Annotated in this window: 52 protein-coding genes (2 of these 52 running past the window's edge); 27 read left to right on the top strand and 25 right to left on the bottom strand. The window is 72.0% G+C overall.

What is annotated here, in order from left to right:
* On the top strand, positions 1-13 hold the 3' portion of the coding sequence (locus P9K36_RS11740) for an XRE family transcriptional regulator (protein ID WP_043355842.1). 614 nt of this gene lie to the left of the window's left edge; 13 of the gene's 627 nt are visible here — the last part of the coding sequence; its start codon lies beyond the left edge, outside the window; it ends in the stop codon at positions 11-13.
* 7 nt (positions 14-20) lie between these two features.
* On the opposite strand, the gene P9K36_RS11735 is transcribed toward P9K36_RS11740, so the two are convergent.
* From P9K36_RS11735 to P9K36_RS11715, 5 genes are all read right to left on the bottom strand, one after another.
* Positions 21-602 (bottom strand): ABC-type transport auxiliary lipoprotein family protein, encoded by a 582-nt coding sequence (locus tag P9K36_RS11735; RefSeq protein WP_043382003.1) that lies wholly within the window; start codon positions 600-602, stop codon positions 21-23.
* 121 nt (positions 603-723) lie between these two features.
* Positions 724-1,806, bottom strand: a complete 1,083-nt coding sequence (locus P9K36_RS11730; RefSeq protein WP_043757166.1) for an MlaD family protein — start codon at positions 1,804-1,806, stop codon at positions 724-726.
* 107 nt (positions 1,807-1,913) lie between these two features.
* Positions 1,914-2,699, bottom strand: a complete 786-nt coding sequence (locus P9K36_RS11725; RefSeq protein ID WP_170861809.1) for an ABC transporter ATP-binding protein — start codon at positions 2,697-2,699, stop codon at positions 1,914-1,916.
* A gap of 10 nt (positions 2,700-2,709) precedes the next feature.
* Positions 2,710-3,861 (bottom strand): MlaE family lipid ABC transporter permease subunit, encoded by a 1,152-nt coding sequence (locus P9K36_RS11720; protein WP_170861811.1) that lies wholly within the window; start codon positions 3,859-3,861, stop codon positions 2,710-2,712.
* A gap of 51 nt (positions 3,862-3,912) precedes the next feature.
* Entirely contained in the window at positions 3,913-5,088 is a 1,176-nt protein-coding gene (locus P9K36_RS11715; protein WP_278307106.1) for an MFS transporter, read from the bottom strand.
* A 137-nt stretch (positions 5,089-5,225) separates the two neighbouring features.
* Here P9K36_RS11715 and P9K36_RS11710 point away from each other — a divergent pair, with 137 nt between their 5' ends.
* Entirely contained in the window at positions 5,226-6,353 is a 1,128-nt protein-coding gene (locus P9K36_RS11710) for a hypothetical protein (RefSeq protein WP_043757162.1), read from the top strand.
* A gap of 148 nt (positions 6,354-6,501) precedes the next feature.
* Positions 6,502-6,942: a DUF1489 domain-containing protein gene (locus P9K36_RS11705; protein ID WP_043757161.1), complete on the top strand. Its 441-nt coding sequence runs from the start codon at positions 6,502-6,504 to the stop codon at positions 6,940-6,942.
* A 215-nt stretch (positions 6,943-7,157) separates the two neighbouring features.
* On the opposite strand, the gene P9K36_RS11700 is transcribed toward P9K36_RS11705, so the two are convergent.
* A complete protein-coding gene (locus tag P9K36_RS11700; protein ID WP_043757160.1) occupies positions 7,158-14,633 on the bottom strand; it encodes a hypothetical protein in 7,476 nt (2,491 codons plus the stop codon).
* A gap of 290 nt (positions 14,634-14,923) precedes the next feature.
* On the opposite strand from P9K36_RS11700, the gene P9K36_RS11695 reads away from it, so the two are divergent.
* Together P9K36_RS11695 and P9K36_RS11690 are read left to right on the top strand one after the other, a co-directional pair.
* Positions 14,924-15,244: an Hpt domain-containing protein gene (locus P9K36_RS11695; protein WP_043347408.1), complete on the top strand. Its 321-nt coding sequence runs from the start codon at positions 14,924-14,926 to the stop codon at positions 15,242-15,244.
* 134 nt (positions 15,245-15,378) lie between these two features.
* Entirely contained in the window at positions 15,379-15,699 is a 321-nt protein-coding gene (locus tag P9K36_RS11690) for a 2Fe-2S iron-sulfur cluster-binding protein (RefSeq protein WP_043347410.1), read from the top strand.
* 219 nt (positions 15,700-15,918) lie between these two features.
* Here P9K36_RS11690 and P9K36_RS11685 read toward each other — a convergent pair whose 3' ends face one another.
* Entirely contained in the window at positions 15,919-17,094 is a 1,176-nt protein-coding gene (locus P9K36_RS11685; RefSeq protein ID WP_043757158.1) for a VWA domain-containing protein, read from the bottom strand.
* A 335-nt stretch (positions 17,095-17,429) separates the two neighbouring features.
* On the opposite strand from P9K36_RS11685, the gene P9K36_RS11680 reads away from it, so the two are divergent.
* Entirely contained in the window at positions 17,430-17,837 is a 408-nt protein-coding gene (locus tag P9K36_RS11680; protein ID WP_043347415.1) for a hypothetical protein, read from the top strand.
* A 32-nt stretch (positions 17,838-17,869) separates the two neighbouring features.
* Here P9K36_RS11680 and P9K36_RS11675 read toward each other — a convergent pair whose 3' ends face one another.
* Both P9K36_RS11675 and P9K36_RS11670 read right to left on the bottom strand, forming a co-directional pair.
* Positions 17,870-18,844 (bottom strand): helix-turn-helix domain-containing protein, encoded by a 975-nt coding sequence (locus P9K36_RS11675; RefSeq protein ID WP_236962128.1) that lies wholly within the window; start codon positions 18,842-18,844, stop codon positions 17,870-17,872.
* Positions 18,845-19,571: 727 nt separating this feature from the next.
* Complete coding sequence (locus P9K36_RS11670) at positions 19,572-21,416, bottom strand: cation:proton antiporter (RefSeq protein WP_043347418.1); 1,845 nt, start codon at positions 21,414-21,416, stop codon at positions 19,572-19,574.
* A 314-nt stretch (positions 21,417-21,730) separates the two neighbouring features.
* Here P9K36_RS11670 and P9K36_RS11665 point away from each other — a divergent pair, with 314 nt between their 5' ends.
* The 7 genes from P9K36_RS11665 to P9K36_RS11635 all read left to right on the top strand — a co-directional run bounded on the left by P9K36_RS11665 (position 21,731) and on the right by P9K36_RS11635 (position 28,858).
* Positions 21,731-22,990, top strand: a complete 1,260-nt coding sequence (locus P9K36_RS11665) for a hypothetical protein (RefSeq protein ID WP_043347420.1) — start codon at positions 21,731-21,733, stop codon at positions 22,988-22,990.
* Positions 22,987-23,628, top strand: a complete 642-nt coding sequence (locus P9K36_RS11660; protein ID WP_043347422.1) for a hypothetical protein — start codon at positions 22,987-22,989, stop codon at positions 23,626-23,628. Before P9K36_RS11665 ends, P9K36_RS11660 begins: the two co-directional genes overlap by 4 nt.
* A 231-nt stretch (positions 23,629-23,859) precedes the next feature.
* Positions 23,860-24,711 (top strand): MoxR family ATPase, encoded by an 852-nt coding sequence (locus tag P9K36_RS11655; protein ID WP_043757156.1) that lies wholly within the window; start codon positions 23,860-23,862, stop codon positions 24,709-24,711.
* Between the two features lie 62 nt (positions 24,712-24,773).
* Positions 24,774-25,724, top strand: a complete 951-nt coding sequence (locus P9K36_RS11650; protein WP_043757154.1) for a 3-hydroxyacyl-CoA dehydrogenase family protein — start codon at positions 24,774-24,776, stop codon at positions 25,722-25,724.
* Positions 25,721-26,479, top strand: a complete 759-nt coding sequence (locus P9K36_RS11645) for an SDR family oxidoreductase (RefSeq protein WP_043347437.1) — start codon at positions 25,721-25,723, stop codon at positions 26,477-26,479. Before P9K36_RS11650 ends, P9K36_RS11645 begins: the two co-directional genes overlap by 4 nt.
* Before the next feature lie 16 nt (positions 26,480-26,495).
* On the top strand, positions 26,496-27,383 hold the full coding sequence (locus P9K36_RS11640; RefSeq protein ID WP_043757151.1) for a 3-keto-5-aminohexanoate cleavage protein: 888 nt from the start codon (positions 26,496-26,498) through the stop codon (positions 27,381-27,383).
* Between the two features lie 245 nt (positions 27,384-27,628).
* A complete protein-coding gene (locus tag P9K36_RS11635) occupies positions 27,629-28,858 on the top strand; it encodes an ABC transporter substrate-binding protein (protein WP_043347444.1) in 1,230 nt (409 codons plus the stop codon).
* 157 nt (positions 28,859-29,015) lie between these two features.
* Here P9K36_RS11635 and P9K36_RS11630 read toward each other — a convergent pair whose 3' ends face one another.
* Positions 29,016-29,885: an aldo/keto reductase family oxidoreductase gene (locus P9K36_RS11630; RefSeq protein WP_043757149.1), complete on the bottom strand. Its 870-nt coding sequence runs from the start codon at positions 29,883-29,885 to the stop codon at positions 29,016-29,018.
* A 92-nt stretch (positions 29,886-29,977) separates the two neighbouring features.
* Between P9K36_RS11630 and P9K36_RS11625 the strand changes: the two genes are divergently transcribed.
* Positions 29,978-30,898 carry a LysR family transcriptional regulator gene (locus tag P9K36_RS11625; protein WP_043757148.1) on the top strand — a complete coding sequence of 307 codons (921 nt, stop codon included), beginning with the start codon at positions 29,978-29,980 and terminating at the stop codon, positions 30,896-30,898.
* Here the strand turns inward: P9K36_RS11625 and P9K36_RS11620 are convergent.
* From P9K36_RS11620 to P9K36_RS11610, 3 genes are all read right to left on the bottom strand, one after another.
* Complete coding sequence (locus P9K36_RS11620) at positions 30,882-34,097, bottom strand: autotransporter domain-containing protein (RefSeq protein ID WP_278307105.1); 3,216 nt, start codon at positions 34,095-34,097, stop codon at positions 30,882-30,884. The genes P9K36_RS11625 and P9K36_RS11620 overlap by 17 nt on opposite strands.
* A gap of 409 nt (positions 34,098-34,506) precedes the next feature.
* Complete coding sequence (locus P9K36_RS11615; protein WP_043347454.1) at positions 34,507-36,273, bottom strand: methanol/ethanol family PQQ-dependent dehydrogenase; 1,767 nt, start codon at positions 36,271-36,273, stop codon at positions 34,507-34,509.
* A gap of 56 nt (positions 36,274-36,329) precedes the next feature.
* Positions 36,330-36,926 carry a TIGR00730 family Rossman fold protein gene (locus P9K36_RS11610; protein ID WP_043347456.1) on the bottom strand — a complete coding sequence of 199 codons (597 nt, stop codon included), beginning with the start codon at positions 36,924-36,926 and terminating at the stop codon, positions 36,330-36,332.
* Between the two features lie 220 nt (positions 36,927-37,146).
* On the opposite strand from P9K36_RS11610, the gene P9K36_RS11605 reads away from it, so the two are divergent.
* On the top strand, positions 37,147-38,673 hold the full coding sequence (locus P9K36_RS11605; protein ID WP_111473987.1) for a LysM peptidoglycan-binding domain-containing protein: 1,527 nt from the start codon (positions 37,147-37,149) through the stop codon (positions 38,671-38,673).
* A 299-nt stretch (positions 38,674-38,972) separates the two neighbouring features.
* Here the strand turns inward: P9K36_RS11605 and P9K36_RS11600 are convergent, their stop codons facing one another.
* Complete coding sequence (locus P9K36_RS11600) at positions 38,973-40,307, bottom strand: PLP-dependent aminotransferase family protein (protein WP_043761123.1); 1,335 nt, start codon at positions 40,305-40,307, stop codon at positions 38,973-38,975.
* Between the two features lie 104 nt (positions 40,308-40,411).
* On the opposite strand from P9K36_RS11600, the gene P9K36_RS11595 reads away from it, so the two are divergent.
* From P9K36_RS11595 to P9K36_RS11585, 3 genes are all read left to right on the top strand, one after another.
* On the top strand, positions 40,412-40,606 hold the full coding sequence (locus P9K36_RS11595) for a translation initiation factor IF-2 (RefSeq protein WP_043383150.1): 195 nt from the start codon (positions 40,412-40,414) through the stop codon (positions 40,604-40,606).
* An 85-nt stretch (positions 40,607-40,691) separates the two neighbouring features.
* The gene (locus tag P9K36_RS11590) at positions 40,692-42,611 is read left to right on the top strand and encodes an ABC transporter ATP-binding protein/permease (RefSeq protein ID WP_043757145.1); all 1,920 of its coding nucleotides are present in this window, start codon (positions 40,692-40,694) and stop codon (positions 42,609-42,611) included.
* 72 nt (positions 42,612-42,683) lie between these two features.
* Positions 42,684-42,920 (top strand): hypothetical protein, encoded by a 237-nt coding sequence (locus tag P9K36_RS11585; protein WP_043382977.1) that lies wholly within the window; start codon positions 42,684-42,686, stop codon positions 42,918-42,920.
* Between the two features lie 132 nt (positions 42,921-43,052).
* On the opposite strand, the gene P9K36_RS11580 is transcribed toward P9K36_RS11585, so the two are convergent.
* Complete coding sequence (locus P9K36_RS11580; protein WP_278307104.1) at positions 43,053-43,958, bottom strand: NAD(P)-dependent oxidoreductase; 906 nt, start codon at positions 43,956-43,958, stop codon at positions 43,053-43,055.
* A gap of 418 nt (positions 43,959-44,376) precedes the next feature.
* Between P9K36_RS11580 and thrS the strand changes: the two genes are divergently transcribed.
* Both thrS and P9K36_RS11570 read left to right on the top strand, forming a co-directional pair.
* Positions 44,377-46,404 carry a threonine--tRNA ligase gene (gene thrS, locus P9K36_RS11575; RefSeq protein WP_053608318.1) on the top strand — a complete coding sequence of 676 codons (2,028 nt, stop codon included), beginning with the start codon at positions 44,377-44,379 and terminating at the stop codon, positions 46,402-46,404.
* Positions 46,405-46,706: 302 nt separating this feature from the next.
* A complete protein-coding gene (locus P9K36_RS11570) occupies positions 46,707-47,717 on the top strand; it encodes a sensor domain-containing diguanylate cyclase (RefSeq protein WP_111473989.1) in 1,011 nt (336 codons plus the stop codon).
* Positions 47,718-47,959: 242 nt separating this feature from the next.
* Here P9K36_RS11570 and P9K36_RS11565 read toward each other — a convergent pair whose 3' ends face one another.
* The 5 genes from P9K36_RS11565 to P9K36_RS11545 all read right to left on the bottom strand — a co-directional run bounded on the left by P9K36_RS11565 (position 47,960) and on the right by P9K36_RS11545 (position 49,526).
* The gene (locus P9K36_RS11565; protein ID WP_043353555.1) at positions 47,960-48,385 is read right to left on the bottom strand and encodes a hypothetical protein; all 426 of its coding nucleotides are present in this window, start codon (positions 48,383-48,385) and stop codon (positions 47,960-47,962) included.
* Positions 48,386-48,443: 58 nt separating this feature from the next.
* Complete coding sequence (locus P9K36_RS11560) at positions 48,444-48,677, bottom strand: hypothetical protein (protein WP_043353552.1); 234 nt, start codon at positions 48,675-48,677, stop codon at positions 48,444-48,446.
* 117 nt (positions 48,678-48,794) lie between these two features.
* Positions 48,795-49,049, bottom strand: a complete 255-nt coding sequence (locus P9K36_RS11555; protein WP_043353551.1) for a hypothetical protein — start codon at positions 49,047-49,049, stop codon at positions 48,795-48,797.
* 50 nt (positions 49,050-49,099) lie between these two features.
* Positions 49,100-49,285 carry a hypothetical protein gene (locus tag P9K36_RS11550; protein ID WP_043353550.1) on the bottom strand — a complete coding sequence of 62 codons (186 nt, stop codon included), beginning with the start codon at positions 49,283-49,285 and terminating at the stop codon, positions 49,100-49,102.
* 34 nt (positions 49,286-49,319) lie between these two features.
* The gene (locus P9K36_RS11545) at positions 49,320-49,526 is read right to left on the bottom strand and encodes a hypothetical protein (protein ID WP_043353548.1); all 207 of its coding nucleotides are present in this window, start codon (positions 49,524-49,526) and stop codon (positions 49,320-49,322) included.
* A gap of 319 nt (positions 49,527-49,845) precedes the next feature.
* On the opposite strand from P9K36_RS11545, the gene P9K36_RS11540 reads away from it, so the two are divergent.
* The 5 genes from P9K36_RS11540 to P9K36_RS11520 all read left to right on the top strand — a co-directional run bounded on the left by P9K36_RS11540 (position 49,846) and on the right by P9K36_RS11520 (position 52,325).
* Positions 49,846-50,313, top strand: coding sequence for a MucR family transcriptional regulator (locus P9K36_RS11540; protein ID WP_043353547.1), 468 nt, complete (start codon positions 49,846-49,848; stop codon positions 50,311-50,313).
* Positions 50,314-50,552: 239 nt separating this feature from the next.
* A complete protein-coding gene (locus P9K36_RS11535) occupies positions 50,553-50,828 on the top strand; it encodes a hypothetical protein (RefSeq protein ID WP_043353563.1) in 276 nt (91 codons plus the stop codon).
* Positions 50,829-50,954: 126 nt separating this feature from the next.
* The gene (locus P9K36_RS11530) at positions 50,955-51,329 is read left to right on the top strand and encodes a hypothetical protein (protein WP_111473990.1); all 375 of its coding nucleotides are present in this window, start codon (positions 50,955-50,957) and stop codon (positions 51,327-51,329) included.
* A gap of 260 nt (positions 51,330-51,589) precedes the next feature.
* A complete protein-coding gene (locus P9K36_RS11525) occupies positions 51,590-51,772 on the top strand; it encodes a hypothetical protein (RefSeq protein WP_043353544.1) in 183 nt (60 codons plus the stop codon).
* Positions 51,773-52,025: 253 nt separating this feature from the next.
* Positions 52,026-52,325 (top strand): PilZ domain-containing protein, encoded by a 300-nt coding sequence (locus P9K36_RS11520; RefSeq protein WP_043353543.1) that lies wholly within the window; start codon positions 52,026-52,028, stop codon positions 52,323-52,325.
* A gap of 112 nt (positions 52,326-52,437) precedes the next feature.
* Here P9K36_RS11520 and P9K36_RS11515 read toward each other — a convergent pair whose 3' ends face one another.
* Positions 52,438-52,629 (bottom strand): hypothetical protein, encoded by a 192-nt coding sequence (locus P9K36_RS11515; RefSeq protein WP_043353541.1) that lies wholly within the window; start codon positions 52,627-52,629, stop codon positions 52,438-52,440.
* Positions 52,630-53,135: 506 nt separating this feature from the next.
* On the opposite strand from P9K36_RS11515, the gene P9K36_RS11510 reads away from it, so the two are divergent.
* Positions 53,136-53,378, top strand: coding sequence for a hypothetical protein (locus P9K36_RS11510; protein ID WP_043383152.1), 243 nt, complete (start codon positions 53,136-53,138; stop codon positions 53,376-53,378).
* Between the two features lie 51 nt (positions 53,379-53,429).
* Here the strand turns inward: P9K36_RS11510 and P9K36_RS11505 are convergent, their stop codons facing one another.
* Positions 53,430-53,681, bottom strand: a complete 252-nt coding sequence (locus P9K36_RS11505) for a hypothetical protein (protein ID WP_043382995.1) — start codon at positions 53,679-53,681, stop codon at positions 53,430-53,432.
* A gap of 385 nt (positions 53,682-54,066) precedes the next feature.
* Between P9K36_RS11505 and P9K36_RS11500 the strand changes: the two genes are divergently transcribed.
* Entirely contained in the window at positions 54,067-54,294 is a 228-nt protein-coding gene (locus P9K36_RS11500; RefSeq protein WP_043382998.1) for a hypothetical protein, read from the top strand.
* Between the two features lie 29 nt (positions 54,295-54,323).
* On the opposite strand, the gene P9K36_RS11495 is transcribed toward P9K36_RS11500, so the two are convergent.
* From P9K36_RS11495 to P9K36_RS11485, 3 genes are all read right to left on the bottom strand, one after another.
* Positions 54,324-54,677 carry a hypothetical protein gene (locus P9K36_RS11495; RefSeq protein WP_043757128.1) on the bottom strand — a complete coding sequence of 118 codons (354 nt, stop codon included), beginning with the start codon at positions 54,675-54,677 and terminating at the stop codon, positions 54,324-54,326.
* Between the two features lie 148 nt (positions 54,678-54,825).
* Positions 54,826-55,074, bottom strand: a complete 249-nt coding sequence (locus P9K36_RS11490; protein WP_043353533.1) for a hypothetical protein — start codon at positions 55,072-55,074, stop codon at positions 54,826-54,828.
* A gap of 79 nt (positions 55,075-55,153) precedes the next feature.
* A protein-coding gene (locus P9K36_RS11485; RefSeq protein ID WP_278307103.1) for a hypothetical protein crosses the window boundary here: on the bottom strand, positions 55,154-55,390 show its end. 798 nt of this gene lie beyond the right edge of the window; the window shows 237 of its 1,035 coding nt (coding positions 799-1,035); its start codon lies beyond the right edge, outside the window — the gene reads right to left on this strand; its stop codon occupies positions 55,154-55,156.

Here is a 55,390-nt window from a genome sequence, read left to right as displayed (position 1 = left end):
CGTGATGGAGTGAGGCGGTTTCACCGCCCGCTGTTCACCCACCGCACCACGTCGGCGAGCACGGTCACCAGCGCCTGATCGAGGGCGCGGGCGCCGTTTCCGGCATCGATCTTGGACACCGGGACCCGGGCCGTGAAGATCCGAGCGGCGGCGACCTTGCCGGTGCCGTCGGCCACGAGCTTCAGCGACAGGTCGACCACCGCCTCGCCGGTCGCGGCCTGGACATCGAAGGCGCGGATCTCGCTGATCAGCTGGTAGTCGGCCACGACCTTGTCGCCGGGGCGACTCACCGAGCGGAGCCGGCCGGAATTCTCCAGGCTCTGGATGAGCCGCGTCTGGATCAGGCGCGGCAGCCGGTCGGCCCATTGGCCGCCGCCCAGGAAGGACAGCGCCCCGCCGTTCTCGCGCACGATGATCCGGTCGGCCTCGAAGGGCTGGATCCCAACCGGCTCCGACACCACGATCGAACGGCCGGCCGCGATCGGCCGGCCCGCGGGGGGCAGCGCCGCGAGGTCGAAGGTGAGGGGCGCCACACCGCCGCCGCAGCCGCCCAGGAGGGCGGCGAACAGCGCGGCGGCGAGGATGTGGGACGAGCGGACCATACACATGACCTGAGAAACTCCGCCGGCGAGCAGCGGAGCTGTAAAAGCTATGCGGTTAAAACTAATCCGCTGCGGCATCCGTGCCGTGCGCCGGGACACATCCGTCCGGCCCCGCGCGCTTTCAGCGCCCACCGTTGTATTCGGGCAACGATGGCTTGCCGCCGAAGATCACCTGGCTCGGGTCGCGCTCCAGGCTGCGCACCGTGCGGTTGAGGGTGCTCAGGGTCCGCTGCCCGTCCCCCGACAGGGCCTCCACCTCCCGGCGGCCGGTGCCGCTGAGCCGTCCGAAACTGGTCGCGATGCTGGCGGTGCGCTTGTCGAGGTTCTCCGACATGGTCCGGAACGCCTTGCCGGCGTCGCGCACCGAGATCGCCGCCGCGCGGATCTCCGAGAAGGTGCTGGAGCCCTCCTGGCCGGAGGCCGAGCCCAGGAAGCTCTCGGCGCCGTTGAGCACCGCGTCGATCTTGTCGGCCGAGGCGCTGAGCTTGCCGGCGAGAAGCCGGGCGTCGTGCAGGCCCGCCTCGATGTCGGGGCTGGCCTTGGACAGGGCCGCCGAGAAGCGGTCGGCATTGTCGATCACGCGGCCGAGCTTCGCACCGTCCACCGCCTTGACCAGGGCGGAGATGTTGGGGCCGGCATCGGCGAGCGTCTTGGAGAAGGTCTCGACATTGGACAGCGACCGGTTGATCGCCCCCTCGTTGGCGGAGACGAGCCTGTCCAGGCGAGCGAGCATGTCGTCGGCCCGCTGCGCCACCTGACGGGCCAGTGCCATCATGTCCTGCATGTCGGAGGAATCGGCGAAGATGGTCGGCGGCTCGCCGTTGGCCATCGGGGTCAGCACCGGCGCGTCGGCGTTGCCGCCCGACAGGGAGATCACCGAGACGCCGGTGAGCATCGCCGAGTCGAGGCGGGCGCGGGTGTCGGCCCGGAGCGGGGTCGCGGGATCGACCTTGATCGTGGCGAGCACCCGGCGGGGATCCTGCGGAGCGAGGCGGATATCGGTGACCTCGCCGACCTTGATGCCGTTGAAGTTCACGCTCGATCCGCGCGAGAGCCCCCCGACCGAGCCGGAGAAGACGATGCGGACGATCTGGCTGACCTGCCGCGACGAGCCGCCGGAGAGCCACAGCACGGTGCCGAAGCCCGCCAGGATGACGGCGATGGTGAAGGCCCCGATGAGGGCGTAGTTCGCGCGGGTTTCCATGCGCTCAACCTGCGGTTCTGGCCGGCGGGGATGCGGCCGGGCCTGTGGCCCCGGCCCCCGGAGGGGAGCAGGGCGGGATCTGGGTGGGACGGTGATCAGGCATCGGGTCAGGCATGAGCCGATGCGCCGCCCGTCGCGATGGTCCGGGCACGCTTGCCGTGGAAGTAGGAGCGCAGCCAGGGATGGTCGCTCGCCAGCATCTCGTCGATCGTGCCGGCGGCGATGATCTGGCCGTCGCCGAGCGCCGCGATGCGGTCGCAGGCGGTGTAGAGGCTGTCGAGGTCGTGGGTGACCATGAAGACGGTCAGGCCCAGCGTTTCCTTGAGGGTCGAGACGAGGTCGTCGAACTCGCCGGCACCGATCGGGTCGAGGCCCGAGGTCGGCTCGTCGAGGAACAGGATCTCGGGGTCGAGGGCCAGGGAGCGGGCGAGCGCCGCGCGCTTGATCATGCCGCCCGACAGCTCCGAGGGCAGCTTGTCGGCCGCATCGGGCTTCAGGCCGACCATCTCGATCTTGAGCCGGGCGAACTCGTCGAGGAGGCGTTCGGACAGGTTCAGGTGCTCGCGCATCGGCACCTGGATGTTCTGCTTGACGGTGAGCGCCGAGAACAGGGCCCCCTGCTGGAACAGCACGCCCCAGCGCTGCTCCATCCGGCGCCGCTCCGCGTAGGTGAGCTCGTCGACGTCCCGGCCGAACACCTCGATCGTGCCGGCCCGCTTCGGGTTGAGGCCCAGGATCGTCCGGGTGAGCACCGACTTGCCCTGGCCCGAGGGCCCGACGAAGCCGAGGATCTCACCGGCGCGGATGTCGAGGCTCAGACCCTTCAGGATGTTGCGGTCGCGGAATCCGACCACGAGGTCGCGCACGCGGATGATCGGGGCGGGGGCGGTCATCGGGTCGGCCTCAGAAGTCGATCGCGGCGAAGAACACCGCGAACAGGCCATCGAGGACGATGACCATGAAGATGGACTTCACCACCGACGCGGTGACGTGGCGGCCGAGCGATTCCGCCGAGCCTTCGACCGCGAAACCCTCGATCGTGGCGATCACCCCGATGGTCAGCGCCATGAACGGCGCCTTGATCAGGCCGACCATGACGTGGTGGACGCCCACCGCCGCCTGGAGCCGGACCAGGAACTGGTCGAGGGTCAGGCCGCCATAGAGCATCGCGGTGAGGCCGCCGCCGGCGAGCGCCGCGAGGTCGCCGATCAGCGTCAGCATCGGCAGGCCGATCATCAGGGCGAGCACCCGGGGCACGATCAGAATCTCGACGGGGTCGAGGCCCATGACCCGGAGCGCGTCCACCTCCTCGCGCATGCGCATGGAGCCGATCTCGGCGGTGATCGCCGAGCCGGAGCGGCCGGCGACCATGATCGAGGTGAGCAGCACGCCCATCTCGCGCAGGATCAGCAGGCCGATCAGGTTGACCACGAAGGTCTGGGCGCCGAAGCGCTGGAGCTGGAAGATCCCCTGCTGGGCGACGATGCCGCCCACCAGGAACGAGATCAGCACGATGATCGGCGTGCCGTTGAGCGCCACCTGCTGGATCTGGTTGATCAGGGCGTTGCCGCGGAACGTGCCGGGCCGCAGGGCGACGCGTCCGCAGGCGGCGATCAGCTCGCCGAGGAAGGCGAGGGCGGTGACGAATTCATGGCCGCCCTGCACCGTCTGGCGCCCGGTGGCATCGAGAAGGCCGACGACCGGGCCGTGCCGCCGGGGCGGCGGCGCGTCCGGCTCGCGCAGGCGAACCTCCCCCAGAAGGGTGCGGTGCTCCGGCCGTGCGTTGAGATAGGTGAGGGCGCCCCCCGCCTGCTCGATCTCGGCGCGGGTCCGCTCCAGAACCCAGGCGCCGAGGGTGTCGAGGCGCTCGATGGCCGACAGGTCGACCGCCACCGGCCCGGCGCGGCCGGCCGCCGCGATGCCCGCGGCCGCGGCCTCGACGGCCGGGCCCTGGTCGGCGGTCCAGCGGCCGTCGAGCGTCAGACGGCCGTCGGCCGTCCGGTCCCGCAGCGCGGCGCCGGCCAAGGCGCCGGGAACAGTGCCCTCGCTCAGCAACACCCATACTCCTCGATCGAGGCACCACCCTGCCCGGCGGTTATGACGACATTACGGTTGACGATCCGTCTCCAACCTCACCCCTGAAGCGCGGCGTGAGGCCAGGGCGAGCCCCAGGCCCGCGGCGGCGAGCGGCGCCATGAGCAGGAAGGCGAGGGGGCCGCCGGCCCGGTAGGCGACGCCGCTGCCCAGGGTCGCGACCACCGAGATCCCGGCATTGACCGCGCTGAGCGTGCCCTGCGCCCGGCCCCGGGCGCCGTCCGGGGCGTAGGCCGAGACCGCCGCCATGGCGCCGAGTTGCGTCGCCCCGAAGGTCAGGCCGTGGAGGCATTGCAGCGGCACCAGCGCGGCGAGATGGTCGCCGAGGAGGAACATGCCGACCGACCGCAGGATCGCCGCGACGGCCCCGGCACCGAGGAGCCGCACCGGGCTGCGCCAGGCGGCGGGCATGGCGGGCAGAGCGGCGAACAGGGCGATCTCGGCGAGCACCCCGGTCGCCCAGAGCGAGCCGACCCAGGCCGCCGGGATCCCCTGGCTGATCCAGTAGATGCTGCCGAACCCGTAGATCGCCCCGTGGCTCGCCTGGATCGCGGCCGCCGCGCCGATGCATAGCCACAGCTTCAGCGGCAGCCGCGGCCGGCCGGCTCCCGCCGCGGACGGCGGCAGGGCCGCCACCGCGCGGCTGCGCCACGCCACCAGCGCCGCGCCGAGGGCGAGGCCGGTCAGCAGCAGCGGCACGGCGAGCCGCCCGCCCAGCGCCGTCAGAAGCACTCCGCCCGCGAGGTTCGCCAGCAGGAACGCGACGGAGCCCGCCATCCGGATCCGCGAATAGGCGAGGCGGGAATCCCCGCGCACGGCCGCGAGGGTCAGGTAGTCGATGCAGGGCACGAGGGGCGCGCCGGCGACCGCGTTGAGCACGATGAGCGCGGCGAGCCACGGCCAGGCGATCCCGGCTGCGGCGGGCATCAACGCGTAGGTCAGGCTGAGCGCGAGGCTGCCGAGCAGGATCAGCCGGCGCGGGCCCAGGCCCCGGTCGAGCAGGCTCATGAGCGGGGCCGTGGCGGCGATCCGCGTGGCGATCGGCAGCGCGAGCAGGAGGCCGATCACGCTTGCATCGAGGCCCAGGGCGTCGAGCCACAGGGGCATGAACGGCATCGCGATGCCGATCTCGGTGAACACCACGGCGTAGAGCAGCGACAGGCGCGCCGGGCCGGACGGGCGGGGCAAGGCGGGTCTCGACGGGAGGGGCGGGGGGCGTAGGCCGTCCGTAAGCGCCCGTTAAAGGGAGTCTGTCAAATTCCCGGGGATTGGCGCGCACCTGGGCGGGCCGCTACCGCGCCCGCCGCCAGCGTCCAGAGAGGCCCATGTTCGGTTCCGTGACTCCGAGCGCGCATGCGTCGGCCGAGTACGAGGCGATTGAGGCGACGATCAGCGCCAGCGAGCGCGGCCGCTGGTTCCTCGCCGAATACGCCCGGCGCAACCGGGGCCCCGAAACCGAGGTGCTGCTCGGAGCGATCGCACGGCTGGAGCGGAGCGTCACCGCCGACCGCGGGCAGGAGGCTTTCGGCCACCTGCGCGGCAACCTTCTCGACATGGCCGACGCGATCAGCCGGACCAAGGGCGAGATCGCGGCGCTCAACGCCCCGAACAGCGACGAGACCCGGCTGACGCAGGCGTCGCTCGCCCTCGACGCCATCGTGCGCGAGACCGAGCAGGCCACCTCCGACATCCTCAGCGCCGCCGAGTCGATCCAGGAGGCGGCCTGGACCCTCCGCGAGCATGGGGCCGACGCGCAGGCCTGCGACGCCCTCGACCGCCACGCCACCGCGATCTACACCGCCTGCTCCTTCCAGGACCTGACCGCGCAGCGCACCGCCCGGATCGTCTACACCCTGCGCTACCTGGAGGACCGGGTCTCCGCGATGATCGCCATCTGGGGCGAGGACGCGGTGCGGGTGCCGCCCCACCGGAGCGCGCGGCCGGCCGGCGAGCCGGCCGATCTGAACCAGAGCGACGTCGACCGCTACATCGCCATGGACGTACCGGCCATCACGGTGGCCGCCCTCGTGGCGCGCCCCGGCAGCCCGGCGCTCCACGAGGATCTGGTGTTCCTCCCGGTCTCGGCGGAGGCCGAGCCGGATGCGGAAGCACCGGAGCGGGTCGCGGATTCCGAGCCGGAGGCCGTCGCGGCGCCGGTCGACGAGATCGAATTGGTGGCCGACCTGGTGGCCGACCTGGACACCGTTCCCGGGTTGGCCGACGAGCCCGAGACTGTCTCGCCCCCTGACACCGGCACCTTCGCCGAGGCCGCGCCGGAGCCCGACGCCGCGCCGGAGCCCCACGCCCCGCTCGGAGCGGATATGGCCGATCTGGCCTGGGGCGAGGCCGTCGCGGCGGCCCCCGAGCCGGCCATGCCGCCGGAGGATCCGGCCCTGAGCTTCGCCGAGATCGCGGCGCTAACGCCGGAGCAGCGGCTCGCCCTGTTCGCCTGACGACTTCCGAGCGAGGCCGACGCGGCGCCGGCCATCCGCGCGCATGGAAGACCGCGCCGCCGCATCCGCCTGAGGCGGTTCGGCAGGCGCGTCCCGACGCGGACCCTGCTATCAGGGCCGCCCCCGGCAATCCCGAGCAAGCACGTCCGTGGCCCTGCACCTGATCAAGCTCTGCGTCGGCCCCGCCACCATCGCCGACCTCGAGGCCCGGCAGGCCCGGTTCCGGGAGGAGGCGCTCCGGGACGGCCGGCCCGCGGCCCCGTTCCACGTCACCCGCACCCTGCCCAAGCGCCACCGGGAGATCACCGGGCACGGCTCGATCTACTGGGTGATCCGGGGGACTCTGTCCTGCCGGCAGGCGATCACCGCGATCGAACCGCTGACCGGCGAGGACGGCATCCCGCGCTGCCGGTTGGTCTTCGATCCGCGCCTCGTCCCGGTGGCGCCCCGGCCCTGCCGGCCCTTCCAGGGCTGGCGCTACCTCACGGCGCGCGACGCGCCGGCCGACCTCGGCGCCGAGGCGTCGGGGGACCTCGCCGAGATGCCCGAGGCCCTGCGGCGCGAGCTGGTCGGCCTCGGCCTGCTGTGAGGATGTAGCGCCCCCCACCGCTCAGTCCCCCGCACGCCCTCCTGAGGCCCCGGCGCACGGCGGTGGCCGCGAAGGAAGCCCTCCAGACGGCGCTGCGATCCCTGCATCCCTGCGAGGCCTGCTGCCGCGGGCCCCTCAGGTGAGAGAGAGGGTGGGACAGCTCTCACCCCGGCCTGCAAGCCGCCGGAGCCATCTCGGCCCCGGCGGGATCCGTCCTACGCCCCGTCGAAGCGCCCGCTGGCATGGGCCAGCATCGTGTAGACCTTGCCGGTCTCGGAGGTCAGGTAGGCATCGGTGCGCTTGGCGTCGCTGTCGTTCTTGACCACGTCGCCGAGCAGGCGCTCGAACTCGCTGACGTAGCGGTCGACGCTGCGGCGGAACTCCGCATCCGACCGGTACCGGCGCTGGATCTCCGCGAAGGTCGCCCGGCCCTGCGGCGTGTAGATCCGCGGGTCGAACAGGTTCGGCTCGCCCCGGCGGTACCGCTCCCACAGGTCGACCGCGGTCCGATGCTCGATCATCTTGGCGATGTCGGTCGAGATCGTGTCGAGGGCGATCCGCCCGGTCTCGGCGGCCGCCACCGCGGGCCGGCGGGCCGGCTGTGCGGGGGCCGGCGCGTCGGCAGCGGGCACCTCCTCCTCGTCGTCGTCCAGCGAGGCGCGGGTCAGCAGGTCGGACAGCCAGCCGCGCTTGTCGCCGGCCTGTGCCGGGCGGGCGGTCGCGGAGGGGCGGGGCGCCTCGATCCGGGCCGGGGCGGCGCGCGCCGCCGCGGGGGCCGGGAGCGCCGGGGCGGCGGAGGCCGCCGGTGCGGCCGAAGGCGCGACCGAAGGCGCGGCCGCGGGGGCCGCGGCGGACGCGGCCGCGACGGCGCGGCCCCCGCCTTCCGCGACCCGGCGCTGGGGCTGGGCCTGCGGCTGGGCGACGTCGACCGAGCGACCGGAGCGGGAGACCAGGGACGACAGCTCGTTGAGCGCCTTGATCTGGTCCGCCACCACCCGGCGCATCTCGCCGGTGGCATCCTGCGTCTCGCGCGGCAGCTCGAGGACGCCCTTGGCGAGTTCGGCGCGGGTCGCGTCGAGTTCGCCGCGGATCGAGCCCGCCATCTCGCGCAGAGCCGAGAAGGAATCGCCGAAGCTGGCCTGGGCCTCCTGGAAGCCGCTGCGCATCTCGCGGGCCGCCTCCTCGATGACCTGCCGGACGCCCTGGGCGGCCTTCTCGCCCTCGGCGCTGGCGCTGTCCTTCAGGTCGGCGAAGGCGCTCGTCACCGAGGCCCCGGCGCCCTGGGCCGACTGGGCCAGGGACTCGCCGACGCTGCGGGCCCGCTCCTCGGCGGCGCGCAGGGTCTGCTCGATGGTCTGCGCCAGGGCGTTGCCGTTCTGCTCCAGGGCGGCGGCCCGGGCCTCGAAGGTGGCCAGCGCCTCGGTGAGCTTGGTCTCGCGGCCCGACAGGGCCGAGTCCAGGCGCTCCTCGATGGCCGCCAGGGAGGCCGCGGCCCGGTCGAGGGCCGCCACGTGCGCGGCGGTCTGCTCGCCGAGGGAACGGCCGCGGCCGTCGAGGGTCTCGGCGAGGCGCGAGGCCTCGCTGAGCGCCCCGTCGGCGGCGCCGCGCAGGGCCTCGACCTGGGCCGAGACGCCGGCGCTGGCGCGACCGGTCTCGGCGGCGATGCGCTCCAGGGCCCCCTGGACCTGCTCGATCCGGCCGGCGAGACCCCGCTCGATCGCGCCGAGGTTGGTGTCGGCCCCGGCCACGAGGTCGGTGAGCGCGGTGTTGGCAGCCTCGATCCGCTGCAGCAGGCTGCCGAGTTCGCGACCCATCCGGTCGTTGGTCTCGAACAGCTCCGAGAGGGTGCGGCCCGCGCCGTCCTCGACGGCGGCGCGCAGCAGCTCGGCCGAGGCCCGCGACTGCACGGCCAGTTCCTCGGTCCGCGCCCGCAGGCTCTCGGCCAGGGGCACGCCGGTCTCGGCGAGCGCCCGCTCGATCGCCTCGGCCCGGTCCGCGAGCGCCCGGGACAGGTCCATCATCGGCCCGTCGATGGCGCCGCGCAGGCGCTCGACATGGCCCTCCAGGCTGTCGCCGACCGCGCGGCCGCTGCCCTCGACGCTGGCGACGAGCGCGCCGCCGCGCTCCTCGATGGCGCGTACCAGGGTCTCGGCGCTCTCGGCGAGGCGGCGGGACAGGGCCTCGCCGCGGGCATCCACCAGGGCGCCGAGCGCCGTGGCACGGCGCTCGAACCCGGCCCCGAGGGCCTCGGTGCGGGCGTCGATCAGGCCGGCGAGCGCGGCCTCGCGGCGGCTGAGGGTCTCGGCCAGCGCCGCGTTGTGGGCGTCGACCTGCTCGGCATGGGCCCGCGCCCGCTCGTCGAGGGCGGCGACCAGGGACGCCGTGCGCTCGTCCATCAGGCCCGCGAAGGCCTCGTGGCGGTCGTCGAAGGCGGTGGCCAGGGTGTCGGCGCGCTGCGCCACCAGGGTCGCGAACAGCCGCATGCGGCTGTCGATGCGCTGTGTGAAGGCATCGGCGCGGGCGTCGACGCCACGGGCCAGGGCCTCGCTCTGCGCCTCCACGGCCTGCGCCAGGGCCGCGGTGCGGCCCTCGACGATGCCGTCGAGATCCCGCAGCCGGGTGTCGAAGGCCTCGACCAGGGCGCCAGTACGACCCTCGACGACGCCGTCGAAATCGCGCAGCCGGGTGTCGAAGGTCTCGACCAGAGCGCCGGTACGGCCTCGGACGACGCCGTCGAGGTCGCGCAGCCGGGCGTCGAAGGTCTGAACCAGGGCGCCGGTGCGACCTTCGATGACGCCGTCGAGATCCCGCAGCCGGGTGTCGAAGACCTCCACGAGGGCGCCGGTACGGCCCTCGGCCGCCGCCACCAGGGCCTGGCTGCGGTCCTCCAGAAGCCCCTCGATGGACGCGCGCGCCTGCTCGAAGGTCGACCGCAGGGTCTCGATGCGCGCGTCGACCCGCTCGGACACGTCGCGGCCGGTACCTTCGACCAGCGCGCCGAGGCGGTTCTGCACCCGATCGAACAGGGTCTGCAACTCGCCCGTCCGCTCCTTGAGAGTTTCGGCGAGCCGGTTCTCGCGCTCCTCGAGCAGGCCGGCGATGGCCGGGTTCACCCCCTCGATGGTCGCCTGGAGCGCCTGGGTGCGGTGCTCGATGGTCCCGGCGATCTGGCGGCCGCGGTTGTCCACGAGGCGGTCGATCTCGCCCTGCGCCCGCTCGAACAGGCCCTGAAGGTCCGAGAGGCGGGAATCCAGCAGGTCCGCCATCTGGGCGGGTGCCGCGTCGAGGGTCGCGCGCAGGCCCTCGGTCCGGGCCGCGATGGCGTCGGCGACGTCCTGGCCGCGTCCGTCCACGAGGTCGCGCAGGCCGGCCTGAGCCTCCTCGAAGAGGGTCTGCAGGCGCTGCGTGCGCGCGTCGAGGGTGGCGGCGAGCTGGCGCTCGCGGGTCTCGACCAGCGCCGAGACGGCGGCGGGCGCCTCCTCCAGCACCGCGCGCAGGGATTGGATGCGGGCATCGACCGTGGCTGCGAAGCGGCCGCCGCCGCCCTCGACCACGCCGTCGAGGGCCGCCTGGGCCTCCTCGAACAGGGTGCGCAGGGCCTGGGCCCGGGCGGTGAGGGTGTCGGCGAGGCGGTTGCCGCGGCCGTCGACCAGGCTCTCGAGATGGCCGAGCCGCTCGTCGAACAGGCTGCCGAGCTGGCGGGTCCGTTCGTCCAGGGCGCCGCTGGCGGAGCCGAACGCGCCCTCCAGTGCGGTGACCAGCGCCTGCCCGCGGCCGTCCAGCGCGGCGTGGATCGGGCCCATGCGGCCGTCGAGGGTGGCGGCCAGGGTGCCGGCGTGGTCGTCCAGCATGACGCGGATCTGGTTGGTCCGGTCGTCCAGCAGGGTGTGGACCGAGCGCACGCCCTCGTCGAGCAGGCCGCTGATGTCGGCGGTGCGGCTCGACAGGGTGTGGCCCAGGCGGCCCTCGCCGGCATCGAGCATCCGCTCGGCATCCGCGATGGTCTGCTGGAGCTTTGCGAGCACGCTGTCGCCGCGCTGGTCGATCAGCTCGGCGAGGGAGGTGCCGCCGCGGTCGAGCAGACGGGCCAGCTCGGTGATCCGGCCGCCGATCGCCCCGAACACGGCGCGGCCCTTCTCGTCGAGCTCGCCCGACATGGCGGCGATGCGCTCGTCGATGAGACGGCCGAGGAGGTCGGCGCGCTCGGCGAAGGCGGCGTGCACGGCCTCGGTGCGGGCGGTCAAAGCCGCGTCGGCGCTCTCGGTGCGCTCGTCCACCAGCCGGACCATCGACTCCGCACGGTTCGCCAGCGCGGACTCGAGGCCGCGGGTGGCCTCCTCGATGGTGCCGGTGAGGGCGCGGACGCGCTCGGCCATGGCGCCGTCGAGGCCGCCGGTCCGATCGGCGATCATCGCCACGAGGTCGCGGGTCCGGCCGGCCAGCTCCTCGTCCACCGCGCGGGTGCGCGCCTCGATGAGGCGGATCGCCTCGAAGGCCTGCACGCCGAAGCTCTCGTCCACGAGGCGGGCACGCTCGTCCAGGGTCTCGGCGATCGCCTGCAGGCGGCCGATGACGCCGGTGTCGAAATGGCCGGCGCTCTCCTCGATCCGGCGAGCGATCTCGCCCGTGTGCCGGGCGATGTCCTGGCCGAGGCCGTTGGTGCGGCCCTCCAGCATCTCCATCAGGCCGCGATGGCCCTCGGCCATGACCCGCGCCATCTCGTCGGTCCGGGCGCGCAGCGCCTCGTCCGCCGCGCTGGTGCGGCTTCCGAGATGACCGTCGATCTGGCCGACGAGGTCGGCCACGGTGGCGGCGATCGCGGCGGCCCGCTCCGCGGAGCGCGTCTCCAGGCCCCCGAGATGGGTCTCGATCAGGCTGCCGGCCTCGCGGGCCCGGGCCGTGATCGTCTCAGCCACGGCCTCGCCCTTGCCGGTGAGGAGCCGGTCCATCTCCTCCAGACGGGCGCCGACGGTCTCGCCGAGGGCGGCGGTGTCACGGCCGATCCGGTCGGCCAGGATGTCGCCGCGGGCGATGGTCTCCTGCAGGGCGGCGAGGCGGCTGCCCAGCGTCTCGTCGATCGCCCGGACCCGGCCGTCGGCGGTCTCGGCGAAGCTCGCACCGGTCTGGCTGAGGGTGTCGGCGATGCGGGCGCCCTGGCTCGCCACGGCGAGCACGATGTCGCGGCCGGTGCCGCTGATCCGGGCCTGGGTCTCGTCGGCATGGCTGGCGAGCAGCTCGGCGACGCCGCGGCCATGCGCGCCGAAGGCCGCTTCCATCTCGCCGATCCGGGCGGCGAGGTCGGCCGAGATCGCGCGGGCGGCCTCGGCGAGGCTGCCGGTGGCGTCGCCGGTCCGGGCGGCGAGTTCGCGGTTGAGGTCGTCGAGCGCGGCGCGGACGGCCGATACGGCGGCCGTGCCGCGCTCGCCGAGTTCCGTGCCGGCGCGGTCGGCGGCGTCGCGGAACCGGGCGGTGAGGATCGCGGTCTCGGCCTCCACGGCGCCGGTGACCTCGCCGGAGGCGGTGCGCAGGGTCTCCAGGGCCGCGGTGAGCCGGGCGGCGGCATCCCGCGTCTGCGTCTCGGCGGCCTGGCCGGCCTGATCGGCGGCGGCGCGCAGAGCCGCGGCGGCCTCCTCGGTGCGCGCCGACAGGGTGGTGGCGGAATCCGCGACCCGGCGCTCGAACACCCGCACGGCCTCCAAAGTCCGGGCCTCGACCGCGCCGGTGGCCTCGTCGGTCGTGCCGCGCAGGGCGCTGGTGGCCGCCTCGGCCCCGCGCTGGAGCGCCGCGACCGCCTCGGCGGTGCGGCCGTCGATCTCGCCCGACAGGCTCTCGACGGTGCCCCGCAGGGATTGGACCGCCGAGGAGGCCCCCGCCTCGAAGCCCTGGCCCAGGGCCGCGAAGGCGGCCTCCAGGCGCGCCGCCACCGTCTCGGTCCGGTGCGCGATGCTGCCGCCGGCCTGCTCAGCCGCGGCGGCGACCCGGTGCTCCAGGTCCGCGGCCCGGACCGTCACGGTCTCGTCGAGGCGCGCCGCGATGCCGTCCATCCGCTCGGCGAGGGCGCTTCCGCGCTCCGACAGCCCTTCGGCGATCCGCTCGGCGGTGCCGACGAGGTCGTCGCGCACGGCGCCGGCACGGGCCGTCAGGGTCTCACCGGCGCCGCTGGCCGCCAGCGCCAGGGCAGCCTGGGCATCGCGCCCGCGGCCCTCGATCGTCTCGGCGACCGACAGGCCGGCGCTCTCGATCTCGGCGCGCAGCGCGAGGCCGCGGCCGGCGATGTCCTGGGTGAGGGCCGAGCCGGTCTCGGCGAAGCGGGCGGTGATGTCGGCGCCCATCGCGCCGAAGCGCTCGGTCAGCTCCGAGCCCCGGGACAGGAAGACGGATTCCAGCCCCGTCACGGATCGCTCGAAGCTCTCGCGCACGGTGCCGGCCTGGCGCTCCAGCGCGTCGCTGACGCGGCTGCCGGTCTCCTCCAGGGTCCGGGTGAGGGCGCCGGCATTCTCGGACAGGCGATCGGCCAGGGTGGTGCCGGCGGCCTGGAAGGCGCCGGTCGCCGCGCCGGCGCGATCCTCGAAGCTGCGGGTCAGGGTCTCGCCGACCTCCTGGATGGCGCCGCGCACCTCCTGGCTGGTGGCCGCGAGGGTGTCGACGAGGTCGCTGCCGCGGGCGGTCATGAGGTTGACCACCCGGTCGCCGGCCTCGCCCAGGGAGGCGGTGATCGCGGCGCCGCGGGTCTCCAGGGCGCCGGTCACCCGCTCACCCGCGCCGGTCACGGCCGAGACGATCCGGTCCGAGGCGCCTTCCAGGTCCTGGCTCAGGCTCTGGTGGGAGCCGGCAATGGCGCTGCGCACCCGGTCGGCGTTGGTGACGATCGCCTCGCGCTGGGCCACCAGCTCGTCCACGAGGGAGCGGATGCGGATCTCGTTGTCGGAATAGGCCCGCTCCAGGGTGGCGATCTCGCCCCGGACCAGGGTCTCCAGCTCGCCGGCCCGGGCGAGCGCCCGCTCGACGCCGTCGCCCACCGCCGCCACCTCGCGGCGCACGGTTTGCGACATGGTCAGGACCGCGTCGGTGGAGAAGCTCTCGGGCTCGGCCAGACGCACCGCGACCTCGCCCACCGCACGGGCGACGAGGCGCATCTCCTGGGCGCGCACCGCCAGCATGGCGGCGATCACGAACAGCACCACCGGGCCGAACAGCGCCGCGGCGCCGACGCTCGCCTGCAGGGCGGAGAGCCCCGACACGACGGCGCGCAGGTCGCCCTCGGACTTCGACCACGCGATCAGCACCAGGGCGCCGATCCAGACGGCGCCGGCGGCGAGCGCGAGCAGGTAGGGCTTGGGCGAGGAGCGCACCCGCAGGGTCTGCTGCAGGATGCCGATGTTGCGCCGGTCGTCGTTGGCCACCAGCGAGCGGTCGGGGGGCAGGAGCCCGCCCTCGCGGCGCGGGCGGTCCAGGCCCGGCGGCGGCAGGTCGGAGGCGAGCGGCGGGTCGAGATCGAGGCGCGGCGGCATGGTCCGCCCGGCGGCATCGAGGCCGCCGTCGAGCAGCGGCTCGGCGTCACCCACATCGGGCAGGCGCGGCTCGGCGCGGCCATCGGTGCCGTTCGGCGTCAGGGCGTCGAGGTTCAGCGCCTGCTCGATCGCAGAGAGCGCGGCCTCGGCCGGGTCCTTCAGCTTCTTCTCGGTCGCCATTCAACGCCTCGTTACACGGGTTCACCGACGCCTTGGGGAAGGCTGATGCCGGAGACGCAACGCCCCGTTTACCATTACAAGACTAAACTCAGGCAGCGACTGCCGATACCCGAGCCCTCGACTGGCCCCAGAAAACGTTAACCGAATGGTTACCGCGCCCGTCGCTCACCGCGTCCACCATCCTGCCGCACGGGAGGGGTCCGGCGCGATCCCCACCCGGCGAATCAGGGGGTGAATTGTGTGGATCAGATCCGCAATCCCCGACGAATCCGGATGCCGGGAGCCCGAGCATGCAGGCCATCGACCCCGCGGAACTGGACGCCCAGACCGGTGGCGACGCCGAGCTGGCCCGTGAGGTCCTGGATCTGTTCGCCGGCCAGTGCCGGTCGATCCTGCCGCGCCTCGCCGACCCGGCCGTGCCGCGGGACGCGCGCGCCGACCTCGCCCATACCCTGAAGGGCTCGGCCGCCGGCGTCGGGGCCGTGCGCGTGCGGGCCCTGGCGGATGCCGCGGAGGCGCGCCTGCGGGACGGCACCGGGCCCGTGCCGGTCGACGACCTCGCCGACGCGGTCGCGCAGGCGCTGGCGGAGATCGCGGAGGCCCGGGCCTGACGGGGTCGCCGCAATGCGGCGATCGATCCGGGACCGGTGTCTAATGCCGCGCTTGCATTCCGCGTTTCCAGCCGCCAAGCAGGCACGCCGCCCGTCGGACAGAGTGCGCTCGACGCGAGCCCGGAGCCCCCAGCATGCCCAAGATCACCTACGTCGACCACGCCGGGACGGAGCGGACCGTCGAAGGCAGCGTCGGCGCGACCGTGATGGAGACGGCTCTGCGCAACAACGTGCCGGGCATCGACGCGGAGTGCGGCGGCGCCTGCGCCTGCGCCACCTGCCACGTCTACGTCGCCGACGCGTGGATCGAGGTGGTCGGCAAGGCCCAGGACATGGAGCAGGACATGCTCGACTTCGCCAGCGACGTCCGCGAGAATTCCCGCCTGTCCTGCCAGATTAAGATCACCCCGGCGCTCGACGGACTCGTGGTGACGACGCCGTCCCAGCAGGGCTGACAGGCCCTCCGATCGCGGAGCGGCCGGGCCACGATGTCGCGGAGCGTCCCGATCCTCCCAGCCGCACCCTCATCCTGAGGCGCCGGAGCGCAGCGGAGGCCTCGCAGGAGCCCTCCAGTCAGCGCCGCGGTCCCTCGCGCCCGCCTTCGAGGCCCGCAGACGCGGGCACCTCAGGATGAGGCCGCGGATCGGCGCGACGAAGCCGGGGCATACCGAGCCTCACCGCACCAGCGCCCGGGCCGCCGCGTCGAGCCCGTCCAGGGTGAGGGGGAACATCCGGCCGGCGATCAGCCGCTGCATCATGCCGATCGACTGGGTGTAGCCCCAGTGCGTCTCGGGCACCGGGTTCAGCCACGCCGCCTTCGGGAAATGGTCGAGGAGCCGCTGCATCCAGACGGCGCCGGCCTCCGCGTTCCAGTGCTCCACCGAGCCGCCCGGCGTCGCGATCTCGTAGGGGCTCATCGAGGCGTCGCCCACGAAGACGAGCCGGTAGTCGCTGCCATAGGTGCGGATCACGTCGAGCAGCGGCGTCTGCGCCTCGTGCCGCCGCCGGTTCTCGGTCCAGACCGCCTCGTAGGGGCAGTTGTGGAAGTAGTAATGCGCGAGGTGCTTGAACTCCGAGCGCGCCGCCGAGAACAGCGCCTCCGCCTGCGCGATGTGCCAGTCCATCGAGCCGCCGACATCGAGGAACAGCAGCACCTTCACGGCATTGCGCCGCTCCGGCCGCAGCTTCACGTCGATATAGCCCTGGCGGGCGCTCGCCCGGATCGTGCCGTCGAGGTCGAGTTCCTCGGCCGCCCCCGTCCGGGCGAAGCGGCGCAGGCGCCGGAGGGCGAGGCGTAGGTTGCGCGCGCCGATCTCGCGGTCGTCGTCGAGATCCTTGAATTCCCGCTTGTCCCAGACCTTCACCGCCCGGAAGTTGCGGTTCCCGTCCTGGCCGATCCGGATCCCCTCGGGGTTGTAGCCGTAGGCGCCGAAGGGCGACGTCCCGCCGGTGCCGATCCATTTCGAGCCGCCCTGGTGGCGCCCCTTCTGCTCGGCGAGCCGCTGCTTCAGGGTCTCGAACAGCGTGTCCCAGCCGAGCGCCTTCAACTCCGCCTTCTCGGCCTCGGTCAGGTACTTCTCGGTGAGCTTGCGTAGCCACTCCTCGGGGATCGCCGCGGGCTCGACCGCCTCGCCGAGGGTCTGAAGCCCCTTGAACACCGTGCCGAACACCCGGTCGAACCGGTCGAGATGCGCCTCGTCCTTCACGAGCGCCGTCCGCGACAGGAAGTAGAACGCCTCGACATCGTGCCCGGCGAGGCCCCGGTCCAGGGCGCCGAGCAGGATGAGGTACTCCTTCAGGGAGACGGGGACCTTGGCGTCCCGGAGGGCCGTGAAGAACTGCAGCAGCATCCCGGGAGAACGCGCCAGCCGGGCGCCTGGGTCAAGCCCGCGCGAATCGGCCAAGGCCGCGCCGGGCGGCGCAGGACTTTCTGGGCCGGATTTCGAGTCTTCGGCGATGGTCGACAAGATTCATCGTCGTCGACGCGGCCGGATCTCGGGCCGAAGCGAGTCTCTCCGGGCCGATGGGACTCATAACCTGGGTATAAGTTGTCGAATCTGTTGATATGTGCCCGGACAAGCCTCGCCCGGTCACTCATTCGGTCATGGGAATCGCTCAACTCGGGGCATCGAGTGTGTGCGGACGCGGCGACGCGGTCCGGACCGGACTGGCGAGGAGACCTGCGATGGCGGTCATCCTGCGGAATCTGACGGAATTCAAGCGGTTTCTCGGGAAGCCGGGGGCGACGATTCAGCTGGTGCGCAACACCTTCATGGATCGCCAGCCGGAGGCGACCCGGGACGCGTATCGCGACAAGGGCATGTATGCCCCTCGGGCGGTGCAGGCCCTGTCGCGCAAGGCGGCGGTCTTCACCCTGCGCGGCTATCCCGGCACGGTCTGGCTCTACTGGGACAAGGGCGCCCGCGGCTGGCGCTTCTCCGGCGACACCGTGACGGTGCCCCTGGTCACCGGCCTCGGGCCGGCGGACGAGCTGGTCTACCGGTGCAGCTTCGCCGACGGGTTCGAGCCGGCGCCGCGCAGCCGCGTGACGCGGCGGCCCAAGCACGAGGACGCGCAGCCCGCCCTGATCTGACGGCATCCGCGGCTTGCGCGCACCGGCCCGCTTCAGGCCATGCCGGCCGCCGCGGCGGCGCGTGCCGCCCGCGTGAGTCCGGACGCGACCTTGTACTCCGTCGGCGTCTGCCCGAAGCGCTCCTTGAAGCGGCGGGAGAAGTGCGCCTGGCTGGCGAACCCGCATTGATACGCGATCAGGCCGACCGGCACGACGCCGTTGACCGGATCGGCCAGCTTCGCGTGCGCCAATTGCAGACGGCGCTCCCACATCCAGTCCATCAGTGCGATGTTCTCCGCGCTGGCCACCTCCTGAAGCCGGCGGACCGAGATATTGAGCGCGGCCGCGACATCGTTGATCGACAGGCCCTCGACGCCGATATGGTCGATGATGAAAGCCCGCGCCCGGCTCAGGATCGCGGCGCCGCCCAGGGACCGGGGCGCGTCGGACTCCACTTTCTCCGCAAAGCCGGCCGCGATGAGTTGGACGGCAATCGCAGCCACGCGCGCCTGGCAGGCCGGATCGAGGGTTGCGCCGTGCTTGATCAGCGCGGACAGGTACGAGACGATGATAGGAAAGCTGGTCTGCGTCGCGTCGATCGACAATCCCGTCAGGCACCGGGCCGGCCCCATCGCCAGCTCCAGCACGGCCCGCGGGATGAAGACATTGATGATATCCAAGCCTTCAGGATGGGCACCCAGGAAGGGCTGAGTGTTGTCCAGGAGCGAGATCCCGCCGGTACTGGATCGATGGTATTGACCGTGATCCAGATTGAAGGTCCGCTCCGACGCCAGGATGACGAGATAGAAATCGTTATCCGACGACCGGATGTGAGACCGCGTCCGGACCATGGCGTGGGGCGATCCGACGTAGTGCGCGATCGTGAGGTTGTCGACGGTCAGAGTGTTCAACGCGGCGCGAAAGTTCTTTCGGTCCAGATCCACGAACTCGAAACTGCCGAACATGGTTCGGCATGCCTCAACCCAGTAATCGAAACGTGTCTGGAGCGGCACCGCGTCCGTGTTCATCCGCACGGTCGCGTATTCTGATATGTCCCGATCACCGCCGACCCGCGGAAATCGGCCGTCCCCCTCATACATCGCGACCTCGCTCGACGCCGCACGCACGGATCGGCGGGAAGACCCGGATGGCGAGCCGGTCTTGCGCCGCCGGTTGAACGTTACGTGACGCGCAGAACATCAGGAGACCGCTTTTAGCCATCACGGGCTTCACCTCGCATCAGACGCGCACCGGTCGAATGCCGCAATCCTACATGGCGAAATCTTGAGCCAATCTCACCTGCAATCGCACCGCGCCCTCAGAGGCACCTGCGGGCGAAGACAAAATTCGCAGAGATCGAATCGATGTCAGCCAAACAAAGAATTACTTAGGCAAATATTCCGTAATATCGTATTTGAACACGCGACCCCTAGCAGCACGCACTACAGACTTCACGCGAAAAAAATTTGGCGCCGCTTTCTGTTCGAATCAATCGCGTCGAAAGATTTCGACGTCTCCTGCGCCTGCCGGCCGCCGCCGCAGCACGACTTGGCTGAAGCTGGGAAGCGGCCGGCGTTGGACGTGGCAGGACCCGCAACCGGGCCTGGGACAGCCACGCAGTCGTGATCCTGACCTTGGTCGGGCGGCGGAATCGGCGCGCTCTCCGGTTCCGCAGACGGACAACGGACGCACCACCGCGGCAGCGCCCCGCTGGTTCGGCAGGGCTGCGGCTCACGCCTCCTGTCATGCCTCCTGTCACGCCTCCTGGCCGGCCGCCTCCTGGCGCTCGGGCTCGCGCTTGGCCGGCGGCTTGCCCAGAGCCTTGCCCACCGTGCGGCGGGCACGGAAGATCGGCTTCGCCTCGTTCTCGCGCTTCTTCAGCAGGGTCCGGTACTCGTCGCGCCGCTCGTGGATCGACGCGATGACGAGCCCCATCGGGACGCCGACATCGACCAGCACGGCCTCCGAGAGCTGCAGGGAGGCCTCGATCGTCTCCGGCACCGCGTCGTCGACGCCGAGTTCGTAGAGGGACGACGCGTGACGGGCGTCGCGGGCACGGGCCACGATGGTCAGGTCCGGCCGCTCGGCCCGGGCCGCCACCACCGCCGCCTCGACGGCGCGCGGGTTGTCCAGGGTGACGACCAGGGCCCGGGCCGTGGCGATGTCGCAGCGGCGCAGCATCTCGGTGCTGCCGCTGTCGCCGAAATAGACCGGCGCCCCGGCGCGGCGCTGCTCGGCCACCCGCGCGGCGTCGGAATCGAGGGCGAGGTACGGGATCTGGTGCCGCTCCAGCATCTCGCCGACCTGCCGGCCGACGCGGCCGAAGCCCGCGACGATCACCCGGTTGTCCACCCGCTCCGGCACCGGCTCGGCCTTGGCGGCGGCCTGGGCGCTGGCCGTCGCCCGCATCTTGAGCCGCCGGCCGACGGCGGCGAGCGCCGGGATCATGATCATGGTGACGGTGGTCACCACGAGGGCGGCCGCGCCGACCTCCTCCGGCACGAGCCCGGTGGCCATGGCGCCGCCGATCAGCACGTAGGCGAACTCGCCGCCCGGCCCGAGCAGCAGCGCCGTCTCCAGCGCCACGGGCCGGGGGATCTTCAGGACCGGAGCCGCCATCATCACCACGGCGGCCTTGATCAGGACCAGCGCCAGGGACAATCCGAGGATCGCGCCGGGACTCGCCATGAGCTGGGCCGGGTCCAGGTTCATGCCCACCGAGACGAAGAACACGCCGAGCAGGAGGCCCTTGAACGGGTCGATCGTCGCCTCGATCGCCCGGCGGTACTCGGTCTCGGCCAGCAGAAGGCCGGCCACGAAGGCGCCGAGCGTCATCGACAGGCCGCTCGCCGCCGCGGTGAGCGCCGTGCCGACGATGACCAGCAGGCAGGCGGCCATGAACAGCTCGGTGGAGCGCGTGCGCGCCACCAGCTGGAACAGCGGGCGCAGGGCGAGGCGGCCCGCCACCACGATCAGGACCAGCGCGATCGCCGCCTGCCCGAGCGCCATGGCCAGCGCCCAGCCCTTGTCGCCGCCGTCGTCGCGGCCGAGCACCGCGATGGCGAACAGGACCGGCGCCACCGCCAGATCCTGGAACAGCAGGACCGCGAAGCTGGTGCGGCCGGTGGGCGCGTTCAGCCGCTTCTGCTCGGCCAGCACCGGCAGCACCACGGCGGTGGAGGACAGGGCGAGGCCGATGCCGACGATCGCCGCGCCGGTGAGCGGCACGCCGAGCCCGTACAGGATCGCCCCGAGGATCAGCGCGGAGCAGCCCACCTGCAGGGAGCCGAGGCCGAAGACCAGCCGGCGCAGCACCCGCAGGCGCTCCCAGGACAGCTCGATCCCGATCATGAACATCAGGAAGATCACGCCGAATTCAGCGAGGTGCGCGATCTCGGCCCGGTTGCCGATGGTGAAGAGGTGAACGGAGGGATAGGTGTCGGCCAGCCGGCCGAGGCCGAAGGGTCCGAGCAGGGCGCCGGCGCCGATGAAGCCGAGCACCGGCGAGATCCGCAGGCGGTGGAACAGCGGCACCACGATGCCCGCTGTGACGAGGAACAGGATCGCTTCCTTGTAGGAGCCGGCATGGACCTCTGGCATCGGCGGCGGATCGAACCTCGTCTCTCGGGGCTGCGGGGGGACGCCGATCACGGCTTCGCGATCATGGGTCGTCGCCGTGCTGCGGGCAACCGCTTTCAGGCCGGGAACGGGCCGGCGCAGGTGCGCTCCGACACAAGCCGGATACATCGATCGGGTGAGACATTTCCGCCACCGGGGCGATGCTGCGGGCGATCACCCGGTGGATGTGTACGGCGGGTGTGTGCAACGCGGCTCAAAATCGGCACAATGGGCACATACACGCCTGAGTTAACCGGGGGTTAAGCTCGGCCGGGCCCTGCCCGGAACTGGACCGGATGGATGCGACGAGGCCGATGATCTCCATCAAATCGATATTCTCCGGTCCGACAGCGCCCCCCAGCCGCGATCGCGAGCGCGAGAAGCGCGAGTGGAAGCTTGAGTCGGACCGCTGGCGCCACCAGCGCCACGTCGAGAAGGGCTACCGCATCAAGTGGGGCTACGTGGCAATCGCGTACCTCGTCGAGTTCATGGTGATCGGCGCCTCGCTCTGGGGCGCGTGGCTGTTCGCAGGCGTCTACAGCGACGGCGACTGGCACGCCTTCTACTTCATGCTGCTGGCGCCCCTGGTCTACGCCGCGGTGGAGCTGTGCCGGGTGCCGCTGGGCATCCTGGCGCGCACCCAGCGCTCGCATTTCGTGCGCGGGCTGGCGGTGCTGGGCATCATCTTCGCGGCGGGCGTGACCACCAAGTCGGTGTCGCAGCTCGGCGAGATGATGTTCCATCCCCGCCTGATGGAGGCGGCCCGGACCAAGACGGCCCTGAAGGACGCCCAGGCCGACCGTGCGACGATCGGCGACCGCATCAAGGCGGCGGACGAACGCGTGGCCCAGTACACGGCCGAGCTCGACCAGATCGAGAAGCGTTCCGCCGACAACGCCCAGCAGCTCGCCGGCCTGCCGGCCCAGCGCTGCGAGCGGGTCTTCGGCACCAACAGCAAGGGCCGGAAGTACCAGAACCTGAAATGCGTGGCCGATCCGCGGGTCGCCGCCCTGTCGCAGGGTGTCGCCAAGGCGTCCGCCGACCGCGCCGGGATGATCAAGGACCTGGAGGAGGCCCGCAAGGCCCGCGCCGCCCTCGATCCCGGCGCCGCCGACCGGCGCGTGGCCGATGCCGAGCAGGGCTACCGCAACGCGGTCAACCGCTCGCAGCTCCATTCCTTCACCGCCATGGTCTACGGCGTCGACCCGATCGACGTGACCGAGAGCCAGGTCCACGCCTTCCTGCGGATCTTCGTATTCCTGCCCGCGGTCTGCGCCGCCTTCGCGTCGACGATCCTGGCCCTCTGCGCGGTCTCGACCCGCCGGACCTTCATGGACGAGGACGACCTCGGCGCCGCCGTGAACCCGGAAGCGGCGCCGTACATGCTCGACGCGATCGCCGACGCCCTGCGTTCGAACCCTGAGCCGATCCTGCCGCGGGCCGCCAACGCCTCGGGGGCGGTGATCCCGATGAACCGCCCGGCGCAAGGCCAGCAGGCGCTGCCCAACCAGGCCCATCCGGGCCAGACCCTCCCTGCCGCTGGAGCCGGCGCATGAACTACGTCGCGAGCGGGACCCCCGAGAATATCGCCCTCGCCCAGCAGGTGAATTCCCGCCTGCGGGCGGATTCGAGCTACGTCGCCGCCCGGGCCTTCCTGTTCCGGGCGCTGGGTTTCGGCGCCTTCGCGTGCCTCGCCGGGATCGGCATCGGGGCGGCGGCCTATGGCTGGGCGACGCTCAACCAGTTCGACACCGCGGCGGAGAAGATCGCCGCCGCCATGCAGGCCGCCCTCTCGGACGTGACCCTGAAGACCAAGGGCGAAGTCACGCTGACCGACAACGTCTTGAAGCTCGAAGGCCTGCCCAAGGCATCCGCGTCGCCGACCCCCACCAAGGCGCAGCTCGGCAGCGACGCGGCCCCGGCCTCGAAGGCGACGGTGAACACCACCTTCACGGTGTTCAAGCAGGTGCCCTATCTCGACGGGCAGATCGTGACCGGCTGGAACTTCAAGGACAGCGCCGACCAGCCCTACCAGCAATATTGCTACTTCTCCCGCCGCACGGCCGAGGCGAAGGGGCAGGTCGAGATCAAGATCGACCTCGCCATGGACGGCAAGACCCTGCCGCAGCCGCAGAAGTCGGACGTGAACCTGGAGATCCTGGCCCGGAACTGCGTCTGGCACGAGAAGGGCTGACCAGGTCCCGAGGTTGAGCTCGGATCTCCACCCTCATCCTGAGGTGCCGGAGCGCAGCGGAGGTCTCGGAAGTGGCCTCCATCCGGCCGCGCGTTCCCCAAAAGCCTTCCTGCGGGGCTCGCTGACGCGGGCCTCGCAGAATGCGGACGCGGGTCGGATCCGGCGCCGCGCTTGCGGCCCGGCTGCGCGCCGCGTTACCCCTGGGCTCAAGCCCCTCTCTCCGAGACCGCGATGCGCTTTTCCGGAACCGAGACCTACGTCGCGACCCCCGACCTCACCGCGGCGGTCAACGCCGCGGTGGTGCTGGAACGCCCGCTCCTGGTGAAGGGCGAGCCCGGCACCGGCAAGACGGTGCTGGCCGAGGAGATCGCCAGGGGACTCGGTGCGCCGCTGATCGTCTGGAACATCAAGTCGACCACCAAGGCGCAGCAGGGTCTCTACGAGTACGACGCGGTCTCGCGCCTGCGCGACTCCCAGCTCGGCGATCCCCGGGTCTCGGAGATCGGGAACTACATCCGGCGCGGCAAGCTCTGGGAGGCGTTCACCGCGCCCGAGCGCCCGGTCCTGCTGATCGACGAGATCGACAAGGCCGATATCGAGTTCCCCAACGACCTCCTCACCGAACTCGACCGGATGGAGTTCCACGTCTACGAGACCGGCGAGACCGTCAAAGCCGTGCGCCGGCCGATCGTGATCATCACGTCGAACAACGAGAAAGAGCTGCCGGACGCCTTCCTGCGCCGCTGCTTCTTCCACTACATCAAGTTCCCCGACGCCGAGACGCTGCAGCGCATCGTCGACGTCCACTATCCGGGCATCAAGCACCGCCTCGTCGAGGAGGCCCTGCGGACCTTCCTGGCGATGCGCGAGGTGCCGGGCCTGAAAAAGAAGCCCTCGACCTCGGAACTGCTCGACTGGCTGAAGCTCCTCGTCTCCGAGGACATCGCCCCCGAGACCCTGCGCGAGCAGGACAGCCGCAAGCTGATCCCGCCCCTGCACGGGGCGCTCCTGAAGAACGAGCAGGATGTCAGCCTCTTCGAGAAGCTGGCCTTCATGATGCGCCGGGACCAGCGCGGCGGCTGAATTCGCGTGAAGACCCGAGGACTCCCGCCAGAGGAGCCCGGGACAGGGACGGAGCGTGCGGCATGGGCGAGATCGCGATCGTCGGCGGCGGCGTGATGGGGCACGGCATCGCCCTGGTGCTGGCGCTCGGCGGCCACGGCGTGCGGATCACCGACACGTCACCGGAGACCCGCGCGCGGGTGCCCGGCCTGATGGAATCGGCGCTGGCCACCCTGCAGGAGGCAGGGGCCGCGCCCGCGGGCTGGGATGCCGGGCGACTGGCACGGGCCGTCCGGGTCGAGGCGACGCTGGACGCGGCGGTGGCGGGCGCCGGCCTCGTCATCGAGGCGATCACCGAGAATCCGGAGGCCAAGCGCGCCCTGTTCGCCGAGCTCGACCGGCTCTGCCCGGCCGACGTGATCCTCGCCAGCAACACCAGCTATCTCGACGTGTTCCCGCTGATCCCGGAGGCCCGGCAGGCGCGGGCGCTGATCCTGCACTGGTACACGCCGCCCTACATCGTCGACCTCGTCGACGTGGTCCCGGGGCCCGGCACGGATCCGGCGGTGGTCGCCGCCATGGCCGACCTCGTGCGCGGCCTCGGGCAGGTCCCGATCGTGCTGAAGCGCTTCATTCCCGGCTACATCGCCAACCGCATCCAGCAGGCGATCAGCGCCGAGGTGTTCCGGCTCCTCGACGAGGACGTCGCCGCGCCGCGGGACATCGACGAGGCGATCATCCACGGGCTCTCCTTGCGCATCCCGATCCTCGGCCACCTCGCCAAGGCCGACTTCACCGGCCTGGAACTGACGCAGCGCGCGCTGGCCAACGGCAGCTACGCGCCGCCGCCGCCGCGCACCCGCTCCGAGACCCTCGACGCCCTCTGCGCCGCGGGCCGGACCGGGGTGATGGCGGGGCGCGGCTATTTCGACTGGGGCGGCCGGGCGCCCGCGGAGCTGTTCCGCGAGCGCGACCGCAAGCTCCTGGCGCTCAAGGCGGCGATGGCCGGGATCGGCCGGATGGAGGGATCATGATCGGAGCGGACCTGTCCGGACGGCGCGTCCTCGTCACCGGAGCCTCGTCGGGCATCGGGCTGGCGACCGTCGAGATCTTCGCCCGGAACGGCGCCGCGGTGGCGCTGAACCACCTGCCCGACGATCCCCGCGGTCCCGCCGAGGCCGCGCGACTTGCCGGGACGGGGCTCTCGGTGCTCGCGCTGCCCGGGGATGTGTCGCGGGCGGGCGAGGCCGAGGCGATGGTGGCGGCCGGGATCGACCGGCTCGGCGGCCTCGACGTGCTCGTCAACAATGCCGGAACGTCGGGCACGACCACGCCCATCGCCTTCGAGGATCTCGACGCGATGAGTGAGGATTTTTGGGCCACGATCCTGGCGACCAACCTCCTCGGGCCGTTCCGCTGCGCCCGGGCCGCGGCCGCGACCCTCAAGGCGAGCCGGGGCGCCATCGTCAACACCGCCTCGGTGGCCGGGCTCGGGCGGCGGGGCTCCTCGGTGGCCTACGCGGCCAGCAAGGCCGGGCTGATCAACCTGACCCGCAGCCTCGCCCGGGCGCTGGCGCCCGACGTGCGGGTCAACGCGGTGGCGCCGGGCCTCGTGGCCACGCCCTGGACCGAGCCCTGGTCGGAGGCACGCAAGGCCTCGACGGTGGAGCGCACGATGCTCGGCCGCATGGCCCGGCCGGAGGACATCGCCGAGACGATCTTCTTCCTCGCGGCGGGGGCGGCCTACATCACCGGCGAGACGATCACGGTCGACGGCGGGGCGATCTGAGCCCGGGGAGGATACGATGTCGAGCACCACCGTCATCACCTGTGCCCTCACGGGCTCCTTCGACACGCCGAAGAAGAACCCGGCCGTGCCGGTGAGCCCGAAAGCCATCGCCGAGTCGGCCCTCGAGGCCGCCGCCGCCGGGGCCGCGGTGGTCCACATCCACGTCCGCGATCCCGAGACCGCCGCGCCCAGCATGGAGTTGGCCCATTACCGCGAGGTGGTGGAACGGATCCGCGACCAGAACGACAGCGTGATCCTCAACCTGACCACGGGGGCGGGGGGCCGGTTCGTGCCCGGCGATCCCGATCCGGCCGTCGCCGGCCCGGGCACCACCTTCGTGAGCCCGGAAGCCCGCACCCGGCACGTGGCGGCACTCACACCCGAGATCTGCACCCTCGACGTCGCCACGATGAATTTCGGCGAGCACCTGTTCCTCAACACCCCCGGCCACCTGCGGGCGATGGCGGGTCACATCCGGGCGGCGGGGGTGAAGCCGGAGATCGAGGTGTTCGATCTCGGCCAGATCGAGCTGGCCCGGCACCTGATCGCCGAGGGGCATCTGGCCCGCCCGCCGCTGTTCCAGATCTGCCTCGGCATTCCCTGGGGAGCGCCGGCGACACCGGAAGCCCTGGTGGCGATGCGCGCCCGGCTGCCGGAGGACGCGGTCTGGTCGGCCTTCGGCATCGGCCGGGAGGAGTTCCCGATCCTCGCGGTCGCCGCCGGCATGGGCGGCAACGTCCGCGTCGGGCTGGAGGACAACCTGTACCTGTCCCGCGGCACGCTCGCGCCGAGCAACGCCGCGCTGGTGGAGAAGGCCGTGAGCCTGCTGGCCCATATCGACCGTGCGCCGGCCACGCCCGATCAGGCGCGGGCGATCTTCGGGCTGGCGCCGCGGGGCGGTTGAGAGTCCGGTCGCCGCCGCTCACCCGTCATCACGTGCGCAGCGAAGACGGGGTGGCGCCTCGGAGAAGCGAATGCCCGTCCGCGATCACCGAAGCGTCGTCGCGGGCGGGGAAGGCGGCCCCTGACGGAACGCCCGCATCCTCACGCGTTGCCGTATCGACCGCGATCCCCCCCGGATAGTCTGCACCCTGAGAAGAACCGAGCGGCGATCAACGCCGCCGCGTTCGGACAAACAGGGAGAGAGACATGACGGTCCGCCACCACGTCGCGCGACTGCTCGGGAGCTTGTGCGCGCTCGGCGCCGGCGCCGCCTTCGCGGCCGACCTCGTCCCGGTGAAGATCGGCGTCCTGAACGACCGCTCGGGCGTCTACTTCGATTCCACCGGCGAGGGCTCGGTGGTGGCCGCCCGCATGGCGGTCGAGGACTTCAAGCCGGAGGCGCAGGGGTTGAAGGTCGAGGTCGTCTCCGCCGACCACCAGAACAAGCCCGATGTCGGCGCCTCCGTCACCCGGCAATGGTACGACCGCGACGGCGTCGACGCGGTGTTCGACGTGCCGACCTCCTCGGTGGCGCTCGCCATCGCGCAGATCACCAAGGAGAAGAACAAGGCCTTCATCAACTCGGGGGGCGGCACAGCCGACCTCACCGGCCCGGCCTGCACGCCCAACACCGTGCACTGGACCTACGACACGGCGGCGCTCGCCAACGGCACCGGCAAGGCGATGCTCAAGCGCGGCGGCAAGACCTGGTACTTCATCACAGCCGACTACGCCTTCGGCCTCGCCCTGGAGCGCGACACCAAGGCCGTGGTGGAGAAGAACGGCGGCACGGTCGTCGGCGGCGTGCGCACGCCCTTCCCGAACCCGGACTTCTCCTCGTTCCTCCTCCAGGCCCAGGCCTCGGGGGCGCAGGTGATCGGGCTCGCCGATGCCGGCCTCGACGCCGCCAACGCCATCAAGCAGGCGCACGAGTTCGGCATCCGCCAGGGCGGCCAGAAGATCGCCGCCCTGCTGATCGCCATCACCGACATCCACTCGCTGGGCCTGGAGGTGGCGCAGGGGCTCGACTTCACGGCCTCGTTCTACTGGGACCTCAACGACGGCACCCGCGCCTTCGCGGAGCGGTTCGAGAAGCGCATGCCCGGCAAGAAGCCGACCTCGTACCAGGCGGGCGTCTACGCCAGCACGCTGCACTACCTGAAGGCGGTGGCGGCCCTGCATTCGGCCAAGGACGGCGCCGCCGTGGTGGCCAAGATGAAGGAGATGCCCACCGACGACCCGCTGTTCGGCAAGGGGACGATCCGGCCGGACGGGCGCAAGATCCACCCGATGTACCTGTTCGAGGCCAAGGCGCCCTCCGAGTCGAAGGGCGCGTGGGACCTCTACAAGGTGCTGGAGACGATCCCCGCCGAGCAGGCCTTCCGCCCGATGAGCGAGGGCGGCTGCCCGATGGTGGCCGGCATGACCGCGAAGTAGGGGCCCGAGCTATCCCACCAAACCCCTCAGCCTGAGGTGCCGCGCAGCGGCCGCGAAGGAGGGCTCCAGGGATCGCGGCGGTATCGGGAGGGCTCCTTCGAGGCTTCCGCTTCGCTCCAGCACCTCAGGATGAGGGCGGGGGTCGGATGAGCGCCTCTCACGCCGCCCCGATCCGGTCGAGCGCCGCCATGGCCTCCTCCGGCAGGCTGAGCTCCGCCGCCGCGAGGTTCTCGCGCAGGTGGCCGAGGGACGACGTCCCCGGGATCAGCAGGATGTTGGGCGACCGGCGCAGCAGCCACGCGAGCGCCACCTGCATCGGCGTCGCGCCGAGCCCGGCGGCCACCTCCGACAGGGTGCCCGATTGCAGCGGGCTGAACCCGCCCAGCGGGAAGAACGGCACGTAGGCGGTGCCGGAAGCCGCGAGGGCGTCGATGAAGGCGTCGTCGCCCCGGTGGGCGAGATTGTACTGGTTCTGCACGCAGACGATGTCGGTGATCCGGCGCCCGTCCGCGACCTGACGCGGCGTGGCGTTGCTCAGGCCGATCCGGCGGATCAGCCCCCGGCGCTGGAGATCGGCCAGCACGGTGAGCGGCGCCTCGACCGGGCCCTCCGCCGGCCCGTGGACGTCGAACATCAGGCGCAGGTTGACCACGTCGAGGGCCTCGACGCCGAGGTTGCGCAGGTTGTCGTGGACCGCCTGCGTCAGCTCCGCGGCCGAGAAGGCCGGGTTCCACGAGGCGTCGGCCCCGCGCTTCGCGCCGACCTTGGTGACGATCACGAGGTCGTCCGGGTAGGGGTGCAGCGCCTCGCGGATGATCTGGTTGGTGACGTGCGGCCCGTAGAAGTCGCTGGTGTCGATGTGGTCGACGCCCGCGGCGACGGCCGCGCGCAGCACCGCGATGGCGGCGGCGCGGTCCCTGGGCGGCCCGAACACGCCCGGCCCGGCGAGTTGCATGGCCCCGTAGCCGAGCCGCTTCACCCTGCGGTCGCCGAGTTGGAACGTGCCGGCCTGCGCGATGTCGGTCATGACGGATCTCCTGTTCGCGTCCCGGATGTAGACGCCAGCGATTCGACAGATAAGCGGTGACAATCGGCACGGGCTGTGCGGATCTTCGAACAATGACCCAGGATCTCACGGACCTCGCCGCCTTCGTGACCGTGGCGCGGGCCGGCGGCTTCCGCGAGGCCGCCCGCGCCGGGGGCGGGAGCGCGTCGCGCCTCAGCGAGGCGGTGCGCCGGCTGGAGACGGGGCTCGGCGTGCGCCTCCTGAACCGCACCACCCGCAGCGTCGCGCCCACCGAGGCGGGCATGCGCCTGCTGGAGCGGCTCGGCCCGGCTTTGGCCGAGGTGGAATCCGCCCTCGACGTGGTGAACGGGTTCCGCGACCGGCCGGCCGGGACGCTGCGGCTCAACGTGCCGCTGAGCGCGGCGCGGCTCGTGCTGCCGGCCCTCGTGCCGCCCTTCCTGGCGGCCTACCCGGAGATCCGCCTGGAGGTGGTCGTCGAGGACGGGTTCGTCGACGTGCTGGCGGCGGGCTGCGACGCCGGGATCCGCTACGACGAGCGGCTGGAGCAGGACATGATCGCCGTGCCGATCGGCCCGCGGCGGCAGCGCTTCGCCACCGCCGCGTCCCCGGCCTATCTCGACCGGCGCGGCCGGCCGGAGCATCCGCGCGACCTCCTCGCCCATGCCTGCCTGCTCGGCCGGTTCCCGAGCGGCGCCCTGACGGCGCCCTGGGAGTTCGAGCGCGACGGCGACATCGTCCGGGTGGACCCGTCCGGGCCGCTGATCGTGCGGGTCGCCGCCAGCGACCTCGCGGTGGAAGCCGCGGTCGCGGGTACCGGGATCGTCCACCTTTTCGAGGACTGGCTGCGCCCGCAGCTCGCGAGCGGCGCCCTGGAGCCGGTGCTGGAACCCTGGTGGCAGGTCTTCTCCGGCCCGTTCCTCTACTATCCGGGCCGGCGGCTCTTGCCGGCGCCCCTGCGCGCCTTCGTGGATTTCGTCGGCGCGCAGGCGTCGCGCGCTAGAACCGGAGGGTGAAGGTGCCCTTCACGGCCTGATCCTGGGCGCGGGCGCCGGTCTGGCCGGTATAGGCCACACCCAGGCTCGCGTTCGGCGCCACCGCCAGATCGAGCCCGACCTGCGCCACCAGCGCGTCCCGGTCGATCGGCACGCCCGCGCTCAGGAAGGCCGGGCCCGTGCCGAACCGCAGCAGGGCCGTCGGCACCACGTCGCCGAAGGCCCGCCGGTAGCCGACCAGACCCCGCAGCGTCACCGGAAGACCCAACCCCAGCTCCAGGCCCGTCTGCGCCCGCACCCCCACGGTCGCCGCGCCCAGATCGTAGTCCCGCGCGACGCTCGCCAGCGCCGCCGCGCCCCCGGTCTCCGCGAAGGCGTCCCGCCGGATGCCGACATACGCCCCGCCGACGAACGGCTCGACGTAGGAGGCCGCCGGCGGCACCGGCACCGCGACGCCGTCCCTCGACACCAGAGCCGCCGGAGCCGGCTGGCCGAGCGCGATCCTCCAGCCGATCTCGCCGAAGCCCTGCACCGTATAGCCGCCGCCATGGCCGCTCAGCGTGTCCGACAGCCCGTACAGCACCGCCCGCCGGGTGCGCGTGTCGGTCCCGGCGTAGAGCGCTCCCAGCCGCACCGACAACGGCCCGACCTCATAGCCGCCATACAGGCCGCCGAAGCCGCTCTTGAGCGTGGCGCTCTCCGCCCGGCTCGTGCCGCCGGACCGGCCGGCGCTGTCGAGATACGCCTCCGTGTAGCCGCCGACCACGCCGACGCGCAGCCCGTTCGACACGCGGACATCCGCGCCCGCCGCGAAGCCGGCGATCTGCCGGTCGAGGTTGAACGCGTTGCCGCCGCCCTCGGCCGTGCCGAAGGCGCCGAAGCCCTGGCCCCAGAGCCCGAACACCTGCGGGTCGAGGGTCCGCACCGGCACGCCCGCCACCACCGGCTGGCGCCCCGGCAGGTCGGCCGCGTAGGCGGCCGGCAGGGTGCCGTAATCGAGGCCGGTGCCGGGGCTGCCCCAGCGCAGGCGGTCGAGCACCGCCTCGCGCACGAAGAACGCGGTCTCGTAGGCGGTGGACACGGTGCCGGCGTGGATGTCGCCCGCCAGCGCCCGGAAGGCGTTGCCGGCCTCGGCCGTGGTGAAGGCGACCGCCGCGTCGAAGAGCCGGCCCGGGCCGGCCGCCTGGACGGCGTTGGCCGCCGCCATGCCGTTGCGGCTGGTGGCTGACGCGGCGAACGGCACGTCGTTGCGGGTGAGGGTCAGGTCGACCGCGTCGGTCCGGTAGCGCAGGCCCGGGCTGAGGAAGGCGAGGTTCGCGGTCACGCCGGCGAACTGGCCCGAGACGCCGCCGGCGGCGGAGAGGATCGTGTAGGTGGTGCGCGGGTTGTAGGCGCCCGAGGCGGCCAGCACCTGGACGGTGCCGCCCGACAGGGTGGCGCTGCCGGTGGCGGCGATGCGGTCGGCCTGGCCGGCGGCGTTGGCCTCGACCCGGTAGGTCGAGCCGGCCGCGAAGGCGGCATTGCCGGCGACGGTGAGCGTGCCGATGGAATTGCCGGGAGACACGGTGCCCCCCGAGAGCGCGCCGATCCCGCCCACCGTGCCGGAGCCGCCGAGCTCCGCCCCCGGCAGCACCGACACGACCGAGTTGGCGAGGGAGCCGTTCACCGCGAGCCGCCCGGCCTGAACCGTGGTGGCGCCGCTCAGCGTGCTGAGGCCGGTGAGCGTGAGGGTGCCTGAATTGGTCTTGGACAGGGTCCCGGAGCCCGAGATGGCGTTGGGCAGCGTCCCGTCGACGGATTGATCGACCACGAGGGCCGCGTTGTCGACGATCGCGCCCGTGCCGAAGGCGCCGGCATGGCCGACCAGCGTCCCGCCGCCGATCGTCGTGCCGCCCGCGTAGGTGTTGGCGCCGGCCAGCACCAGGGTGCCGCTGCCGAGCTTCTCGAGGCTGCCCGCGCCGCCGATATCGTTGCGCCACACATCGTAGGCCGAGAAGCCGCCCTTGGCCGCATCCTGGGTGACGCTGACGGGACCGTTGAAGGCCCCGTAGCCGTCGGCGGCGGCGAACAGGTTGATGCGGTCGTAGCCCAGGCCGTTGTCGAGGAACCCGCCGGAGGGCAGCTCGGTGGTGGCGATCACGTCGCGGCGCTGCGCCGCCGTGAGGTAGGGGAAGCGCGTCGCGAGCAGCGCCTCGGCGCCCGTCGGGACCACCGGCGGCAGATTGGTGGGTCCGACCGAGGGGAGACCGTAGGTGAGGCGCGCCGTGTAGGCGGCCTTGTTGCGCGCAGAATCGGAGAAGCGGTCGGTGGCGGGATCGACCGCGGCGTGGGCGCACCGTTCCACCGGCCCGCCGCAGGCCTGGCTCAGGTAGCTCTGGGCCTGCGCGACGGCGTCCGCCAGCAGGGTCGCGTTGGCCGGGTCGTTGAGCGCCCGGATGGCGAAGTAGGTCGCCAGCACGCGGCCGCCGATCACGTCGGTGGGCGAGTGCATCCCCGCCTCGATGCGGTTGTCACCGAGCTCGCTGGCGCGGGTGAGCAGTTCCTGGAACCGCTGCGGGACCGCGTAGGCCAGGGCGAGGGCCGAGAGGTAGGCGGCGTTGGTGTGGCCGCTCGGGAAGCCGCCATCCGTCGCGGGCGTCGGGCTCTTCTCCGGCACGAGGGAGGGCGGCACGACGAAGCCAAGGCTCTCGCCGTTCAGGCTCTGCCGCCACGGGCGCGGGTAGCTGTAGGCGTCCTTGGCCGGGCTGGTGGAGGCGTTGGTCCGGAACACGTTGACCAGCTGCACGACCTTCCCGAGGGGCGACGTCGTCACGCCGGCGCCGGTGCCCTGGTCGACATACTGGACGCGGGACGTGGTCGCGTCGAAGGCCGGGATCGTGGTGGTCGCCCCGGACCCCGCCAGATAGGCCTGGGTCAGCGGGCCGAGGCCGTCGATGACGCTGTAGCTCTGGTTGCGGCGGTCGTCGTAATAGGCGGCGACCTCCTGCGCGAGAGTCCGCTCCCGCGCCCGCTCGGCGACGATCTGGATGTTGCGCAGCAGGAGGGGCGCCCCGAGGGCCGTGGGCGATCCGGTGTCGTAGGTCCGTCCGGGGATCCAGATCCGCCCGAAGCCCGACAGGATGTCGACGCCGTTGCCCGCACCGGGCGTCTGTGCCTGGGCGCCCGAACCGAGCATCGCGACCGCCAGAGCGGCGATTGAGACCCCATATCCCCGTTTCATGATGCGCTCCCCGACACCGCCCCGTCCGGCCGGTCGCGCGCCCCATATCCAAGATCATCGATAGAAAATCGTCATATTTCGTTCAAAATCTGACGTCTTCTTGATTCGTATCCTCAGAGCAACACTCTGTAAGTCGGCTTATTTTTGGAGCCTGCACGAATATAACCGGATTTAGTCTATCGCAATATTCGTCAAGAACTGGGTTTCGGCCTTCGATTGCCGCGCACGTGCGGCCGCACCTGAACAGCCGCGCCCGAGGCCGGACGCGGTTGCAGGGGTCGGGGCCAGGCGGGGCAGGGGAGGCGGCCCGGATTGCGCCCGGGCGGATCCGGCGCCGAAGCGACCCGGCGGGATGCCGTGCGAATCGCCCGGCGGCGCGTGCGGATGCCGCCGGGACCGGCGGCCGGGCCTACTTCGGCAGTTCGAACACCGTGAGCTGCCCGCCCGGCGCCGTGTATTGCGACAGGGCCGCGTAGCCGCCGACCGCCCCCGAACCGTCGGCGGGATCGGTGAGCCCGGCCGCCAGACCGATCCCGGCCCAGCCGCCGACCCCGGAGAGCACCGCCACGTACTGCTTCCCGTCGTGCAGGTAGGTGGTGACATTGCCGACGATGCCGGACGGCGTCTTAAACCGGTAGAGCTCGTGCCCGTCCCGGGCATCGACCGCCTTCAGGTAGCCCTCCAGCGTGCCGTAGAAGACCACGTTGCCGGCGGTGGCCAGCGCCCCCGACCAGACCGAGAAGGCTTCCGGGATCGTCCAGGCGATCCGGCCCTTGGCGCCGTCCCAGGCGATGAACGCCCCGGTCCGGTCCGAGCCCTCCGGCGGGTGCAGGGTGAGCGTCGCGCCGACATAGGGCTGGCCGGGCGTGTAGGTGACCCGGAACGCCTCGTAATCCATGCACATGTGATTGGTCGGCACGTAGAACAGCCGGGTCAGGGGCGAGTAGGCCGCGGGCTGCTGGTTCTTGGCGCCCAGCGCCCCGGGGCAGATGTTCTTGGTCACCTCCTCCTCGTCGGCCTCCCCGGGCGCGTAGCGCTTGTCGACCACCGGCCGGCCGTAATCGGGGGCGGCGGGGTCCATCACGATCCGGCTGGCCCAGTTGACCGTGGGATCGAACTTCTCCGCCACCAGCACTTCGCCCGTTGCGCGGTCGAGCGTGTAGCCGAAGCCGTTCCGGTCGAAATGGGTCAGCACCTTGCGCGACCGGCCGGCGATCACCTGCTCGGTGAGGATCATCTCGTTGACGCCGTCATAGTCCCACTGGTCGTGGGGGGTCATCTGGTAGACCCAGCGGGCCATGCCCGTGTCGGCGTCGCGGGCGATGATCGCCATGGACCAGCGGTTGTCGCCGGGGCGCTGGGACGGGTTCCAGGTCGCGGGGTTGCCGGTGCCGTAATAGACGAGGTTCAGGTCGGGATCGTAGGAGAACCAGCCCCAGCTGCAGGCGCCGCCGGTCCGCCATTGGTCGCCCTCCCAGCTCGTCAGAGAGGAATCCTTGCCGATCGGGCGCCCGAGTTCGGTCGTCGTCTCCGGATCGACCAGCATGTCGGCATCGGGCCCGGTGGCGTAGGCGCGCCAGAGGCGCCGGCCCGTCGCCTGATCGTAGGCGGTGACGTGGCAGCGCGCCCCGTACTCGCCCCCCGCGAGCCCCACGATGAGCTTGCCGTGGACCGGCAGGACCGTAGCGGTGTTGGTCTCGCCCCGGCCCGGATCGCCGTTCTTCACCGACCACAGCACCCGGCCGGTCTCGGGGTCGAGGGCGACCACGGTGGTGTCGGCCAGCTGCAGGAACAGCCGCCCGTCCGCGTAGGCCAGCCCGCGGGAGACCGTGTCGCAGCACATGACGGCGATGACGCCGGCCTCCTGCCGGGGGGCGTAGCGCCACAGGATTCGGCCGTCATGGTCGAGGTCGAGGGCGTAGACCACGTTGGGGAAGGGCGTGTGCACGATCATCACGTGCCCGACCACGATCGGCGCGCCCTCGTGGCCGCGCAGGACGCCGGTGGAGAAGGTCCAGGCGACCTTCAGGCGCCCGACATTGCCGGCGTCGATCTGGGCGAGATCCGAATAGCGGGTGTTGGCGTAGTCCAGGGTCTGGAGGACCGGCGCGGGTCCGGCCGAGGCCGCGCCGGCGAGGCCGGCGAGCGGCAGGGCCGCGAGGAGGGAAGCGCGCATCCTGAAAATCCTCCCGCCGCGCGGTCGCCGGCGCACCGGATCCCGCCCGGACCGCCTCACATCCGCTGCTGGACGATGGTCTCGGCCTGGGGATCCGGCTCGTGGCCGGCCGTGCGGAGCATCGGCACCACCTCGGCCGCCTCACGGGCGACGAGGTAGCTCAGGTCGAGGCCCTCGCGGATGAAGCCGTGGCCGCGCATGTGCTCGAACAGGGCGAGCAGCGGCGCCCAGAACTCCGCCACCGAGACCAGCACCACCGGCTTCCGGTGCCGCCCGAGCTGCGCCCAGGTCAGCTGCTCGACCAGCTCTTCCAGGGTGCCGATGCCGCCCGGCAGGGTCACGAAGGCATCCGAGTGCTCGAACATCAGGCGCTTGCGGGTGTGCATGTCGGGCACCACCACGGTCTCCTGGACGTCCGCCAGCATGTGCTCCCGCGCCTGGAGGAAATCCGGGATGATGCCGGTGACGTGGCCGCCGGCGGCGAGCGCCGCCCGGGCGACCGTTCCCATCAGGCCGACATCGCCGCCGCCGTAGACGAGGCGCATCCCCGCCTGCGCGAGCGCGGTCCCGAGGACCTCCGCGGCCTCGCGGAAGGCCGGGTCGCGGCCGAAGCCGGAGCCGCAATAGACACAGACTGTCCTCACCGGGGCCATCCGGCGCCCTCCTCGCGCGTCCGTTGCGAGCCGTCCAGAACACGCCCCGCGCCCGGCACTCCACGCGCCAAACTGCTGAATTCGCGGGGGATTCGCCCGCCTGGACGGCGGGACGGCTTGGTGTCAGGACCATGTACGGTATTATGGGCGGCGCCGTCGACGGTTTTCGCGCGGGGCGGCCCGACGGGCGGCGGCAGGATCAGGGGAGGCCTTCGTGGCGATGTCGAGACAGGTGCGGCGCAGTCTCGCCCTGGCGCTCGCCGGCCTTCTCGGCGGACTGGGACTCGTGCTGGCGCTGTTCGGCGGCGATTCCCTGCGGCGGCTCACCGGTCGGCCCGGTCCGGACGCCCCCGCGCCGAGCGCCAGCCTGCGCGGCCTGACCGATCCGGGCGCCGTGGCCGGTCGCCCCGACCCGACCATCGACTTTCGCGACGACAAGCCGGGCCGGGCGAGCCCGGCGCCGGGGGCGGGCAACATGGCCGCCCGCCCGCAGGATCCCCGCGCCGCCGCACCCGGAGCGCCGCAGGCCGGCCCAAGCCCGGATGCGCGCCTGCCGGACGCCGCCGAGGCGCCGCGCTTCGACATCGTCCGGGTCGAGCCGAACGGCGACGCCGTGGTGGCCGGCCGCGGTGCGCCGGATGCCGGGATCGAGATGCTGGTCGACGGCAGGCCGGTGGCCCGGGCCAAGGCCGACGCCAACGGCCAGTTCGCGATCGTGCCGCCGGCCCTGCCGGCGGGGGCCAGCACCCTCCGCCTGCGCATGACCGGCAAGGACGGGCGCGCGACCGAGTCGCAGCAGAGCGTCGCGGTGGATGTCGCCCCCGGCCGGGATCGCCAGCCCCTGGTGGCCCTGACCGCCCCGGACGCCGCGACCGTAGTGCTGTCGCAGCCCGGCGCCCCCGGCGCGACGGCCGACGCCAAGGCGGGAGGCAAGGCGGGAGGCAAGGCGGATGGCAGGGCCGGATCCAAGCCCAGCTCTCAGCCCGGCTCTCAGCCCGGCTCTCAGCCCAGCACCGAGCCCGGCTCCAGGGCCGCCGACCCTGCGCAGGCCGCGCGGCCGGCCGGGAGCGGCGAGACCCGCGAGGCCGCGGCGCCCGGGTCGGCGCCGACCCGGATCGTCAGCGTGGACGTGCAGGGGAACGGCCGCCTGTTCGTGACGGCCACCGGTACGCCGGGAGCCAGGATCCAGCTCTACCTCAACGACACGCTGATCGCCCCCGGCAGCATCGGGCCGGACGGCCGGGCGACCTTCACCATCGGGCGCGGTCTCAAGTCCGGCCAGTACCAAGTGCGGATCGATGAGGTCGACCCGGCCACCGGCAAGGTCGCCAGCCGCGCGGCGGTGCCCCTGTCGGTGCCCGAGCCGGCGCAGCTCGCCGCCCGGGAACCCGCCGAGCCCGCGCCCTCGGCCGCCCAGGACGGGGCGCGGGCCCCGGACGCGCGGGCCGGCGACGCCCGCGACGGGGCCGATCGGGACCGGCCGGCCGCGGCCTCGCCCCCGGCCGCCGGATCGAGCCCCCTGGTGGCCGACATGGCGGGGCCGAACCGGGCCGGGACGGTGTTCGTGCCGGAGATCAGCACGGCCCGGATCACCCGCGGCGACAATCTGTGGCGCATCAGCCAGCGCACCTATGGCCGGGGCGAGCGCTACACGGTGATCTACGACGCCAACCAGAACCAGATCCGCGATCCGGACCTGATCTATCCGGGCCAGATCTTCGTGCTCCCCGCCGACAAGCGCGGCTGAGCGGCTTCGGGGCCTGCCCGACCGTCCTCAGGGCCGCCGGGGCGGCCTGAAACGCCGGAGCTCCAGACCACGACCTCGTCCTGGGGTGCCCGCGCGCGGGCCTCGCAGGAGGGCTCCGGAATCCCGATCGCCGTTCGGGGTGAAGCCCAGGGACGGGACGGGTCCCCGCGCGCAAGGCGCCCGGACCGCCTCCGGTCGATGCCGCCGAACCGTCGTCACGCGCACCGCCGTGACCGCGGGGGGCACAGCCCGGGCAGAGCCGGGTAACGACGGGCACCGGCGCCGTCCGCAGACCCGCCTCACTCCACGACCTGATCGTCGCCCGCAAACGCCAGGCGGCGCAGGCTGCGCAGCGCCCCGTCGAGGTCCGCGCGGGACGGGGAGGCCAGGGCGAGGCGCACCGCGTTCGGCGCGTGGCCGGGATGGACCGCGAAGGCCGAGGCCGGGAGGAGGGCGATGCCCTGGCGCAGGGCCGCGGCCGCGTAGGCCTCGGCCCGCCACGTCTCGGGCAGTTCCAGCCAGAGGTGGTAGGCTTGCGGATCGCCGACCACCCGGAGGTCGGCGAGCGCGGCCCGGGCCAGAGCCTGCCGGGCCGCCGCATCGTGGCGCTTGGCCTCGGCCAGCGCCGCCGCCGAGCCCCCGGCCATCCAGTGCATGCCGGCCGCGAGCGACAGGCCGAGCACCGTCCAGGCCCCCTGGCGGACGGAGGCGGCGAGCCGGTCGGTCAGGGCAGGCGGCGCGGCGATCAGGCCGACCGTCAGGGCCGGCATCACCCGCTTCGACAGGCTGTCCACGAAGATCACCCGGTGCGGTACGAGGCCGGCCAACGGCGGCGCCTCGGCCAGGAAACTGTAGACCGCGTCCTCGATGGCGATGAGCCCGGTGCGATCCAGGACCTCCGCCAGGGCGGCCCGCCGCGCCGGCCCCATCGTGGCGCCGAGGGGATTGTGCAGGGTCGGCTGGAGATAGACGCCGCTCAGCGGGGTCGCCCGGTGGGCCTGGAGCAGCGCCTCGGGACAGACACCCTCGGCATCCATCGCCAGCGGGATCAGCGTGATCCCGAGCCGCGCCGCGATGCCCTTCACCCCCGGATAGGTCAGGGGCTCGCAGCCGATCCGCTCGCCGGGCGCCGCCAGGGCCGCCAGGGCGGCGGCGAGCGCCTGCCGGCCGTTGCCGGTGAACAGGATATCGGCGGGATCGGGGGCGTAGCCCTCCCGGGCCAGGAACCCGGCGGCGACGGCCTGCGCCCGCGGCGTGCCCGCGGGCCCGTACTGGCTGAAGCCGATCTCGGCGCCGCTGCGGGCCAGCGCCGCCAGGGTCTCGGACAGGACCGCCTCCTGCTCCGGCAGGCGCGAATGGGTCCGCTGCAGGTCGAGGGCCGCCGCGGGCGGCTCCGGCCGGAGCAGGCCGACCTGCCCCGGATCGCTGCGGACATAGGTGCCCCGCCCGACCTCGCCGGTCACCAGCCCCCGGCGGGCCAGTTCCGCGTAGACCCGGCTCGCCGTCGAGACCGCGATGCCCCGGGCGTAGGCGAAGTCCCGCTGCGGTGGCAGCCGCGCCCCGGGGCGCAGCCGGCCCGCCGCAATGTCGGCGGCGATCGCGTCGGCGACGGAGCGGTAATCCGCGGCGCGCATCATTGCTCCGAGGTCAATGTTTCGATTGATCCGAGATGTGTATCGGATCAATGCTCCGCCAGCAATCCCGGCCGGACTGCATCCCCGCCATCGGATCGACCGCGATGCCCGCCGTCACATTGTCTTCGTCACCCGCCCTTCGCCGCCCCGCCGCGCGCCCGTCCCTGCTCCGGACGTGGCTGAATCGGATCCGCACCCGGCGCGCCCTCGCGGCGCTCCACCCCGATCAGGCCCGGGATGCCGGCCTGGAGCCGTGGGCGCTGCGCATCGAGATCGCGAAGCCGTTCTGGCGGGCGTGACGGGTGCCCTGCGCGCAGCGCGGGTGATCCCGCGCCGCCCCGCGCCTATATGCGGGACTCAGCATTCCCTCCCGACAGAACCCGCATGACCGACAAGACCGCGCCTCAGGCCGGGCCGCCTCTCCCGGCCGAGCGCCCCGGCCTGATCGCCACCTACCGCCGGCTCTGGCCGCATCTCTGGCCCCATGGCCGGCCCGACCTGCAGCGCCGCGTCTTCCTGGCCTTCGGCCTGCTGCTCGCCGCCAAGCTGGTGACGATGGTGACGCCGTTCACCTTCAAGTGGGTCACCGACGCGCTGGTCGCCGCCGTGGGGGGCAAGGACGCACCGGTGCCCACGGGGCTGCTCGCCGCGCCGATGCTCTTGATCGCCCTCTACGGCGTCTCGCGGATCGCCATGTCGGCGCTGACCCAGGTGCGCGACGGTCTGTTCGCCAAGGTGGCGATGCATGCGGTGCGGCGCCTCGCGCTCCAGACCTTCGAGCACATGCACCGGCTGTCCCTGCGCTTCCACCTGGAGCGCAAGACCGGCGGCCTCACCCGGGTGCTGGAGCGCGGCCGCGCCGGCATCGAGGAATTGTCGCGCCTGATGGTGCTGACGCTCGTGCCGACCATCGTCGAGTTCGTGCTGGTGCTCGGCGTGCTGGCCTACGAGTTCAGCTGGACCTACGCGGCGACCGCCTTCGTGACGGTCGCGGCCTATCTCGCCTTCACCTACAAGGCGACCGAGTGGCGGATCGCCATCCGCCGCCGGATGAACGCCTCGGACACGGACGCCAACACCAAGGCGGTCGATTCGCTGCTCAATTACGAGACCGTCAAGTATTTCGGCGCCGAGCGCCGCGAGGCCGCCCGCTACGACGAGTCGATGGCGCGGTACGAGAAGGCCTCGACGCAGACTTACGTGTCCCTGGCGGTGCTCAATGCCGGGCAGGCGGTGATCTTCACCCTGGGCATGACCGTGGTGATGTGGCTCGCCGCCCGGGACATCCTGGCCGGGCGCACCACGATCGGCGGCTTCGTGCTCGCCAACACCATGCTGGTGCAGCTCTCGATGCCCCTCAACTTCATGGGCATGATCTACCGCGAGATCAAACAGGCGCTCATCGACATCGACGACATGTTCCGCATCCTCGGGCAGAACCCCGAGATCGCCGACCGGCCGGGCGCCGCGCCGCTCGCGGTGGCGGGCGGCACGCTGCGGTTCGAGGATGTCCGTTTCGCCTACCATCCGGAGCGGCCGATCCTGCGCGGCGTCTCCTTCGCGATACCGGCGGGCCAGACGGTGGCGGTGGTCGGGCCCTCGGGGGCGGGCAAGTCGACGCTCTCGCGCCTGCTGTTCCGGTTCTACGAGCCGCAGGGCGGGCGGATCAGCATCGACGGGCAGGACATCGCGGCGGTGACGCAGGAATCCCTGAGGGCAGCCATCGGCATGGTCCCGCAGGACACGGTGCTGTTCAACGACACGATCGGCTACAACATCCGCTACGGCCGGGCCGACGCCACCGACGCGGAGCTGCGCGAGGCGGCCCGGCTCGCGCAGATCGACCGCTTCGTCTCGAGCCTGCCGGAGGGCTACGACACGCCGGTGGGCGAGCGCGGCCTGAAGCTCTCGGGCGGCGAGAAGCAGCGGGTCGCCATCGCCCGGACCATCCTCAAGGCGCCGCCGATCCTTGTGCTCGACGAGGCGACCTCGGCGCTCGATTCCTTCACGGAGGCGGAGATTCAGTCGGCGCTGGACCGGGTCAGCCGCGGCCGCACCACCCTGGTGATCGCCCACCGGCTGTCCACGGTGGTCAACGCCGACGCGATCCTGGTCCTCGACCACGGCCGCATCGTCGAGCGCGGCACCCATGCGGAGCTGCTGGAGGCCGGGGGCGTCTACGCGGCGCTCTGGGACCGCCAGCGGGAGGCCGATGCGGCCCTGGAGGTTCTGCAGCGCGCCGACGCACCGGTGGCGCCCCGGCCCGGGCAGGCGGCCCTGCCGGAGACCGAAGCCGCGGAGTGACCGGACGGACACAAGCGGACCGTGCCGAGCGGCCCGGGTGCAACCGGAGGCGGCAGCGGCCGTTTGCCGGACATGCCGCACTTCTATCTCCACATCCGTGACGGCCAGTGGCTGATCGAGGATCTCGACGGCGCCGACCTGGCCGACCTCGACGCCGCCCGCGCCGAGGCCGAGCGCTCCGCCCGCGCGCTCTTGGAGATCCAGCGCGTCGACGGCGCGGTGCTGGCCGGCCAGTCCTTCGAGATCGCCGACGCGTCGGGTGCGGTGCTGGCGGTGGTCCCCCTCAAGGACGTGCTGGAGCTGCCCTGATCCCGCGGGATGCCTCGCATCCGCGCCCGCGTCCCGCGGTGCCGGAGCGCGGCGAAGGCCGCGAAGGAGGCCTCCGGCCGGGCGCGCGATCCCTGAAGCCCTCCTTCGCGGCCGCTCCGCCGGGGCAATCCCCTAGGACCGCGACCGCACCCGGACCCCGAGCAGCGCCTCGAACGGCAGGACCATGGCGCCCTTGTCCCGGTCGCCGTGTCCCTGGCGCAGGGCGGTCTGGTAGGTGACGGTGGCGGCCGCGGTGACCGGCATCGGGAAGCCGTTCTCCGCGGCGATCGCCGCCGCGGCGACGAGGTCCTTGTAGGCCGCCCCCATCGGATAACCCTCGTCGAAGCGGCCCTGGAGGATGCGCGGCACGAAAAACTGCGCCGCGTAGCTCCGGCTCGTGCCCGTGGTGACCACCTGGGCGACCTGATCCGGGTCGAGCCCCAGGGCGACGGCCATCGGCAGCACCTCGGCGAGCGCCGCGATGTTGATGTCGTAGAGCACGTTGTTGATCGTCTTGGTGAGCTGGCCGGCCCCGGCCGGCCCCATAGCGAGGATGGTCGTGCCGATCCGCGCCAGCAGCGGGCGCACCCGCGCCACCGCCCCGGCCTCGCCGCCGCACATCACGGTGAGCGTCCCGGCCTCGGCACCGGCCGGCGCCCCGGAGACCGGCGCATCGACGAAGGCGCGCCCGGTCGCCGCCATGGCGCGGCCGATCGCCAGGGCCTTGGCGTGGGCGATGGTGCTGAGGTCGACCACGACTGCCCCGGGGGCGAGGCGCTCCGCCAAGGCGCCGGTGCCGAAGAGCGCCGCCTCGACCGCGTCGCCGTCCGGCAGACACAGGAACAGCACGTCGGCGCCGGCGGCCTGACCGGGATCGGTCGTGGCGACGAGCCCCGGCGTGTCGAGACCGGCGAGGCGCCGCGGATCGCAATCGATCGCGACGAGCGTCTCGGCGTCGGAGTCCCGCTTGGCCGCGAGGTTGCGGGCGATGGGATGCCCCATCGCGCCGAGGCCGAGAAGGGCGAGGCGCGCGGCCATGCGGGTGTCCCTGTTCCGGGTGTCCGGCCGCCCGCCCGTCCGTACGGGGGGAGGCGCCGCGCCAGCATGTCGCCGGACGGGGCCGTCTTCCAGCCCCGTCTCCGGCATTCGTGGGACGCGCGTCATTTCAGGGCCGCGCAGCGGGACCCGGCTCCGGAGGCTGCTCCGGTCGGGACACCTGCGCCGGTCCCCTCTCCCGTGCGGGAGAGGGGACCCGAATTCCCTGTGCTCGCGTCCCGCCCTCCAGCGCGGCCGCGCGGGGACGATCAGGCGCACCGGAACGGCGGACGGGGGCCAGGGATGCGTGGAGTTGCGCCGCGCCGTTGTTCCCTCGCCCGAGAAATCGGTCTACACGGCCGCTCCCCCGAAATTGCTTACCTGCCGCGTATGCAGGACTGAGCCCGGAGACGCTCGAACCATGCCGATCCTCACCTTCCCCGATGGCAACACCCGGGAGATTGCCGCCGGCACCACCGGCCGCGCCGTGGTCGAGGGCATCGCCAAGTCGCTGGCCAAGCGCACCGTCGCCATGGCGCTCGACGGCACGGTCGCCGACCTCGACGACCCGATCGCGGGCGACGCCCGCATCGAGTTCCTCGACCGCACCGACCCGCGCAGCCTGGAGCTGATCCGACACGATTGCGCCCACGTGCTCGCCGAGGCGGTGCAGGCGCTCTGGCCAGAGACGCAGGTCACGATCGGCCCGGTGATCGAGAACGGCTTCTACTACGACTTCCATCGCGAGACCCCGTTCACGCCCGAGGACTTCCCGAAGATCGAGGCGAAGATGCGCGAGATCATCGCGCGCGATGCTCCCTTCACCAAGGAAGTCTGGACGCGCGAGGACGTGCGCGCCCTGTTCGCCGGCAAGGGCGAGGGCTTCAAGGTCGAGCTGGTCGACGCGATCCCGCCGGGCGAGGATCTGAAGATCTACCGGCAGGGCGAGTGGTTCGACCTCTGCCGCGGCCCGCACATGACCTCGACCGCCAAGGTCGGCACCGCCTTCAAGCTGATGAAGGTCGCGGGCGCCTACTGGCGCGGTGATTCGAACAACCCGATGCTGACCCGCATCTACGGCACCGCCTGGGCGAGCCAGGCCGACCTCGACGATTACCTGCACCGGCTGGAGGAGGCCGAGCGCCGGGACCACCGCCGCCTCGGCCGCGAGATGGACCTGTTCCACTTCCAGGAGGAGGGGCCGGGCGTCGTCTTCTGGCACGCCAAGGGCTGGACGATCTTCCAGGAGCTGATCGCCTACATGCGCCGGCGCCTGCGCGGCGACTACGCCGAGGTGAACGCCCCGCAGATCCTCGACAAGGCCCTGTGGGAGACCTCCGGCCACTGGGGCTGGTACCGGGAGAACATGTTCGCCGCGCAGTCGGCCGGCGAGGAGGCCGAGGACAAGCGCTGGTTCGCCCTCAAGCCGATGAACTGCCCGGGCCACGTGCAGATCTTCAAGCACGGCCTGAAATCCTACCGCGACCTGCCCCTGCGCATGGCCGAGTTCGGGATCGTGCACCGCTACGAGCCGTCGGGCGCCATGCACGGGCTGATGCGCGTGCGCGGCTTCACGCAGGACGACGCCCACGTCTTCTGCACCGAGGACCAGCTCGCCGACGAGTGCCTGAAGATCAACGACCTGATCCTCTCGACCTACGCGGATTTCGGCTTCGACCAGATCGTCGTGAAGCTCTCGACCCGGCCCGAGAAGCGCGTCGGCTCCGACGCCCTCTGGGACCATGCCGAGGAGGTGATGACCCGGGTTCTGGCCCAGATCGAGGAGCAGTCGGCCGGCCGGATCAAGACCGCGGTGAACCCGGGGGAGGGCGCGTTCTACGGGCCCAAATTCGAGTACGTGCTGCGCGACGCCATCGGCCGCGACTGGCAGTGCGGGACCACGCAGGTGGACTTCAACCTGCCCGAGCGGTTCGGCGCCTTCTACATCGACGCCGACGGCGCGAGGAAGCCGCCCGTCATGGTCCACCGGGCGATCTGCGGCTCGATGGAGCGCTTCACCGGCATCCTGATCGAGCATTTCGCCGGGCATTTCCCGCTCTGGCTGGCGCCCGTGCAGGTGGTGGTGGCGACGATCACCGGCGAGGCCGACGCCTACGCCCGGGACGTCATCCGAACCCTGGAGCGGGCCGGCCTGCGGGTCGAGGCGGATCTCCGCAACGAGAAGATCAACTACAAGGTCCGCGAGCACTCGCTGGCCAAGGTGCCGGTCCTCCTCGCCCTCGGGAAGCGCGAGGCGGAGGAGCGGACGGTCTCGATCCGGCGGCTCGGCAGCCAGCAGACCCGCACCCTGCCTCTGACCGACGCCGTGGCGGCCTTCGTGGCGGAGGCGACCGCCCCGGATATCCGCCGCGCCCAGGCGGTGGCCGAGACGGTCCCGACCAGCGACACCGTCCTCGACGGCCATCACGGCGTGCACGACGCGCCGTGATCGCGCGGCGGCCGGATCGACCCGCCCGGCCTGCGCCGCCGGGCGGACGCGGAAACCGGCTTGGCCGACGGCCGGCATCCGCGCGCCGGGACCTCGTCCGGGGCTCTGGACAGTCTTGAGGCGCATCCACGCGACCGTCTCAACTTCCGGATGGTGCGACCGCGCCAAGGATCGTTGAACGCGAATTGATTTCGTCAAGGTTGGCGAAAGGAATCCCATTCTATGAGGACAAGGGATTAATTTCCGAGCCGGCTCGATCCGGCGACCGCGCGACGTGGTCGGGTTGCTTCGGGGGAATGGCCATGACGGCGCGGGTGGGCAGGGCGGCGATGAAGCTGGCGCGGCGCTATCCTCGGGCTGTCCGTGGCCGGCGCCAGGACGGCCTCGGCCGCGGACGCACCCTCGGACCCGGTCTGGTCCGGGCCCTGGATTCCCTGCCGCACGGCCTGTGCGTGTTCGATGCCGCCGACCGGCTGCTGTTCATGAGCGACGGGTTCCGGCGCCTCTTCGGGTCGGCCGCGAACCGGATCCGGCCCGGCCTGCATGCCCGGGAGGTCGATGCCGCGAGCGCGGCCGGGCCCCTCCCGTCCGACCGGGATCCGAACGGGCTCTGGGCGGCGTGCCGGCGGCTCCGCGCCCGGGGCACGACCGATGCGGTGGTGCAGACGCTTCCGGACGGGCGCCAGATCGCGCGCACGCTGCACCCGCAGGCCGGCGGCGGCTGGACCGCCCTGTGGGAGGACGTGACCGAGCGCCGCCGGACGGAGTCGCTCCTGCGCTACATGGCCCACCACGACCCGCTGACCGGATTGCCGAACCGCTACCTGTTCGCGGCCCGGCTCGACCGGGCCCTGGCGCGCCGCGACGGCGTGCCCTGCGCCTTGCTGTCCATCGACCTCGACGGCTTCAAGCCGGTCAACGACCGTCACGGTCACGCCATGGGCGACGCGCTCCTGCGGCAGCTGGCCGAGCGCCTCCGGGAGGGGTTGGGGGCGGCAGACATCGCCGCGCGGCTCGGGGGCGACGAGTTCACCATCCTCCTGGGCGACGCGGCGCCGGCGCCGGCGCTCGGCTTCGCCCTGCACCTCCACGCGCGCCTCGCCGCCCCCTACGATCTCGGTGCGGGATCCCCGATCCGCGTGGGCGCCGCGATCGGCGTGGCCTGCGCACCCCTGCACGCCACGCGGGCGCAGGCCCTGGCGGAGCGGGCCGACGCGGCGATGTACACGGCCAAGCGGCTCGGCCATCCGTGCCTGTGGGACGAAGCGCTGATTCTCGGGCCGACGGATACCGGACGCGGAGCCCCGGCCTGAGGCGGCCGCACCCCGACGTGCCGCGGAGCACGCCCGCCGCGAAAGCTTGGGCTTATCTCTTCCCCATACCGCGAAGACAGTCGCGAGCCGGAGGGAGATCGACGATGAGCTGGACCAACCGCATCACCCTGGCCCTCACCCTGGCGGGTGGCGCCATCGCGCTGACCCTGTACGCGCAGGCCCTGTCCCTGCCGGCGCATTTCGTCTGAGCGGCGCCGCCGGACCTGCGGGCGGGGAGGCGCTCAGCGCGCCTTCTCGTGCTCCCCGAGGCCCACGGCCTTGTAATCGTAGGTCGGGTAGAACTCGGTGCGATACGCGCCCCAGGCCGTGTCCTCGAGGACGCGGTTGACCTCGCGCAGGCGGGATGCGGGCAGCCGCAGCACGATGATCTGCCCGATCCCCATGACGACGGTCCAGGAGACGACCTCGATGCCCGGAGGCGGGAAGGCCTTGTAGAATCCCTGCCGGGCGAGCTGCGCGTTCAGGTCCGCCAGCGGGCGCGATTGGTCGTGGCGCAGGAAGACCGTCAGCATCACGGCGTTGTCGGCCGTGGCCGAAGCCGTGCCCGCCGGCGGGGGCGGTGCGGTCTGCGCCGTCGCCCATCCGGCCGAGCCGAGAAGCATGAGCGCTGCCGCGAGGGCACGGGCCGGACCTGTCGAACGTCGCATGTGATGCCCCTGTCTTGGACCCGTGCCGGCCTCCGACACCGCGCCGGAGGGCGCGCCGTCAGCCGGTTTCAACATCGTAAGAGAGGCGCAGCCGCAGGCGGACCGCGCCCTGCTCGTCGCGCACGGCGATGACGTAGTCCTGCCGCTGCACCGGATCGGTCAGCCCCTGCGCGACCCGGGTCAGCAATCGAACCGCCTTCGCCCGCGCCGCGGCAAGATCGGGCAGATCGAAGCCGTCCCGATCGCGAATCAGGTTGGCGCCGTCGTGGAGATCGATGAAATAGCGGGGCACGGATGCGGGCTCAGCGAGCGCGGAAGCGCGCAGGTATCGACCGCCGGTGTTTCTACGTAGTTTCCCGCGGGCCGCACTGCGCGGTCCTCCGTGTCGCATCCCGAGACGCGGCCGGGATCAGTTCCCCAGAAGAGTCTCGGCAAAATCTTCCGGAACCTCCCCGAACTGGCCGAGGATCGTGACGCCTTCCAGTTCTCCGGTCTCGTCGTCCGCGACGATCTTGAGGGCCGCCGCGCCCGGCATGCGGGCGGCCAGCGCCTCCGCCTTCTTGAGGGCGCCGAACTCGCTCTGGGCGGGCTCCTGACGGGCGGGCCGCAGGCGTTTCCGATGCAGCTCGAACGGCTGCACGAGGAAGGTGGTCCTCAGGGTCATTCCGGTCTCCTCGGCGCAGCCGGCGATCGCGAGGCCGACGGCTCGCTCGCCTACAGGCTGCGTGTGGTCACCCCAAGGGCGAGCAGGACGTAGGCACCGATGAAGAACCATTGCCGGTGCGCCACGACCGTTTTACCGACCATGGGGATGCGCGTGTACAGGCTGGCGACGGCAAGGCCGATCAACACGGCCGACACCAGGAACGTGAGCAGGCGCGGGGCGGAGAGCGTGGGCATGGCCCATGCTCGCGCCGGCACGCTTACCGGACCGTTACCGGTCGAGCCCCGGAACGAGGGGGCGTTGCGCCGTCAGCGGCCCCTGGGTGCCCGGAAGCAGTCCGACCTCGGCGAGCCACAGAACCGCGATCGCTCCGGCCAGCAGCGTCGCGAGCGAAGCGAGGCGCCCGGTCCACCGCCGGAGGACGATCATCACGACCACGACGGCCAGCAGGGCGATGAGAAGCACGAGCATCAGCATGGCCGCGCCATGCCACGCCCCGGCCGCCGCGTCACCGCAGAAGACGATGCAGCCCCCGGCCGACAGAGACGCGCAAGCTCCGAAGCCGCGAGACTCGCCTTCTGGTCGTTCCGCAGAGTGGAAACACTACCGCAGTCGATAGGCTTCGCCGGGCCGCGCAAGAAAGTTCTCCATCGCCGATTGCCAGATCTACCTTCCAGCTGTCCGCCGCGCGCACGCCAGTCATCCGCAGGATGCCCCGCGCCAAACGCTTTTGTAACTTGCATTCAGCGCTCAAAAGTAGCAGATCCCTCGTGAGGGGCACATCAGGAATCTTGCAGTGACAGAGGAAACCACAGGGCCCAACTCGAATTTCATCGAGCTGGCGGGCGACATCGTCGCCGCCTACGTGTCGAACAATCCGGTTCCGGCCTCGGAGCTGCCGGCCCTGATCGCGCGGGTGCACGGCGCGATCAGCGGGCTCGTCGCCGGGACCCTGACGCCGGAGACCGGGGCGGCGCCCCAGGCCGATATCGAGAAGCCGAGCGCGGCCCAGATCCGCAAGTCGGTCCGGCAGGACGGGATCGTCAGCTTCATCGACGGCAAGACCTACAAGACGCTGAAGCGTCACCTGACCAGCCACGGCCTCGATCCGCGCAGCTACCGGGACCGCTACGGCCTTCCGGCCGACTACCCGATGGTCGCCCCCAGCTACGCCGAGCAGCGCTCCGCCCTCGCCAAGGCGATCGGCCTGGGCCAGCCCGGCGCCATGGCCGAGCGTGAGCGCAAGGGCCGCAAGGCAGCCTGAAGGCGGACATCTCCGGGGGTGCCCCATGCGGGGCGCCCCCGCAACGCTCCGCGGAGCCACGCGCATCGCGCCGCTGCGGCCGGAACGGCCCGCAGCCTTTGGCCGCCGGAACGCACCGAAACCGTTGCATCACCGCCACACGCCTCCAAGACATCGCAGGACACGGACAAGCTGCCACACTCTGCACAAAGCTGATGCGCACGCCGGAGCCCAGGGATGTTACCGAGGGGTTCGGCGAGATGAAGCGAGAGCAGACGATGACGAGTTCGGTCGTGCCGTTCCCGGCGCATATCGCGCCCGCGGTCGCGGACGAGGACACCGCGTCGATCATCGCCGTGTTGCAGGATCAGCTGGCGCTGGCCCGCGAGGGCCGTTTGCGCTCGGTGGCGGTGGTCTCCGTCTCGGCGGACGGCGAGGCGATCGGCACGCAATGGTCCTGCAAGGGCTCCGACATCAGCAACCTGATCGGCAAGCTGACCGTCCTGACCCATGACATGATGGCCGCCCGGAAGTGAGCGACGGGCTCTCGCGGGTGCGCCCGCGAAACGAGCCCACAGGGCCGCGCGGATGCGCGGGCACTGTCCGCCCGCTGCGGCGTTCCAGAGGCGTGGTCCGGTCCCGGACCGAAGGAAGGCCTCCGGATGACTCGTGCTCTTCTGCTCCCCGCGTTACTGGCCGCGGCCGTCCTGCCCGCCGCGGCTGCGGCGGCCGAAGACCCGAAGGACGCCACGCGCACCGAGACGATCGCGGGTCTCGTGCGGATCGTCGGCGCGCAAGCCGGCATCGTTCTCTACTGCCGCAAGTTCTACACCGTCGATGATACGGTCTCCGAAGGCTTGTCCCGCACGGTCCGCCGGGCACTCGACGTTTCCCTCGGCCACCGGCAGGCGCAGACCGTCATCGCCGCGGAAGGCCGGCGCGTCGCGGAGGAGATCGCCGCGGTGGGTGCGGAGCAATGGTGCGCCGATCAACGCGAGATCCTGAATACAGACGGCGTCCGCGTCTTCATCGACTGAGCCCGCTGGGGGCCGGCCCTGCGCTCAGCCCCCACGACATCGACAGCCCTCGCGACAGATCTTCCACGAGGCCCGCGCCCAGAATAGATGAGGGCGGCAGACCGACTTTATGTTCCGCAATGCAGAACAGATTATGATCTTGTTCGCCCGTTCTTCGTCTGTCATGTTTTGACGACGGATGAAACTGAACAGATCAAGCCGGTCGCACTCGTCCGTACAAGAGCCCGAAGGGCCGCGAGACCGGCGGAGAAGGAAACGCCATGTCCCGACCGCTCTATCTGGCCCTCGCCCTCGTCCTATGCGGGGCTGCCGTCACGCTGTTCGCCTTCATGCGCGCGCCCCAGTCGAAGGAATTCGCCGGGTGGGATGTCGCCTTCATGAGCGGCATCGGCGCGGTCGCCCTGGGCTTTCTCACCACCCTCGTCGAGGTCGTCACCGGCTAGGACCGGCACCGGATCGATACGCAAGCCGCGACCGGTGCGACGCATACGAGGCCGACACGCCGGTCACGGCTTCATCGCCCCCTTTCTGCTGGGCGGCCGGCGCGGCACAGGCCACGCGGTCGCCCGATCGCACCGCGCCCGAAGCCCGCTGAATTCACAGTTCGGCGGGCATCCCGACAATTCGATGCATTTCGCAAACCCTGTCTGAACCCGGGTGTCCGATCCTGTCGGACAGAGGTTTGTCGAGGCGGTGATGTTCGAACGACGCAGCGCTCCGCGCACGATCCTGAACGAGACCGGCAGCATCTCGGTGGACGAGCATCGAAGCCTGCCCTGCATCGTCTACGATCGGTCGGCCGGCGGCGTGCGGATCGCGCTTCCGGACACCGAGATCGTGCCGGATCGCTTCATCCTCAGTATCGACGCGAGCAACGAGATCCTCGTCTGCCAGGCCATCTGGCGCAAGGCGGACGAGATCGGGGCGACCGCGGACGTACCCGAGACGGCTCGGTCGGGCGGCTGGACGATGCTTCACGAGCTGGAGCGGGCCTGAAGGCGGCCGAAGGCCGGTCCGCCCCGCAGCGAGGCCGCGCGGCCCGAAGTGGCCCTTCGCATCGGATCATCGCGCCGGTCGGCGCGCCGGGGCACCGTGGAGCCGGCTCGCGTCAGTCCCAATCGATGTTCAGAGAGCGCTCGAAGGCGGCCGCGGACAGTTCCTTGCCCTTCGGGTCGGCGACCGTGATCTCGCGGAAGCCGCGCCGGGCCAGTTCCCAGGTCTTCTCCATGGCTTGCTCGTCAGTCCCGCAGGCGAACGTCATGACGCGCCCGGACGGATCAATCCCCTTGACGGTGAACACGTCTCTCTCCCTGCTCTCACCTCCCATATAGAGGCGCGTCCCGCATCGCGCCTCCCGCCATCGTGAGAGACACGGGGGCCCGTCGCGTCGTTCCGCGCAGGGCGGGCCCTCAACACGGAGCGATGGGCCATCATCGGCCCGCCGGCGCGCGGGATTCGCCCGTGAGACGCGAAACCGAGATCCGACCGGTCGTTGCACGGTACGGTCGATCCCTGGACCTCCGTGCTCGTGCGGCCGACCCGCCTGGGCGAGGATGCGTCGCCAGGCGGGTCCGACCCGGACACGCGCCTTCGCCGGGACCGGCCTCGCACAGGCCCGCAGGGCCATCGGGAGCTCATCGACGCGCTTCACGATTCGGCCGATCCCGCCCGCACCCGCGGGCAGGCGCTCGATGCCGCGATGACGCCGTGCAGGATGTGTACAGAGCCATCCGCGCCCGGTCTCTGGGCGCGTGGGCGGGCGGCCCGTCGCGGCGCTGCCGGCCGTCTTCGGACGCGGAGTTGGCAATGATGTACGGGGAGGTGGGCCGCCTGGCGGATGAGGGCCTGCGGCTGAGCCTGCGGCAGGCCGAGAATGCCGCATTGCTCGTGATGGCGATGCAGTATGCCTGGGCGGAACTGTGGCTCGAGGGATATCGGGCGGCCGGAGCCGCCCTCAGTGCCGAACGCGATCAACGGGCGCGGACGCGGCGCTTGATCCGTCGCGGCGTATCGCCGGCGGCAGCCGCTCAGGCGTTGCACATCGTCTGAGTCAGGGCCGGAGACAGAGGCGCCCGGGGCGCTCCGTCTCCGGCGGCGGGCTCAGCGACTCGCCTCGACGGAGGCCTGGACCATCGGTCGGCCAAGGGCCGAGACCGTCCGGCTGACGGTCGCCGGCGCCGCCACGGGCTGAGGCGTGGTGGTCAGGTCGTGGATCGCACGGATCTGCTGGGCAGGCCGGGCCTGCTCCCGATAGAGCGGCGGGGTCAGGTGCAGGTGATCGTCGGCGGCGGCCGGGCCGATGAAGGCGGCCGAGGTGAGCGCGGCCGACGCGAGGATGAGGATCGTGCGCATGGTGCGTCTCCGTTTCGATCGCAGCGTCGACCGCGGATTGCGATCGACCAGCGCATGAGACCACGGATTTGTGCGATGCGGCATGCGTTTTTCGCATTGCACCATATCGCTACGACGGCACGGTTTTGCAATGTTCCCGGGCTTTCTGGAGGGCCTGAGCAGGCCGACAATTAAATGCCCATGCATTCGATGCAAATGAACTAAACTTCCATTGGCCGGTTCTCAAATATAACTTGGACGCGCGCATCATTTAATTTCTGATCCGGGCGCCGGATGGTTCGTCGCAGCCGCACGGGCGCACCCGGATCGGCGGCCTCCGGCGCCAGATGCCCGTCACACAGGCCCGGTAGACCCACACACCATGCCAAGCATCACGGATGCGCCGATGACGCCCTCCGATCTCGACAAAAGGGCCGAACTCACCATCTGGCCCGCACGCGCGACCGGTCGTTCCGCGGAGGGGCGCCCGTTCGCGACGCTGCGCGAAGCCCTCGCGGTTGCGCTCGAGGCGATCGCGTCCGACGACGCCCAGCCGTGGATCATCACCGAGGCCGGTGACATCCTCTCACCGCGCTGGATCCAGGCGCATTCCCGCTCGCGATCCCTGCAATAGCCGGGGCGACGCGGGTCTTGCAGTCACGATCAGCAGCCGATGCAGATGTCGCGCACCACGTGCGGGTGTCGCAGACCGGTGCGCTGGTTCGGAAGCCGCCCTTCGAGGGATGAAAATCCGCTCCCCAGCCCCGTGGGACGTCGGCGCCCCCCGGTCGGGTCGGCCTGGACCGGCGCCGGTGCCGGCGCCGCCGCGACCGGTGCGGGCTGGGCCGGGAGGACGGGAGCGGGAGCGCCGTTGGCCATCCCCGGATCGGGCTGCGTCAGGGCCATGCCGGGAACCGGAGCCGTCGGCGCGAACTCGCCCGCACGACCCGGCAGGGAGGCGGCGACGAGGGGAGCGACGATGGGGCCTGCGAGGACGAGCCGGGTCAGCGGATGCATCACACTCTCCAGGCTTGGAAGCCGGCACGGCACGGAAAGCCGCGCCTGTGCCCGCCAATCCCGATGACGGGCCCCGGTCCGGCCCCTGTGTGACGCGGGGGCCGACGCGGCGCCACTCATCCATTCGACGGAGCGGTCTCCGGGCGGCTCAGTAAGCGCGACCGTAATAGGGCTGCGAGACCGGGCGATAGCGGTCGCTGACCGGCCACGTATAGGGCTGATTCTTGCCGGTCTGCAGGTGCGACCGGAATTTCGGCTCGTTGAAACCGATCCCGTGCAGGCCTGTCGCGCCATGGGCGCCCTGCGCCTTGGGGCCGGCATCGCGCGCCAGGGCTGCGCCCGAGACGCCGAGAACGAGAACGGCCGCGAAAGAGACGCGGCCCAGAATGACGCTCATTTCTGCCTCCTGTCCCGGCCCAGGTGCCGGAACAGGATGAACGGCATCGGTTCGGCCCGGTTCCGGGCCCGGGAAGCGCTCAGAAGCCGCCGCCGAGGCAGGCTTCGGCCAGGGGATCGCCGCAGAGGTCGCCGGTCCGGACCGGCGCGGCCGCCGCGCCGCCGATGCCGGCCCCGCCGAACGCCCCTCCGCCGGACGGGAGCATGCGGGCCGCTTGTGCGGGGTCGTCCGCGCGGAGCCCGCTCGCCCCGACGATCCCGGCCCCGCCCGTTCCGACGCCCCCCGCGCCGGCCGCTCCGGAAATCGAGGCGCCCGC

The organism is Methylobacterium sp. 391_Methyba4 (assembly GCF_029691625.1).
Classification (GTDB): Bacteria; Pseudomonadota; Alphaproteobacteria; order Rhizobiales; family Beijerinckiaceae; genus Methylobacterium; species Methylobacterium fujisawaense.
This window is presented reverse-complemented; position numbering and strand designations above follow the sequence as displayed.

Coding starts and splice junctions, on each gene's coding strand:
- P9K36_RS11735 (WP_043382003.1), bottom strand. CDS start 602: ATGGTCCGCTCGTCCCACATCCTCGCCGCCGCGCTGTTCGCCGCCCTC.
- P9K36_RS11730 (WP_043757166.1), bottom strand. CDS start 1,806: ATGGAAACCCGCGCGAACTACGCCCTCATCGGGGCCTTCACCATCGCC.
- P9K36_RS11725 (WP_170861809.1), bottom strand. CDS start 2,699: ATGACCGCCCCCGCCCCGATCATCCGCGTGCGCGACCTCGTGGTCGGA.
- P9K36_RS11710 (WP_043757162.1), top strand. CDS start 5,226: ATGTTCGGTTCCGTGACTCCGAGCGCGCATGCGTCGGCCGAGTACGAG.
- P9K36_RS11700 (WP_043757160.1), bottom strand. CDS start 14,633: ATGGCGACCGAGAAGAAGCTGAAGGACCCGGCCGAGGCCGCGCTCTCT.
- P9K36_RS11695 (WP_043347408.1), top strand. CDS start 14,924: ATGCAGGCCATCGACCCCGCGGAACTGGACGCCCAGACCGGTGGCGAC.
- P9K36_RS11690 (WP_043347410.1), top strand. CDS start 15,379: ATGCCCAAGATCACCTACGTCGACCACGCCGGGACGGAGCGGACCGTC.
- P9K36_RS11685 (WP_043757158.1), bottom strand. CDS start 17,094: ATGCTGCTGCAGTTCTTCACGGCCCTCCGGGACGCCAAGGTCCCCGTC.
- P9K36_RS11680 (WP_043347415.1), top strand. CDS start 17,430: ATGGCGGTCATCCTGCGGAATCTGACGGAATTCAAGCGGTTTCTCGGG.
- P9K36_RS11675 (WP_236962128.1), bottom strand. CDS start 18,844: ATGAACACGGACGCGGTGCCGCTCCAGACACGTTTCGATTACTGGGTT.
- P9K36_RS11670 (WP_043347418.1), bottom strand. CDS start 21,416: ATGCCAGAGGTCCATGCCGGCTCCTACAAGGAAGCGATCCTGTTCCTC.
- P9K36_RS11665 (WP_043347420.1), top strand. CDS start 21,731: ATGGATGCGACGAGGCCGATGATCTCCATCAAATCGATATTCTCCGGT.
- P9K36_RS11660 (WP_043347422.1), top strand. CDS start 22,987: ATGAACTACGTCGCGAGCGGGACCCCCGAGAATATCGCCCTCGCCCAG.
- P9K36_RS11655 (WP_043757156.1), top strand. CDS start 23,860: ATGCGCTTTTCCGGAACCGAGACCTACGTCGCGACCCCCGACCTCACC.
- P9K36_RS11650 (WP_043757154.1), top strand. CDS start 24,774: ATGGGCGAGATCGCGATCGTCGGCGGCGGCGTGATGGGGCACGGCATC.
- P9K36_RS11645 (WP_043347437.1), top strand. CDS start 25,721: ATGATCGGAGCGGACCTGTCCGGACGGCGCGTCCTCGTCACCGGAGCC.
- P9K36_RS11640 (WP_043757151.1), top strand. CDS start 26,496: ATGTCGAGCACCACCGTCATCACCTGTGCCCTCACGGGCTCCTTCGAC.
- P9K36_RS11635 (WP_043347444.1), top strand. CDS start 27,629: ATGACGGTCCGCCACCACGTCGCGCGACTGCTCGGGAGCTTGTGCGCG.
- P9K36_RS11630 (WP_043757149.1), bottom strand. CDS start 29,885: ATGACCGACATCGCGCAGGCCGGCACGTTCCAACTCGGCGACCGCAGG.
- P9K36_RS11625 (WP_043757148.1), top strand. CDS start 29,978: ATGACCCAGGATCTCACGGACCTCGCCGCCTTCGTGACCGTGGCGCGG.
- P9K36_RS11620 (WP_278307105.1), bottom strand. CDS start 34,097: ATGAAACGGGGATATGGGGTCTCAATCGCCGCTCTGGCGGTCGCGATG.
- P9K36_RS11615 (WP_043347454.1), bottom strand. CDS start 36,273: ATGCGCGCTTCCCTCCTCGCGGCCCTGCCGCTCGCCGGCCTCGCCGGC.
- P9K36_RS11610 (WP_043347456.1), bottom strand. CDS start 36,926: ATGGCCCCGGTGAGGACAGTCTGTGTCTATTGCGGCTCCGGCTTCGGC.
- P9K36_RS11605 (WP_111473987.1), top strand. CDS start 37,147: ATGTCGAGACAGGTGCGGCGCAGTCTCGCCCTGGCGCTCGCCGGCCTT.
- P9K36_RS11600 (WP_043761123.1), bottom strand. CDS start 40,307: ATGCGCGCCGCGGATTACCGCTCCGTCGCCGACGCGATCGCCGCCGAC.
- P9K36_RS11595 (WP_043383150.1), top strand. CDS start 40,412: ATGCCCGCCGTCACATTGTCTTCGTCACCCGCCCTTCGCCGCCCCGCC.
- P9K36_RS11590 (WP_043757145.1), top strand. CDS start 40,692: ATGACCGACAAGACCGCGCCTCAGGCCGGGCCGCCTCTCCCGGCCGAG.
- P9K36_RS11585 (WP_043382977.1), top strand. CDS start 42,684: ATGCCGCACTTCTATCTCCACATCCGTGACGGCCAGTGGCTGATCGAG.
- P9K36_RS11580 (WP_278307104.1), bottom strand. CDS start 43,958: ATGGCCGCGCGCCTCGCCCTTCTCGGCCTCGGCGCGATGGGGCATCCC.
- thrS (WP_053608318.1), top strand. CDS start 44,377: ATGCCGATCCTCACCTTCCCCGATGGCAACACCCGGGAGATTGCCGCC.
- P9K36_RS11570 (WP_111473989.1), top strand. CDS start 46,707: ATGACGGCGCGGGTGGGCAGGGCGGCGATGAAGCTGGCGCGGCGCTAT.
- P9K36_RS11565 (WP_043353555.1), bottom strand. CDS start 48,385: ATGCGACGTTCGACAGGTCCGGCCCGTGCCCTCGCGGCAGCGCTCATG.
- P9K36_RS11555 (WP_043353551.1), bottom strand. CDS start 49,049: ATGACCCTGAGGACCACCTTCCTCGTGCAGCCGTTCGAGCTGCATCGG.
- P9K36_RS11550 (WP_043353550.1), bottom strand. CDS start 49,285: ATGCCCACGCTCTCCGCCCCGCGCCTGCTCACGTTCCTGGTGTCGGCC.
- P9K36_RS11545 (WP_043353548.1), bottom strand. CDS start 49,526: ATGCTGATGCTCGTGCTTCTCATCGCCCTGCTGGCCGTCGTGGTCGTG.
- P9K36_RS11535 (WP_043353563.1), top strand. CDS start 50,553: ATGAAGCGAGAGCAGACGATGACGAGTTCGGTCGTGCCGTTCCCGGCG.
- P9K36_RS11530 (WP_111473990.1), top strand. CDS start 50,955: ATGACTCGTGCTCTTCTGCTCCCCGCGTTACTGGCCGCGGCCGTCCTG.
- P9K36_RS11525 (WP_043353544.1), top strand. CDS start 51,590: ATGTCCCGACCGCTCTATCTGGCCCTCGCCCTCGTCCTATGCGGGGCT.
- P9K36_RS11520 (WP_043353543.1), top strand. CDS start 52,026: ATGTTCGAACGACGCAGCGCTCCGCGCACGATCCTGAACGAGACCGGC.
- P9K36_RS11510 (WP_043383152.1), top strand. CDS start 53,136: ATGATGTACGGGGAGGTGGGCCGCCTGGCGGATGAGGGCCTGCGGCTG.
- P9K36_RS11505 (WP_043382995.1), bottom strand. CDS start 53,681: ATGCGCACGATCCTCATCCTCGCGTCGGCCGCGCTCACCTCGGCCGCC.
- P9K36_RS11500 (WP_043382998.1), top strand. CDS start 54,067: ATGACGCCCTCCGATCTCGACAAAAGGGCCGAACTCACCATCTGGCCC.
- P9K36_RS11495 (WP_043757128.1), bottom strand. CDS start 54,677: ATGCATCCGCTGACCCGGCTCGTCCTCGCAGGCCCCATCGTCGCTCCC.
- P9K36_RS11490 (WP_043353533.1), bottom strand. CDS start 55,074: ATGAGCGTCATTCTGGGCCGCGTCTCTTTCGCGGCCGTTCTCGTTCTC.